Below are 55,380 nucleotides of genomic sequence, written 5' to 3'. Positions count from 1 at the left end.
TGAGCATGTTCTTCACGTACTGCTGCGTCAGCGTCGACGCGCCCTGCGTCGCGTGCCCGGCGAAGTTGTTCGCGAGCGCGCGAGTCATGCCCTGCACGTCGATGCCGCCGTGCTCGTAGAAGCGCTCGTCCTCGATCGAGATGACGGCTTTCTGCATCGGCTCTGCGATCTCGGCCAGCGGCACCACGATGCGGTTCTGCGCGTAGAACGTGGCGAGCAGCTTGCCGTCGGCCGCGTAGATCCGCGACTGCTGCGACATCGGCCGCGGCTCGAGCTCCGCGGGGACCTCGTCGTAGATGGCGATGGTGCTGTCCGCCGCGGCATCGGCCCCGGCGACCACCGGGATGACGAGTCCGGCGGCGAGCACACCGCCTACACCTGCCGCGAGGACGAACGCGAGCAGCAGCGCCACGAGCTGCGTCGCGGGCATCGTGCGGGTGATGCGACGAGGGTCGGATTTGGCCATGCCCACCAGGGTAAGGGTTGGGGCTGTCTCAGCACGGCCGGGCGGCCGCGTCCCGCTGTGCAGGTTCTGTGGACCGGTGGTGGTTACGATCGCCGCATGGCTACCACGTGGGAGTACGCGACCATCCCCCTGCTGATCCACAACACCAAGGCGATCCTGGACCAATGGGGGGCAGACGGCTGGGAGCTCGTCCAGGTCGTCCCCGGCCCCGACAGCACCAACCTGGTCGCCTACCTCAAGCGACCCTCCGGCGAGCAGTGATGAGCACCTCAGGACCCGAGGCCCGCCTCGCCGAGCTCGGCATCTCGCTGCCCGACGTCGCCGCGCCCGTCGCGAGCTACGTCCCGGCCGTCCGGTCCGGGCACTACGTCTACACGGCGGGCCAGCTGCCCTTCGTCGACGGCGCGCTGCCCGTCACCGGCAAGGTCGGCGCCGGCGACGGGCTCGTCTCGCCGGACGTCGCCGCGGACCTGGCACGCACCAGCGCGCTCAACGCCCTGGCCGCGGTGCGGTCGCTGGTGGGCTCGCTGGACGCCGTCGCCCGCGTCGTGAAGGTCGTGGGTTTCGTCGCCTCCGACCCGTCGTTCACCGGCCAGCCGGGCGTCCTCAACGGCGCGTCCACCGTGCTCGGCGAGATCTTCGGCGACGCGGGCGTGCACGCGCGTTCGGCCGTCGGCGTCGCGGTGCTGCCGCTGGATGCTCCTGTCGAGGTGGAGCTGATCGTGGAGCTCGCCTGATTCTCTGGTTGCGGCCGTAACTCTCGGGTTACGGCCGCGGGTGGGGACGAGGTTCTTCGCCCGGTCGCGTTCACGCGCCCCAAAGGGCGCTCCACTTCGGGAGATCTACGACCGGGCGAAGAACCTCGTCCCCACCCGCTCCTACATCATCTTCCGCGCCGCGTCAGGTCCTCTTGTGTCCCCAGGCGTCGCGGAAGATGTCGCGGTAGGCGACTTCCAGGGACGGACGTCGCGGCCGCCGGTCGACCTCTGTCCCTGGGCGTCGCCGATGACGGCGAGGTAGCGGCCGCGGAGGGACGTCAGTCCTGGCGCCTAGCCCGCAGGTCGCGCGGCGGGCCGAAGGCGAGGCGGGCGCCGCGTCGTCGTCGGGCATCGCGACTGCGAGCCGACAGTCCGAGCAGGCGGAAGGGGCGTTCTTCGCCCGGTCGTAGATTTCCCGAAGTGGAGCGCCCCTTGGGGCGCGTGAACGCGACCGGGCGAAGAACGCCCCTTCCGCCTGCGGCCGAAACCGAGGTGACGGACCGGTGGTTTCGACAGGCTCAACCAGCGATTAGTGACAGGCTCAACCAGCGATCAGTGACAGGCTCAACCAGCGCCCGACCAGCGGCTCAGCGAGCCCGACGCTCCAGGCGGTCGATGTCGAGCAGCACGACGGCGCGGCCCTCGCGGCGGACCCAGCCGCGGGTGGCGAAGTCGGCCAGCGCCTTGTTGACGGTCTCGCGGGAGGCGCCGACGAGCTGGGCGAGCTCCTCCTGCGTGAGGTCGTGCGCCACGCGGATGCCGTCGTCGTTCGGCTCGCCGAAGCGGGACGAGAGGTCGAGCAGCGCCTTGGCGACGCGGCCGGGCACGTCGGAGAAGACAAGGTCGGCCAGGGTCTCGTTGGTGCGGCGCAGGCGGCGGGCCAGCGCTCCCAGCAGCGTCGTGGCGACGCTGGGGTGCGCGGCGATCCAGTGCACGAGCGCGTGGTGCCGCAGCTCGTAGACGAGCGCGTCGGACACGGACGACGCCGTCGCCGTGCGGGGGCCCGGGTCGAACAGCGACAGCTCGCCGAACATCTCACCGGGACCGAGGATCGACAGCAGGTTCTCCCGGCCGTCGCTCGACCGGCGGCCGAGCTTGATCTTTCCCTGCGCGATGACGTAGAGCCGGTCGCCGGGCTCGCCCTCGCGGAAGAGAACGTCCCCACGGGTGAGCTCGACCGGGACCATGGACTCGAAGAGCGCCTTCGTCTCCTCGGATTCCATGTCCGCGAAGAGAGGGGCGGAGAGCACGACGGTGTCGTCCACAGGATTCCTCACGTGGTTCAGGGGCGGCCTTTCCCGGGGTGGGGCGGGTCGTCCGGGGGTTGTCAAGAGGTTGTGTTCCGGTTCTCAGTCTGCCTCACCACACCAAATCGCGTCGCCTCGGTGGGGTCCTGACCGCGCGGTCCTGGGCCCGTCGCCGCTCGACCGACGGCCGTCGGACGGGGTGGCTAGGCTCCAAGACGTGCCGACGAAGCCCACGACCACGCCCGCCAGTGACGAGACCCCGACCGGTGAGTCCCGGGTGGCGCTCGTGCGCCGGGCTCGCAGGATCGACCGCGAGCTGGCGGCCACGTATCCGGACGCCCGAGCGGAGCTGGACTTCACCACGCCCCTGGAGCTGCTGGTGGCGACGGTGCTCTCGGCCCAGACCACGGACGTGCGCGTCAACGCGACCACGCCCGCCATCTTCGCCCGGTACCCGGACGCCGCGGCCTACGCGGGCGCCGACCCGGCGGAGATGGAGGAGCTGTTCAAGCCCCTCGGCTTCTTCCGGGCCAAGACGCGGTCGGTCATCGGGCTGGGGCAGGCGCTGGTCGAGAGGTTCGACGGCGAGGTCCCGGCGCGGCTGGACGACCTGGTGACGCTGCCCGGGGTGGGTCGTAAGACGGCGAACGTGGTGCTCGGCAACGCCTTCGGGGTGCCGGGCATCACCGTGGACACGCACTTCGGCCGCCTGGCGCGGCGCTTCGGCTGGACCACGTCAGAGGACCCGGTCAAGGTCGAGCACGAGGTGGGTGCGTTGTTCCCGAAGAAGGACTGGACGATGCTCAGCCACCACCTCGTGTGGCACGGGCGCCGGCGCTGCCACGCGCGCCGGCCGGCGTGCGGGGCGTGCCCGGTGGCTCGGTGGTGCCCGTCGTTCGGCGTGGGCGAGGTGGACCCGGTCGCGGCCGCGAAGCTGGTCAAGCCCGGCCCGCGCGGCTGATCCGCTGCTGGTTGAGCCTGTCGAAACCCGGCGCGGTTTCGACGAGCTCAACCGGCGGTGGGGGAGACGGCGTGCTGCAGCCAGTCGGCCAGCAGCGCGCCGAGCTCGTCGGGGGCCTCCTCGGGCAGGTAGTGCCCGGCGCCTTCCAGCAGCTCGAACCGGAAGTCGCGCGCGAGCGCCGCGCCGTCGACGCCCGCGTGCTGCGGATCGAGGAACCCGTCGAGCCGGCCGTGCACCTGGAGCACCGGGACGTCGACCGGCTGCCGGACGGCGGCCAGGTACCGCCGCCCGTCCGGGCGCGGGGTGGAGCGCACCATCCAGCGCAGCGACTCCATCACGGTGTGCGCGGCGAACGGGATCCGCATCACCGTCCGGTAGAGCTCGAGCGCGTCGGCGCCGAGGGGGCGGGCGGCGCCGTCGCGCAGCACGCGCGCCACCATGTCGCCGTCCGTGAGCCGGCGCTCGGGCAGGGTGGGCAGCTGGTAGAGCGCGAGCTGTCGGCGCGCCACCGGGGTCAGGAGCTGGCGGCCCGACACGTGGAGTCGCCCCGGGTGGGGCGACGACACGGCGGCCACCCCGGCGGTGACGGCCGGCTGCAGCCGCGCCATCGACCAGGCGATCACGCCCCCCGTGCCGTGCCCGATCACGACGGCCCGGGCGTGGCCCAGCGAGCGCACCACGCCCGCGACGTCACTGGTGCTGGTGAGGACGTCGTAGCCCGACGGCGGCTTGTCGGAGGCGCCGACGCCGCGCAGGTCCATCGCCGCGACCCGGAAGCCGGCGGCGGCGAGGCTCTCGACCTGGTGGCGCCACGCCCACCAGAACTGCGGGTAGCCGTGCAGCAGGACGACAAGAGGGCGGCGGTCGCCGTTCGACCGGTCGGGGCCGGCGAGCGCCACGTGGAAGCGCGCCCCGTTGGCGGGCACGAGCTCGTGCCGCCAGGGCCCGTCCACGAGGGCGCTGGAGAAGTCGCTGGAGTCCGACATCGCGGTCACCGGACGAACCTACCCGCTGTGCGGCGCCGGGGCCGGGGAGGGCGCGCGGCGGTCAGCGGGCCGGGGCGCGCCCGGCGGCGCCGTCGCCGGCGTTGTCCGCCGAGGTGCCGACCCCGTCCGGGTTCTCGGCGGGACGAGGCTCCTTGGGCGGGTCGAACCGGTAGCCCACGTTGCGGACGGTGCCGATGAGCTGCTCGTGCTCGGGGCCGAGCTTGGCGCGCAGGCGCCGCACGTGCACGTCCACCGTGCGGGTGCCGCCGTAGTAGTCGTACCCCCAGACCTCCTGCAGCAGCTGGGCGCGGGTGAACACGCGGCCTGGGTGCTGCACGAGGTACTTGATGAGCTCGAACTCCTTGTACGTGAGGTCGATCGGGCGACCGCGCAGCCGCGCGGTGTAACCGCCGGCGTCGATGGCGAGCTCGCCCGCGGCGATCTCCTGCGGGCCGTCGTCCACGGGCCCGTGGGCCGAGCGCTCGATCACGAGCCGCAGCCGCGCCTCGACCTCGGCGGGAGACGCCGTCTCCAGCAGCAGGTCGTCGACACCCCACTCGTGCGTGACGACGGTCAGGCCGCCCTCGGTGAGGACGAGCACGAGGGGCACCGTGAGGCCCGTGGCGTGCAGCAGGCGGCACGTGGTGCGCGCCGCGACGAGGTCGCGCCGCGCGTCGAGCAGGACGATGTCGGAGTCGGGGGCGTCCACCAGCGCGGACGGTTCCATGGGCAGCACACGGACCTTGTGGTTCAGCAGGCCCAGCGCGGGCAGCACCTCGACGGACCCGCCCGCCGCGGGGGTGAGGATCAGCAGCTGGGCCACCGGCACCTCCTCCCGGGTCGTCGGACGGTTCGTTCGACAGCGTCCGACGAGGTGCGTCCGCCAACGTACCGCGGCTGGGGTGTTGGTCACACCACATCCGACCCGGTCGACCGACCAGGTCCCCGAAGTGTGCCTCGAACCATGTTGCGGGCGCGTTAAGGGCCGGCGACCGGACTGTGTCGTGGGAGATCCGGGTCACGGGACGCCCGGTCGTGGAGATCCGGGCACGAGGCGTGCCGCGCGGTCTGGGACACTCGTCGTCGTGACCGTGACCACCCGTGCCGTCTGGACGGCCGTCCTCTCTGCCGTCGTCGCGGCCGCGGCCTCGCTCGGGTCCCTCGGGATCCTGCCCCTGACCGCCGTTGCGGCGGCCCTGGTGCTGCTGCTCGCGATCGGCTGGGCGCCGCTGCTGCGGCTGCCCGCCCCCGGGGGGACGACCGTGGTGGTCGGAGCTGCGGGGCTCGGGGCCGTCGCGGTGGCCTGGGCCACCAGCGGCGAACCGGTGCTGCGCAACGTGCCGATCGTGCTCGCGATGGCCCTCGTGCTGGCGTTCGTCGCGGAGATGCTGCGCCGCGGGGGGCGGCCCCGGCTCGTGGAGTCGGTGAGCGGCACCGTCAGCGGCGCCGTCGTCGCCGTCTGCTCCTGTGGATGGGTGGCCGTGGGCCGCTCGGAGGCGGGCGCCTCGCTCGTCGTGGTCGCCGCCGCGGGCCTGGCGGTCGCGGCAGCCGTGTCCGCGCTGCCGGTGGCGCGCGGGTGGGCGGGGTCGCTCGTGGGCGTGGTGCTCGGCGGCGTGGCCGCCGGGGGAGCGGGCTTCCTCGTCCCGTCCATCGACCCGGTGAGCGGTCTCGTCGCGGGGGTCGTGACCGGGCTCGTGGTCGCGGTGCTGCGCCTGCTGTTCGAGCGTCAGCCCGCGCTGACCAGCCGTCGCGCCGTGCTCGCGGCCGTGACGACCCCCGTCGCCGTCGCCGGCATCCTCGTGTTCGTCGTCGGGCGGCTCGTCGTCGCCTGACCGCTCACCACGAGGGCGGGCCGGCGTCAGGCCTGCGGCTCGGGCGGAGTCTGCCGGACGGCCTCGCCGGCGAGTTCGATCCGCACGGTCTTGGACACGAGGACGCCGCCGGCCTCGAGGGCGACGTTCCAGGTCAGGCCGTACTTCTCGCGCTCGAAGTCGGCGCTCGCGTTGAAGCCGAAGATGTCGTTGCCGAACGGGTCACGACGTGCGCCGCCGAACTCGGCGTCGAGAGCGATGGGGTGCGTGACCCCGCGGATCGTGAGGTTCCCGTGCAGCACGAACTTCGCCGACGTGCGGTCGACCGTGCGGGGGAGGGCGCCGCGACCGGGCGCGCGCCCCTTGAGCCGGGCCCACGAGAACATCGGGTCCTCCTCGGTGCGCCACGCGATCCCGGTGCTGCGGAACTCGATGGTCGGGTAGTTCTCGACGTCGAGGAAGTCGGGGCTGCGCAGGTGCGTGTCCCGGTCCGGGCTGTGCGTGGTGATCGTCGCGGTCTCGAGCGTCGCTGAGACCGACGACTGCAGCGGGTCCTCCGCGACGTGGATCGTGGCGGTGCCGACGGGGAACTCGCCCCGCACAGGGCTGACCATCATGTGCATCGCAAGGAAGCCCAGGCGCTTGTGCGCCTCGTCGAGCAGGTACGTCCCCGCCGCAGGGATGACGAGGTCGTTCCAGGTCCGGGTGGGCGCAGTCATGGGTAGTTCTCCGGAATCGCGACGGCGGTCGGCCCGCGCCCGCGCAGCGGCAGGGGGGCCTCGGGCATGTGCGTCCCTGCGGCTCGTGCGGCAGGGCGTCACGGGATGCTTCAACGTTCAAGCTACGGCACCAGGGGTGCCTGACCGGAGTGTTTCCTGGCGCTGGTGGCGGGGGTCACAAGGGGCAGAGCGGGGCCCGTCGGTGGGCTCAGTAGACGAGGGCCTGTGCGCCGGGGCGCAGCACCTCCTCGGTGAAGACGGCGGCCCCGGCGATGCGCACGCCGGGCAGGACGTCGTCGGCCGTGAGGTCGCGACGCGCGGCGCACTGGGTGCACAGGGTGACGGAACCTGCGGCGAGGACGGCGTCGAGCAGGTCCGCCGCCGGGGCGGCGTGGTCCAGGGCCAGCTCGGCGGCGCGGCCGGGGACGGCGAACCACGCGGCCTCGCCGGTGAGCCACAGGCTCACCTCCGCGCCCGCCGCGGCGGCCGTGGCCGCCACCGTCAGGGCCTGGTTCGCGGCCTCCGGCCGGTCCCGCCCGGACGTGGTCTTGATCACGAGAGAGCGTGTGGACGCGCTCGAGGTGGTGGACGTCATGACCGGCGACCCTACTCACGCCACCTTGGCGGTGGGTGATAAGGGGAGGGGCTGGGTAGGATCGCCGCATGTCGATCCATGCTCTCGAGGCAGTGTTTACCGGTCTGCTGGTCGTCGTGACGATCGCGATCATCTGGTTCTCCGGGTACGTCGTCTACAAGCTGTTCCAGGGCCAGCGCTGATGCCCTTCGCCTTCCCCGAGGGCCTCGCGCCCGAGGTCTATCCGCTCGCGTGGCTCGTGGGCCGGTGGCAGGGCGAGGGCGTCGTCGAGTACCCCGGCATCGACGAGACGCCGTTCGTCCACGAGCTCGTCTTCGACCACGACGGCGGCCCGTACCTGCGCTTCGAGTCCACCCTGCGCGTGCGGTCGGCCGCGGCCGCGGCCGCCGACGGCGAGGGCGAGCCGGGCGACGACGAGCCGGGCGACGACGAGCCCGACACCGTCTGGTCGACGGAGACCGGCTACTGGCGCGTCTCCAGCGAGCGCCCCGAGGGGCTCGAGGACGACCGGCACGCGCTTGAGGTGCTCGTCACCGACGCGTCGGGCCGGCTGTCGCTCTTCCTGGGGGTCGCCGGCAACGGCCGCATCGACCTCGCCACCGACTTCGTCGCCCGCACCTCCACCGCCGCCGAGGTCACCGCTGCCAAGCGGCTCTACGGCCTGGTCGAGGGCCGGCTCATGTGGGTCGAGGAGCTGGCCGCGTTCGGCCACCCCCTCGGCTCGTACGCCTCCGCCCAGCTGGACCGCGTCACCGAGGAGTCCTGATGGACAACAGCCCCCTGCTCAACCGCCACGGCGCGGTGCCCGCGTCCGGCCCCGACGCCGGCGTGGCCTGGCACTACGGCGACCCTGTGGCCGAGCAGCGCGCGCTCGCCCGCGGCGGGGCGGTCGTGGACCAGTCCCACCTCGGCGTCGTGCGGGTGGCCGGGCCCGACCGCCTGTCCTGGCTGCACTCGATCACGTCGCAGGACGTGCAGGCGCTGCCGCCGCGCACCTCCACGGAGCTGCTGGTGCTCTCGCCCCAGGGGCACGTGGAGCACGCCGCGGGCGTCGTCGACGACGGCGAGGCCACCTGGCTGATCACCGAGGGTGACCACGCCGCCCCGCTCGCGGCCTGGCTCGACCGGATGAAGTTCATGATGCGGGTGGAGATCGCCGACGTCTCGGGCGAGTACGCGGCGATCGGCGAGCCCGTCGCCGCCGAGGCGGCCGAGGGCGAGCCCGTGACCTGGTGGGACACCTGGCCGCGCGTCGCCGACGGCGGCACCCGCTACGGCCCGCCCGAGTCGGAGCACCCCGGCGCGGACCGCCCGTGGCGGCTCGTCCTCGTGCCGCGCGCGGAGCTCGAGACCGCCGTCGCCGAGCGTGAGGCTGCGGGTTGGAAGCTCGCCGGCACCTGGGCCACCGAAGCCCTGCGCGTCGAGGCCTGGCGTCCTCGGCTGGCCCACGAGGTCGACCACCGCAGCGTGCCGCACGAGCTCGACTGGCTGCGCACCGCCGTTCACCTGCACAAGGGCTGCTACCGCGGACAGGAGACCATCGCGCGGGTGCACAACCTCGGCCGCCCGCCGCGGCGCCTGGTGCTGCTGCATCTCGACGGCTCCCAGCACGTGGTCCCCGAGGCCGGCGCACAGGTGTTCCTGGACGGCACCGACGGGCGTGCCGTCGGGACCGTGACCACGGTCGCCCGGCACCACGAGCTGGGGCCGGTCGCGCTCGCCGTCGTCAAGCGGTCCGTCCCCGACGACGCCGAGCTGACCGTGGCCGGCGACGTCGGCGGGCAGGAGCTCCGGGTCGCTGCGGCGCAGGAGCTGGTCGTCCCCGGCGACGGGGTCTCGGCCGACCGTCCCGAGGCGCACGGGCCGCTCGCCCGTGGCCTCACCCCACGCGGACCGGACGCGCCGCAGAGCCTGCTATGAGCGGACGCCCGTGAGCGACGAGCCGGCGGCGCGTCCCGCGGGCGAGCTCGCCCGGGCGGCGCTGCGCACCATGCGGCGCCGCATCCGGGTGCGCCAGGGCTGGCGACGTGCCCGGACCTCCTTCTGGCCGATCGTCCAGGCGTCGCTGGCCGCCGGCGTCGCCTACGGGTTCGCGTCCTACGTACTGGGCCATCAGCAGCCGTTCTTCGCTGCCGTCGCCGCGTGGGTCTGCCTCGGGTTCAGTTTCGACCGCGACCTGCGCCGCGTGGCGGAGGTGGCGGTCGGCGTCGCGCTCGGCGTCGGCCTGGGCGACCTGCTGGTGCACCTCATCGGGTCGGGCTGGTGGCAGCTGACGGTGGTCATGGCGATCTCCGCTCTGCTCGCCCGGTTCATCGACCGCGGCGCGCTGCTGGCCACGCAGGCCGGCGTGCAGGCGATCGTCGTCGTCGGGCTCCCGGCCGCGGTCGCCACGGGGGGAGCGATCGGTCGGTGGACCGACGCGCTGGTCGGGGGCGCGATCGCGCTGCTCGTCGCCCTGCTGACCCCGGGCGACCCGCGTCGGCGCCTGCGGGCCCTCGCCGAGGAGGCGACGGACGAGCTCGCCATCGTGCTGGAGGCCGTCGCCCGCGGGCTGCGCGACGCCGACGAGGACGACATCGCCGGCGCGCTCGTGCGCGGTCGGGCGGCCGAGACCGTGCTCGCGGACTGGCGCGAGCTCGCGCGCAAGTCGCGGGAGATTGCGCGCGTGAGCGTCAACCGCGTGCACCGGGGCGAGATCACCCGTCTCGCCTCCCAGGCCGTGCTGATCGACCGGGCGATGCGCAGCGTGCGCGTGCTGGCCCGCCGCGCCCCGGCGGCGCTCCAGTCGACGGGGCCCGCACCGGACGGCGGCACGGACAGGGTCGACCATGGCTCCGACGACGGGGGCGTCGACGCCGGCGCGGAGGTCCGCCATCCGGTCGCGGACCTCGTGGATCGGTACGCGGGCGGGGCGCGGCTGCTCGCGAGCGCGCTGGGGGCCGGCATCGACCCGGCCCGGGCGCGCGAGGCGCTGTCGGCCGTCGCCGCCGACGCGGACCCCCGCGTCCTCGGGGAGGGGTACTGGCAGGTGCAGTCCCTCGCGCTGCTGCTGCGGTCGCCGCTGGTCGACACCCTCGAGGCCGCCGGCATGACGCCCGAGGCCGCCCGCGCCACCCTCCCCGAGCTCTGACGCCGAGGAGTCCAGATCCCCGGCGGGGTAGTGCGGATCTCCGCGAGGTAGTGCGAAACCTCGCGAGGTAGTGCGAAACCTCGCGAGGTAGTGCGGATCTCCGCGAGGTAGTCCGGGATCGCGCGAGGTAGTTCGGGCGCTCAGCGCGTCTCGACGAGGTCCGTCTTGTCGGCCAGGAGCTGGTGGGTGAGCTGCTCCACGAGCTCGTCGACCTCGGGCTCGTCGCCGCCGGGCCATTCGGCCACGTAGCGCTGCAGCCGTCGCCGTTCGGCGTCGCGGATCGCCTCGGCGGCGGCGTCGCCGGCTGGTGTGGCCACGACGGTGTCGCCGTCGATCTCGACGAGCCCGCGTGCCCTGAGCCCTTCAGCGACCTGGCGCACGGTGTCCTCTGAACGCGCGGTGTGTTCCGCCATGAGCTTCACCGAGCGCTTCCGTTTGAGGGAGACGCGCGTGACCATCCAGGCCTCCGCGGGCGTGAGGCCCGAGTCGGAATCGACCAGCTCGTAGACGCGCAGCGGGTCCAGCTTGCCCACGCGACGCCACAGGATCAGTCGCAGCTCGTCGAGGGACGTGCGCCCCGAGCCGAGGGCGAACGACGCGCCCGCGGCCTGCCCGGCGCTCGCGGGGCCGCCGCCGCGGGTGGAGGTGCGCAGCTCGACCTCGGGGAGCAGCCACGTCAGCAGGAAGCCGAGCGCCGCCACCGGCACGGCCCACAGGAACACCACGTGCAGGGCCCCGGCGTAGGCGTCGAGGAACCAGTTCTGTACCTCGGGCGTGCACTGCCTGAGCGTGTCCGTGGACGCGGCGAGCGCGTCCGGGGCGCACGCACCCTGCGCAGACGACGGCACGGACGTGCGGAGCTCGGCCGTCAGGCGGCCCGAGAAGATCGTGCCGAAGACGGCGACCCCCACCGACGAGCCGATGGTGCGGAAGTACGTGGCGCCCGACGTCGCGGTGCCGAGGTCGCGGTAGCTGACGGCATTCTGCACCGCGATGACGAGCACCTGGGTCACCATGCCCAGCCCCGCGCCGAGCACGAACATGCTCAGCCCGGCCTGGAGCGACGTCGTGTCCCGACCCATGAGAGAGAGCAGGTAGAGACCGACCGACGTGGTCGCGGTGCCGAGGATCGGAAAGATCTTGTACCTGCCCGTACGGGAGATGAGCTGACCGGAACCGATGGACGTGATCAGCATGCCGAGCATCATCGGCGTCATCTCGAGGCCGGACTCGGTGGGCGTGGAGCCCTTGACGGTCTGCAGGTACAGCGGCAGGTAGGTGATCGCGCCGAACATCGCGAACCCGACGACGAATCCGACGACGGCCGTGACCGAGAAGACCTTGCTGTGGAACAGGCGCAGTGGCAGCACGGGTTCCGGCGCCCGTCGCTCGACGACGACGAACCCGATGAGCGAGGCCACGGCGAGCGCCACCATGGCGTAGACGGGCGCAGAGCTCCACCCCCAGGTGGTGCCGCCCAGGCTCGTCACCAGCACGATCGACGTCGAGACGGTGCCCAGCAGGATGATGCCGGCGTAGTCGACGCGCGGCTTGCGGCCGGTGTCGATGTGCGGCAGCACCGCTGCGACGACCAGAAGCGCGATCACGCCGATCGGGATGTTGATGTAGAAGACCCAGCGCCAGCTGAGGCTGTCGACGAAGAACCCGCCGAGCAGCGGGCCGGCGACGGACGAGACGCCGAACACCGCGCCGAAGAGCCCCTGGTACCGGCCGCGCTGCCGAGGCGGCACGACGTCGCCGATGATCGCCTGCGAGAGCACCATGAGGCCGCCGCCACCGATGCCCTGCAGTGCGCGCCATGCGATGAGCTGCACCATCGTCTGCGACGTGCCGGCCAGGATCGAGCCGACCAGGAAGATCACGATGCAGGTGATGAACAGCCCCTTGCGCCCGAACAGGTCGCCGAGCTTTCCCCACAGCACCGTGGTGGCGGTGCTCGCGAGCATGTAGGCCGTCACCACCCACGACAGGTGCTCCGCCCCGCCGAGGTCCGAGGTGATCGTCGGGAGTGCCGTCGCGACGATCGTCTGGTCGAGGGCAGCGAGGAGCATCGCGAGCATGAGGCCGCCGAAGATGGCCCAGACCCGGCCCTGCGGCAGCGCCGGGGGATCGGCGGGCGGCGCGCTCTGTGCGGTCATGCTGTGCCCTCCCGGCGTCGGGCGGATCTCACCGCCCCGGTGCTTGAGCCTGCGTCGTCCTGAGCTTGTCGAAGGGTCGAACCACCCCGTCCTGCTTCGCAGGCTCGCACGGACTCCCGACGACGGCACGGTGAAGGCCGAGGTTGTACCCGGACTACCTCGCGCGATCTCGAGCTACCTCGCGGGACTCCGGACTACCTCGCGGGACTCCGGACTACCTCGCGGGATCTCGGACTACCTCGGCGGAGGTGGGGCACGTCCAGCACCTGTTGTCATCGAGTAGTTGACGAGATACAGTACCTGTCGTGATGCAGCGAGATGAGGCTTCGACGGCGGACGACGCGTTCTCCGCCGACCTGCTGCGTGGTCACACCGACACGATCGTGCTCGCGACGCTGCGTCGCGGGGACCGCTACGGATTCGAGATCTACAAGGCGATCCGCCACGCCACGGGCGGGGCGCACGAGATCAAGGAGGCCACGCTCTACGCGACGTACCGCCGTCTGACCAAGGACGGGCTGGTCGAGGCCTACTGGGGCGACGAGTCCCAGGGCGGGCGCCGCAAGTACTACCGGATCACGGACGCCGGCCGCGCCGTCTACCAGCGCAACGTCGCGGCGTGGATCGCCACCCGCGACGTCATCGACGCCCTCCTCAGCACAGACAAGGACACCGACCGATGACCACCGTCCACCGACTCCTCGACGAGGCGTTCGCCGGCATCGAGCCGACCCTTGAGGTCCAGGACCTCAAGGAGGAGATCCGGGCGAACCTCGAGGCCCGGGCCGCCGAGCTGCAGGCCGGCGGCACCCCGCCCGACCCCGCCGCCCGCCGCGCCTTCGACGAGCTGGGCGACGTGCGCGAGCTCGTCGCCGACGCGCAGGCGGACGCCGACGCCCAGACCGGCGGCGTGCCGCGCACCCCCCTGCAGGAGGCGCTTGCGGCCGCCCAGCAGCAGCGCGTGCGCCCCAAGCCGGGCTTCGTCGTCGGCGTCGTGGTCGCGGCGCTGGCGGGAGTCGGCACGCTCGCGGTCGCGGGGGTGTCCGCGGCGGGCGTCTTCACCCTGCCCGCCGTCGCGGTCGCCGCGCTGCTGCTGACGGCGGCCAGCGCGGCCGGGTTCGTCGTCGGGTTCTCCGTCTCGCAGGAGACGACGACGAACCACCCGATGCCGTCCCGCCGCGCCGGGGGCTACTACCTGGCCACCGGCCTCGCGGCCTTCGGGCTGTTCCTGGTCGCGTTCGTGCTCCTCGGGACGTTCGCCCCGTGGGTGTACGTCGTGGCGGGCGCCGTGCTCGTCGTGGGCGTGACCCTGCTCGTCCTGCTCGGCGTCACCCAGACCAACCGGAAGAAGGCCTGGGTGCGGGACGTCGCGCGGGCGCAGGCGACCGACAACCAGTTCGGCCGCTTCGACCAGGACCCGGCCGCCGCCGCGCGGTTCGGCGTCTACACGGCCGTGATCTGGCTGACGGCGTTCGTCGTGTTCGTCGTCCTTGGCCTCACCGTCGGCTGGGCCTGGTCCTGGCTGACCTTCGTCGTCGCCCTCGCGGTGATGATGCTCGTCCTCGCGCGGATGCTCTTCGTCTCGCGGGACGAGCCGCAGGAGAAGCAGCACTGACGCAAGAACGGTCCCGGGCGACTGCCATCACCCGGGACCGGTGGCTCGGGTCCGGTGCACACCGCACCACGAGACGCGCTCCCACCCTAGGGCGTGCGCCGGACCCTCCGACCTCACTGGAGGAAACATGTCCGCACACCCGCAAGCGCCGGCGATCGACGTCGCCGGCCTGACCAAGACCTACCGCCCCGGCCGGGGCGCGCACGACGTGCGCGCGCTCGACGGCCTCGACCTCACCGCCGTGCCCGGCAGCGTGCTGGGCCTGCTCGGCCCCAACGGCGCCGGCAAGTCCACCACCGTGAAGATCCTCGCCACGCTGTCGCGGCCCGACTCGGGTACGGCCCGCGTGGCCGGGCACGACGTCGTCCGGGATCCGTCCGCGGTGCGGCGCGCCATCGGCTACGTGGCGCAGCGCCCCGTGACCGACCCCATGGGCACGGGTCGCGAGAACCTCGTGCTCGCCGGTCGGCTGCAGGGCCTCGGCGCCCGCGACGCCCGGACCCGGGCCGACGAGCTGCTCGAGCGCTTCGGCGTCGCGCACGCCGCCGGCCGGCTCGTGAAGACGTGGTCGGGCGGGATGGCGCGCAAGCTCGACGTCGCCGTCGGCCTCGTGCATCGCCCGCAGGTGCTGTTCCTCGACGAGCCCACCACGGGCCTCGACCCCGAGGCGCGCGCCGCGATGTGGGCCGAGATCGAGCGGATGGCGACGGGTGACGGCATGACGATCCTGCTCACCACGCACTACCTGGACGAGGCCGACCGGCTCGCCGACCAGGTCGTCATCGTGGACGCGGGCCGAGTCGTCACCGCCGGCACCCCCGACGCGCTGAAGGACGAGCTGCGCGGCGACGGGGTCATGGTCGAGCTGGACGACGCCGCCGCGACCGTCGCGGCGGCCCGGGTCGCCGCGGGCGTGCCTGGCGTCGTCGACGTCGCGGCCGACGGACGCGGCCTGCGGGCGCGCGCCGAGGCCGGCGCCACCGCGCTGCCGGCGCTGCTCGCCGCGCTCGACGCCGCGGGCCTGGGCGTGCGGGCGGCCGGGCTGTCCCGGCCCACGCTCGACGACGTCTACCTGGCCCGCACCGGCCGCAGCCTGGAGGAGGCCCACCGGGCCGGCACCGCGGGCGCCCCCGCCGAGGAGGTGGCGGCATGAGCGCCGTGACGCAGGCCGCCCTCCTCACCGGCCGCCAGGCCCGGCAGGGCATGCGCATCCCCGTGTTCATCGTGATGAACCTGCTGCAGCCGATGGTCTGGCTGCTGCTGTTCGGCCAGCTGTTCCGGTCCGTCATCGAGATCCCCGGGTTCGCCGGGGGCGCGGACGTCAGCTACCTCGAGTACCTCACCCCCGGCGTCGTGATGATGACGGCCATGGGCGGCGCGGCGTGGGCCGGCACGACCTTCGTGCAGGACATGGACCGCGGCGTCATGGACCGCTTCCTCGCATCCCCGACCAGCCGGGGCGCGCTGCTCGCGGCGACGATGGCCTGGTACTCGCTGCTCGCGTGCGTGCAGGCGCTGGTGGTCGTGGGCGTCGCGTGGCTCGGCGGGGCGCGGTTCCCCGGCGGCTGGGCCGGCGTGCTGGTGATGCTCGTGGCCGTGGCCCTGCTGAGCTGCCTGTTCGCGGCGCTCTCCGGGGCGGTCGCGCTGCTCACCCGCCAGCAGGAGGCGCTCATCGGCGTCTCGCAGCTGCTCACCATCCCGCTGATGTTCCTGTCGTCCGCGGTGATGGACCCGGCCCTTGCGCCGGGCTGGATCGCCGACGTCGCGCGGTTCAACCCGTTCGACTGGGCGGTCGTCGTGGCCCGCGACGCGCTGCAGGGCTTCGCCGACCCCGGCACCGTGTGGTTGCACCTGGGGCTGCTCGTCGTTGCCGTGGGCGCGATGTGGTGGCTCGCGACGCTGGCCTTCCGCGCCTACCGCCGGGCGATCTGACTCTCACCGTCGGGCCGGGCCGGGCCGGGCTGGGTCGCTGCCGCGCGAGCCGGGGACGTCTGTGTCGCGAGGCGCGCCATCCGCCGCTCGTTCCTCGCGGCTCCCGCCAGGCCCGACCAGCCTCGCGACACAGACGTCCCCGGCCCGCGCTCGTCCCTTCTCGCGGTGTCGTCCAACTTGCTCTGTCCGGTGGGGCGCCGGGACGGTACGGTCGTCGGTCATGGAGGTCTCCGTCAGTGCCCTGCGGGCCGAGCTGAAGTTGTGGATCGAGAGGGCTCGGGAGGGCGAGGAGGTCGTCATCACCGAGCGGGGGGTGCCCGTCGCCCGCCTGTCGGCGGTGCAGACGGCGGATCTCGTCGCCGGCCTGGTGCGCGACGGGTTGCTCACGCCCGCCGAGACCGAGCGTCAGGTGCACGTCGTGCCCGACGACGAGGGGTCGCCCGCCGCTCGTCCCGGCGTCGCCCGCACCCCCGCGAGGTCGCCGTCGCGCATGTCCGACCTGGTGCGCCGCATCCGACGCTGACGCAAGCTCGACCGCCGTGAACGAGAACGGAGCAGCATGGCCCTCGTCTACTTCGACGCGAGCGCGCTGGTGAAGCTGTGCGTCCGCGAGCAGGGCTCCGAGCTGGCGTGCGCCCTGTGGAACCGCGCCGACGTCGTCGTCAGCTCGCGCATCGCCGACGCCGAGGTGCGGGCGGCGCTCGCGGCGGGCGAGCGGGCCGGGCTGCTCGACCCGCTCGCGCGGCGCCGAGGCGCCGCGCTGTGGGACGAGCTGAGCCCCGCGCTGCACACGATCGAGGTGACCCGCGAGGTCTCCGAGCGGGCGGCGGACCTCCTCGCGTCGTGTCCCGTGCCGCTGCGGGGCGCCGACGCCCTGCACGTGGCGAGCGCGCTCGCCGTCGCGCACGAGGACACGGTGGTCGCTGCGTGGGACGAGCACGTGGCCGGGGCCGCGCGCTCCCGCCGGCTCACCGTCCTCCCGTAGGCTCGGGCGAGTGATCTCCGCCGCCATCGGGTCCTTCCAATACTTCATGCTCGTCGTGCTCGCGATCGTGGTGTTCGTCGTGCAGCTCGTCGCGTTCATCGACGCCGCGCGCCGCCCTGCCCGCGCCTACGTGTCCGAGGGGAAGCTGACCAAGAACATCTGGCTGATCATCCTCGGCATCGCCGCGCTGATCGGCCTGTTCGGGCTGCCGCCCATGCTCATGACGGCGGGCTCGTTCTTCAACGTCATCGCCGTGGCGCCCGCGATCATCTACTGGGTGGACGTTCGCCCGAAGATCCAGTCGTACGGCACGGGCGGGGGGCGTCGCCCGCAGGGCCCGACGGGCGGGTGGTGACGGTGACGGCCGACGTCGCGCGGGGCGCCGCGCCCCTGGCGGAGGTGGTGCGCGGCGGCCTCGTGGAGTCGGTGCACCTGGGGCACCTCGTGGTACTCGGCCCGGACGGCGGCGTGCGGCTCGCCGTGGGCGACCCGGCGACGACGATCTGGCCGCGGTCCTCGGTGAAGCCCCTGCAGGCCGTCGCGATGCTGCGCTCCGGCCTCGACCTGCCGGACCGGCTGCTCGCGCTCGCCGCCGCCAGCCACAGCGGCGCGCACGAGCACCTCGCCGGGGTGCGCGAGATCCTCGCGGGTGCCGGGCTCGACGAGTCCGCGCTGCGGAACACCGCCGACCTGCCCTTCGGCCGGGCCGAGGCGCTCGCCTGGCAGCTGGCCGGCCACGGCCCCGAGCGGATCGCGCAGAACTGCTCGGGCAAGCACGCGGGCATGCTCGCCACGTGCGTCGCGGCCGGTTGGGACACCTCGTCGTACCTGGACCCGGCGCATCCGCTGCAGCAGGCCGTGCGCGCCGCGGTCGGCGAGCTGACGGGCGACGAGCCACAGCACCGCACCGTCGACGGCTGCGGCGCGCCCCTGTTCACCACGTCGGTGCTGGGGCTCGCACGGTCGTTCGCGCGGGTCGCGGCGGGCGCTTCCGGCACTCCCGGCTCGGCCGCTGACGACGAGGCGCTGATGCGCACCGCCGCGCGGGTGGGCCGGGCGATGGCCGCGTTCCCCGAGCTGGTGGCGGGCCACGGGCGGGAGGACACCCTCGTCATGGCCGCCGTGCCCGGGGCGATCGCCAAGATCGGGGCCGACGGCGTGTGTGCGGCCGGGCTGCCCGACGGCTCGGCGGTGGCGTTCAAGATCCTGGACGGCGGTGACCGGCCGCGCCCGGCGATCCTCGCGGCGGCCGTCCTCGCGGCGGGTGCCGCCGCCGTGCCGGGCGTCGACGTCGCCGCCCTCGTGGCGGTCGGCGAGACTCCGGTGCTGGGCGGCGGCGTGCCGGTGGGCGCCGTGCGCCCGGCGTTCGCGGCCGCGGTCGGCGCGGTCGGCGCGGGCGGTGCGGGATGAGGGCCGTGCTGCAGCGCGTCACGCGGGCCAGCGTGTCGGTGGACGGCGAGGTGGTGGGGTCGATCGACCGGCCCGGGCTGCTCGCGCTGGTCGGCGTGACCCACGACGACGGCCCCGACGAGGTGGCGACCGTGGCCCGCAAGATCGCCGAGCTGCGCATCCTGCACGACGAGCGTTCGGCGACCGACGCGGGCGCTCCGGTGCTGGTCGTCAGCCAGTTCACGCTCTACGGCGACGCACGCAAGGGGCGCCGTCCCACGTGGCACGCGGCCGCCCCCGGCCCCGTGGCCGAGCCCCTGGTCGACGCGGTGGTGGCGGACCTACGGGCCCGAGGGCTCGAGGTCGCGACGGGGCGGTTCGGCGCCGACATGGCCGTCGAGCTGGTGAACGACGGGCCCGTGACTATATTGGTGGAGACCTGACAAATCTCTGACCTGCGGCTTCGCGGGGGGGATCGGGCGGTGCGGTAGGTCGACGCCGCCGGGCACCGACGCCCGGCACGACACGGGAGGCCGACGATGACCTCGACCCGGGACTCGATCGCGCCCTGGCCGCCGCCGCCCGCCGACCCCGCCCGCCCGGTCGCGCCGCACGTCGTGCGCCGCGTGTCCGGACTCGTGGGCGCCGACCGCGAGGCGCTCGCCCAGACGCTCGGCCTGCTGACGCCCGAGCAGCTCGCGGGCGCCGCGGCGCTGCCTGACCCGCTGCCGGCGACGCCGGCGGTGCGCGCCGCGACCGGCGTCGGCCCGAGGGGCGCGCCCGACGACGGGTTCGACACCGGGTTCGACGACGGGTTCGACGACGGGTCCGACACCGGGCTGCTCGACGGGCACAACGTGCTCGACGGCGTGGACCGGCGCGTCCTCCTGGCCGCCGGCGTGCTGGTGCTGGACCGGGTCGAACTGCTGCTCGGCGCGACGGGCGCCCCCGTCGACCGGCTGCTCGCCCCGCCGCTGTCGGAGCACCTGCGCCTCGCCGACGGCCGGTTCCGGGTGGCCGACCCGCGGGTGCGCGCCATCGTGCACGAGGATGCCGACCTTGCCGAGCGCACGGCCGTGCACGCGGCCCTGGCCGCCGAGCTCGACCGGGCGGGCGAGCCGGAGGCGGCGCGCTGGCACGAGGCGCTCGCGACCCTCGCCGGCGACCCGGCGCTCGCGGAAGGGCTCGTGCACCTGGCGGAGCACCGGCTGGCGCAGGGCTGCGCGGTCGGGGCGCACGCCGTCGCGCGGGAGGCGGCGAGCCACGGGGCCGGCGAGGTACGGGCGCGGGCGTTCCTCGTGGCCGGGCGGGCGGCGCTGCTCGCCGGGCACCTGCACGACGCCGCCGGGTGGCTCGACCGGGTGGCGAGCACCGGCGTCGCCGCGGTGCAGGACGACGCCGAGCAGGCGCGCGAGGCGGTGCACGCCCTGGCCGACCCGTCGACAGGCCCGGGCGGGCCCGACGGGACCGACGAAGACCCGCCCGGCATCCGCCTCGCGCGGCTGATCGTGCCTGTCGCCAGGGCCGTCGTGTCCGGCGCGGACCGGGCGGTGCTCGCCGCCGTCGTCGAGGCGCTCGCCCGGCTCGACCTGCGCCCCCGCGACGCGGACGAGGTGCTCGCTCGCGCACTCGTCACGGCGGTGCCTACGTGCGAGCAGGAGACGTGGGCGACCGGCTCGGACGGGCTGTCCCCGCTCGCGGAGGCGCACCTGCGCGTGGTGCAGGCCCTGGTGCTGTTGCGCGGCGGCGACGCCGCCCAGGCGGCCCGGGTGCTCGACGACGCGGCCGGTCGGCTGCCGGTGGCGCACGTCGCCGGCGGGCTGGCCGCGGTGGTGGCGCGGTGCGCCGCGCGGTCGGACACGCTCACGGCCGGGCTCCGCGCGGTCGGGCCCGCCCCCGCGCCCGCGGCGCTGGCGGTGTGCCGCAACCTCGCCTACGCCCGGCCGGCGGCGAGGCCGTCGCTGGTGGTCAGCGCCGTCCGGACCAGCCGGCGACCGGGCGCGGGAGCGGCCGGACGCGAGGAGGCGGAGGTGTGGGTCCGCTGGGCCGACCTCCTCACCGCGCGGGAGCTCGACGTCGCCCGGCTCGTGGCCGACGGGCTGGCGAACAAGCGGGTGGCCGACCGCCTCTGCGTCTCTGTGCGTACGGTGGAGGTGCACCTGGGGCGCGTCTTTCGCAAGGTGGGCGTGCGCTCGCGCGCCGAGCTGACGGTGGTCGCCCTGCGCCCCGCGTCCTGACCGCTCCCACCCACAACGGGTCAGTGCTCGGTGCGTCGGCGCCGCGCGACAGCGAGGGCGACTCCGCCCGCGGCCAGCAGCCCGGCAGAGCCCGCGACAAGCGCCACCACCCCGGCCCCGGTCTGGGGCAGGAAGCCCGACTCGGGCGAGGAGGCTGCCGGCGGCGCGCCGTCGGCCGGCACGGCGGCGGGAACCGTCGTGCCGGGGTTCGGGGTGGTGCCGGGGGCCAGCAAGGTGCCGGGCGGGTCGGTCGCGCAGCTCGGGGACGAGGGCGGGTAGGCGGCCGTGACCGTGAGCTGGGGGTTGACCTCGAACTTCACGTCCACGGACGGGCGCACCCAGTCGAACTCGTCGCCCTCCACCCAGACGCCGTCCTCCAGGCGCCAGCCCGGCCAGTCGAGCGGGGCGCCCGACGCGTCCGTCACGGCACCCGGCCACAGCACCCGTCCGGACAACGGCAGGCCGGCCTGCACGACGTCGTCGCCGGAGGGGTTGAGCCAGGTGATCGTCACGGTGTCGTTGTCGGTGCCGGTGGCCTTCACCGCGTAGACCAGGTAGGGCACGCCGCCGTCGCACACGGGCTGCAGCGTCTCCGCCGTGAGCGTGGGCTCCTCCGGCGGCGGGTACTCGGAGCCGCTCGGCGTCGGGGTCGGGGCGACGTCCGCCGCGGCGGAGGTGGCCCCGACGAGGCCGGCGCCGGCGCCCAGCAGGAGGCCGAGGATCACGCCCGCCGCAGCGCGGGCGGCACGCCCGCCCGTCGAGCCGGGCGCGACCGGGGTACCGGTGCGGGCGCGTCGTGCATGGGCCATGTCGGCTCCTCGGTCGGGCTGGCGTGGGCTTCCTCGAGCGTTCACGCTAGCCGCGCCGCGGCCCGTCGGACCCCGGCTCACCCGGGTGAAACCGCTGGCCGGAGCCGCATTCACCCGCTCGCTGCTCAGCCGCAGACGGGCACCTCGAGGTCGTGCAGGCCGCCCATGGTCGTGGTCGGGGTGGACCAGACCTCGAGCCGTCCGGCCGGGGTGCCGCCGTCGTCGCCCGACGCGCCCGACGGGACGACGAGGCGCAGCGTGGTGCTCTCGCCCGGCGCGAGCGCCACCGTCGCCGACAGCGTCGGCCGGTCGTGCGTCGTGCGGGACTCGCCGCCGAACGGCTCGCCGTCCCGTTCGAGCCGAGGCTCCTCGCCGCCGCGCGGCCCTGACACGGTCACCCCGAGCCGCAGCGTGCCGGGTGGGCTCGCCCCGCCGGGCAGCCCCGCGACGTACCAGGGCAGCGAGGTGGCCGCGTCCCCGGGCGCCGTCGAGGCGAGGGTCAGCTCGAGGGTGTCCACCCGCCCCGCGTCGGTGCACTCCGAGCCCACGAGGCTCAGCGAGGAGTCCAGGTAGGACGACATCTTCCCTGACACGTGGTCCGTGAGGAACACGCCCACCGCGTCGGCCGCCCGCGGCGCCTGGGCGTACGTGCCGGCGAGGACGGTGCCCGCCAGACGCTCCTGCTCCCGCTCGCTCGCCGACCAGACACGTACCCGGTGCTCGTCGGCGCCGCGCTGCAGGCCGGCGAGCAGGGCGGCGGGCGGGACGTCGTCGGTCGTCACCCGGTCGAGGACGGCGCCTGCGACGTCGGCGAAGAACAGGTCGGCGGTCTCGGGGTCGAGCACGTCGTAGGCACGGCGCAGCAGCACGTCGACCGCGTTCTCGGCGCTCACCTCGACGGTGTCGCGGCCGAGGTCCTCCGCGACCGGCGCGGACACCGGCACCTGCACCGGGCCCGTCTCGGCGAGCAGGTACGACAGGGCGACGGGGTCGGTCGCGAGCACGCCGTCCACCCGCTCGCCCTGGGCGCGGGCCCACATCTCGGCGGCCAGGCGCGCCGTCGTCGGGAAGTCCGGGGTGGCGGTGACGTCCTGGACGAACGTCCCGAGCCGCCCGGTGTATGCGTCGTCGTCGTCGGGCGACAGCGGCAGCACGGGCTCGCGGAACGGGCCGACGGCGGACGCCGGGACCTGGCGCACCACCTCCACGCGGCCCTCGTCGACGCGGAGCAGAAGCAGGGCGCCCGGGATGCCCCCGCCCTGGCGCAGCTCGGCCGTGCTCATGCTCAGCAGCAGGTAGGTGCGCGGGCCGTCGGCGCCGAGCATCGGCGGGCCGAGCGCGGCCGCCCCGTCCGCCGTCGCCACGGTGGCGGCGAGCTCGTCGACCCGGTCGCGCAGCGTCGTCACGGGGGCGGCGAGCTCCGGCAGCAGCGCGTCGGGGTCGACCGCGTCGAGTCGAGCCTGCGCGGCGTCGATCGAACGGTGCGCGACGGCGGCCCCCGGCGCGGCGGCGCGTAACGGCGCCAGGTCGAGGCCGCCGTCCGGCGTGCGCGTGGTGGCCGCGACGGCGTCGGCCAGCTCGGCGAGGGGGGGCAGCACGTCGTCGGTCACGTCGTCGAGGACGACGGCGACGTCGGCCGTCGCGCCCGCGGACGGGCCGACCACGGGCACGCGGGTGGCGAGCCACCACAGCGGGCCGTCGGTCGCCGCGCGCGCCGCGCTGGTCTGGCGGCGCAGCTCGGCGAGGGCGGGCGAGGACGCCAGGGTCGCCGGCTCCCCGTCGTCCGACCCGTCGCGGACGCCGGCGCGCAGCTCCTCCGCGACGGCCGGGACCTGCGCGGCGGCCGCGGTGAGCGCCGTCCGCGCCACGAGTGCGTCCCGCACCAGCAGCAGTGCGCACACGAGCGCGGCGAGCACCGCCAGGCACACGCCCAGCACCACCCACCGCCCCACCCGACCACGACGCCGGCGCGGGGGCGTGGCGGCGTCCGCGCTGGTGGGAGCCGGGTCGGTGTCGACAGTCATGCCCGCACCGTAGGTCCGCCCGGGCCCGGCGGAGGGATGAATCTGCGGGTGATGTCGGTGCGGTACCTGGTGCGCCGACCAGGCCGCCGGGGGCAGCGCGGGATCGCTGCTCGCCGGAGACGCCACGTCGCCGAGCGTCTGGCTGTCGGTCGACGGGAGCGCGTCGTTCGGCTTCAACGACCCGGCCGCCGACCCGTGGCGGCGCGAGGACGTCGCCACCCCCGTCGGCTTTCTCGCCCCCACCACCGACCTCGGGACGTACCCCGTGATCAGCGCGGCCGACGCGGTGGAGCGCCTCGGCGACCCGTGGTTCTCCGGGTCCGCCTGGCCGGTCGTCTACGCCGAGGAGGCCGAGCTCGCGCAGCAGCACCAGGACGCCGGGTCGGTCGTGCTCGTCCCGGCGTACGAGCTGTCCGACGTCGACGGCAACGCCTGGTCGGTGATCGCCGTCGCCGACGACGCCATGGACTTCGCCGCGCCTCGATGAGCGGGTTACGGTCGTCGTGACCTGTCCCGGAGCACGAAGGAGCACCCCATGCCTACTCGTACCGCACGCACCGCCTGGAACGGCGACATCCAGCAGGGTTCAGGCCGGATCGAGCTGGCCAGCTCCGGCGCCGCCGCGTTCGACGTCTCCTTCCCCCGGCGGGCCGCCGACAACGCCGAGGGCGTCACCAGCCCGGAGGAGCTCCTCGCGGCCGCGCACTCGTCGTGCTTCGCGATGGCGTTCTCGCTCGAGGTCGCGAACGCCGGCGGGACGCCCGGCAAGACCGACGTGACCGCCGACGTCACCCTGAGCCCCGCGCACGGTGGCGGCTTCGAGATCTCGCGGATCAAGCTGACCGTGGTCGGCTCGGCCGAGGGCCTCGACGCCGACGGCTTCCGCGCCGCCGCCGAGGCCGCGAAGGCCGGCTGCCCGGTCTCGAAGGCGCTCGCGGGCGTCGGCGAGATCACGCTGGACGTCACGTTCCAGGGCTGAGCTCGGCGAGATAGAGAACCCCCGACCGCGAGATAGAGAACCAGCGGTCGGGGGTTCTCTATCTCGCGGTGAGCGGGGGCGTGTCGGCGCCGGTGCCGGCGAGGACGCCCTCGACGGCCTCGCGCAGCACGTCGCCCTGGTCGAGGGTCGGCCGCCAGTGCAGCAGGTCGCGCGCCCGGGAGGCGTCCATGACGACGTCGGCGCGCGCCATGTCGAACCAGCCCACGTCGATCGGCACGAGCCGCGCCGCGGAGGCGACCGACAGGCCGGTGCGCACCAGGTCGGGCGACACGCTGACCGTGCGGCCGCCGCTGAGCAGGCGGGCGATCGCCTCGCCGTCGAGCCAGCCCGTCGGGGCGAGGTTGAACGCCCCTGGGTGCCGCCCCACGACCACGGCCCGGTACGCGTCGGCCGCGTCGTCGGCGTGCAGCACCTGCAGCCGCAGGCCCGCCGGGAACGGGACCACCGGCAGAAGCGCGCCCTCCGGCGCCCGTCGCGCGGCCGTGCGCAGGGCGAAGGTGCCCAGCCGGCCGAGGAAGTACCGGGAGAGCTCGGCGCCGGCCTCGCGCTGGAACATCAGGGCGGGCCGCATCCGCGTCACGACCAGCCGGGGTCGCGCCGCGGAGACGTCGTCGAGCATCCGCTCGACCGCCACCTTCTGCACCGAGTAGTTCGAGGTCGGCACGCCGCGCGCCGGCCACGACTCGTCCACGGCCGAGCCGTCGGCGGGTCCGGGGGAGTAGACGCCGGACGTCGAGCCGATCACCAGGTGCGGCACGTGCTGGCGCAGGACGGCGTCGATCACGGTGCGCGTGCCCCGGAGGTTCAGGCGGCGCTGCGCCTCGAGGCTGCGGGTGGCCGGCGATGCCCACGCGAGGTGCACGACGGCGTCGGCACCGAGGAACGCCTCGTCGAGACCGCGGACGACGGCGTCGACGGTGTCGGTGAGGTCGACGCGGACCCATTCGGCGGCGTCGTGCGGGTAGGCCACGGTGCTGCTGCCGTCGGCGCGCGGCACCCGTCGGGCGACGCCGACGACCGAGGTCACGGCGGGTTCCTGGACGAGCGCACGCAGCACGGCCGTTCCGACGTTCCCGCTGGCACCTACGACGACGACGCGCACGCTCCGACCGTAGCCGGGAGCGTCGCGGGGCGCGCGTGCAGGAGTGCGCGTGTATCGAACACACGAAGTCTATGGTCAACACCGCGTGTATGACGTACGCTCGTGTACGCCATACACACACGGCCCACTCGGGCGACGACCAACCACGAGGGGAACGGCCATGAACGACCCGATGATCGCGGTGCGGGGGCTGCGCAAGTCCTACGGGCGCACCGCCGTGCTGCGCGGCGTGGACCTCACCGTGCGGCGCGGCGAGATCTACGCGCTGCTAGGCCCGAACGGCGCCGGCAAGACGACCGCCGTCAACATCCTCACCACGCTCGTGCACCCGGACGGCGGCACGGCGACGATCGCCGGGGCGGACGTGGTGCGTGAGGCGGCGCGGGTGCGCCGCAGCATTGCCCTGACCGGCCAGTACGCGTCGGTGGACGAGTTCCAGACGGGGGAGGAGAACCTCGTCATGATGGCGGACCTCGCCCACCTGCCGCGGGCCGCCGTGCGGCGGCGGGCGCAGGAGCTGCTGGAGCGTTTCGACCTGACGGCCGCCGCCCGCCGGCGCGTGGGCATCTACTCGGGCGGTATGCGACGTCGCCTCGACCTGGCCATCAGCCTCGTCGCCGACCCGGACGTGCTGGTGCTGGACGAGCCCACCACGGGCCTCGACCCGGCGTCCCGCTCCCAGCTCTGGGAGGTGGTGCGGGGCCTCGCCGCCGACGGCACTACGATCCTGCTCACCACTCAGTACCTCGAGGAGGCGGACCGCCTCGCCGACACGATCGCCGTCCTGTCCGAGGGGCGCATCGCCGCGCGCGGCACGGCGGCCGAGCTGAAGTCGCTCGTCTCCGGCGACCACGTGCGCGTCTCCTTCGACGACGCGGCGAGCCTGACGGCCGCGCGCGGCATGGGGGTAGCCGGCCTCGACGCCGCGGAGACGGACGAGAAGAGCCTCGCCCTCACGTTCCCCAGCGCCGAGCCCGTTCGAGCGATCCGGCAGGTGCTCGAGCAGGCGGAGGCCCACGGCCTCGCCGTCGCGGGCGTGAGCGTGGTCAAGCCGACGCTCGACGACGTCTTCCTCGCACTCACCACCACCGGCGGCGCCACCGCCCGCCCGGCCGCCGTCACCCCGTCCCCCGAGGAGGCCCTGCGATGACCACCACCCTGCCGGCGCCCGCCGGCACCGCGCCAGCCCGCCCGCAGCCCACGCGTGGTGCGCCGCTGCGCGACGTCGCCACCATGGCCCGCCGCGAGGCCCGCCGCTCCCTGCGCTCCGTCGACGGGATCATCACCGCGTTCGCCCTGCCCGTGATGATCATGCTCGTGTTCGTCGTCATCTTCGGTGGCGCGATCGACACCAGCGGCGACTACATCAACTACGTCGTGCCCGGGGTGCTCATCATGTGCCTGGGCTTCGGCTCCGCGACGGCCGCCGTCGCCGTGGCGCAGGACATGACCTCGGGCACCATCGACCGGTTCAAGACGTTGCCGATCTTCGCGCCGTCCGTCCTGTGGGGGCACGTCATCGCGAGCGTCGTGCGCAACCTCGCGTCCGCCGCCGTCGTCGTCCTGGTGGCGGTGGCGCTCGGCTTCCGGCCCGACGCCGGGCTGGGCGACTGGCTCGGGTTCGTCGGCTTCGCGGTGCTCGCCGTGCTGACCTTCACCTGGCTCAGCACAGCCCTCGGCCTGGTGCTGAGCGTGGAGGCGTCGCAATCCGTGAACTTCCTCTTCCTCTTCGTGCCGTACCTCAGCTCGGGGTTCGTCCCGGTGGAGACCATGCCGGACTGGCTGCACGGGTTTGCCGAGCACCAGCCGTTCACCCCGATCATCGAGTCCGTGCGCGGCCTGCTGATGGGGGCGCCGGACGGCGGCACGATCGTCACGGCGGTCGTGTGGCTCGTCGGCTTCCTCGCGGCGAGCGTCGTCGTCGGGGGCGTCCTGTACCGCCGTCGGACCGCGCGCTGAGAGAGCTGGTCGTCGGTCGATCCTGTCGAGACCCCGCCGAGGTCTCGACAGGCTCGACCGACCGATGCATTGTTGCGACAAGCTCGAGCGCCGGGGATGTTCGGGGATGATGAGGGCATGACGGACACGCCGGAGACCGACCAGCCGGAGACCGACCTGCCCGAGCAGGAGCTGCCCGAGCTGCCGCCGCGCCTCGCGCTCGCGTGGGGCGTGGCCGAGCGGCCGGAGCGCGTGCCACGCCGGGAGCTCAGCATCGAGCGCATCGTCGAGGCGGCCGTCGAGATCGCGGACGCCGAAGGGCTGGCCGGCCTCTCGATGGCCCGGGTGGCCAAGAGCCTCGGCTTCACCACGATGTCCCTGTACCGGTACGTCACCAGCAAGGACGACCTGCTGCTGCTGATGCAGGAGTTCGCCATCGACGTCGAGTACCCGCCCGCGCACGAGCCGGCCGACTGGCGGGCCGAGCTGCGCGAGTGGGCGCTGTTCACCCTCGCGGTCTACCGCGGGCACTCCTGGGTGCTCGACATCCCCGTGACCGGCGCCCCGATGACGCCCGCCAACCTGCGCGTCGTCGACGCCGGGCTGCGCGCCCTGCGCTCCACCGGGCTGACGGACGACGAGAAGATCGCGACCATCCTCCTCACCAGCGGGTACGCCCGGAACGCGGCGCTCATCGGCCGCGACCTGGACCGGGCCGTCGCCGACGCCGGGGGCGACGACGACATGCTGGGTTCCGCGTACCGCGACGCCCTGCGCCTCCTGGTCGACGAGATCCGGTTCCCGTACCTGCGGCCGCTGGTGGAGCGCGGCACGTACGTGCCCGCGAGCGGCGGGCTCGACGAGCTCGACGACGTCGCGTGGGGCCTGGAGCGCGTGCTCGACGGCCTCGAGGCGTACGTCGGCGGGCGCGCGTCGGCGCCCGCCGCACCCACGAGGGACGACCCGGACGTCGCGGCCGCCGTCGTCCTCGTGGGCACCTATGCCTCCGACGCGAAGGTCAAGAAGGCCGCGGCCAGGCGCAAGGAGGCGGACAAGCGCGTCCGCGAGGCGCAGAAGCGGGTCCGCGAGCTGGAGAAGGCGGCCCGGGACGCCCACAAGGCCGAGGCGGAGGCGGCGCGCGTCGCGGCGGAGCGGGCCGCGAACCGACACGCTGGTTGAGCCTGTCGACAGGATCGCTGGTTGAGCCTGTCGAAACCCGGTTCGTGGTCTCGACAGGCTCGACCGACGAGATCGCTGGTTGAGCCTGTCGTCGAGATCGCTGGTTGAGCCTGTCGAAACCCGGTTCGTGGTCTCGACACGCTCGACCGACGAGGCGGTACGGCGTGGACGCGTCGGCGGTTCGAGTGCACCGATGGCAGAATCGGTGGGTGCCAGCCCAGACCCGGAACTCCCCGACACCGGACCGGGGCGCCGACACCGCGCCCACCCGAGACGAGGCGGAGCAGGCGGCGCAACGGGCGGCCGACGAGGCCCGCGGCGCCGTCGCGTCCGCGCTGCGGACGGTGGTCGCCGGCGAGGTCGACACGTCGTCGCGGCGCCGGGCGGAGTACTCGACGGACGCCTCGAACTACCGCGTGGTGCCCGATGTCGTCGCGTTCCCGCGCAGCACGCGCGACGTCGTGCGCGGCCTGGAGGTGCTCCGCGAGCTCTCGATCCCGGTGACGGCCCGCGGCGCGGGCACGTCGGTGGCGGGCAACGCCGTGGGCACCGGGGTGGTGCTCGACTTCTCCCGGCACCTGGACCAGGTCGTCTCGGTCGACCCGCAGGCGCGCACGGCCGTCGTCGAGCCCGGCACGGTGGTGTCGTCGCTGCAGCGTGCGGGCGCCGCGCACGGCCTGCGGTTCGGCCCCGACCCGTCCACGCAGAACCGCGCGACCCTCGGCGGGATGATCGGCAACAACGCGTGCGGCCCGCACGCCGTGGCCTATGGCCGCACGGCCGACAACGTGGTGGAGCTGGACGTCGTCGACGGGCGCGGCCGGCGCTTCACCGCCGGTCGGGGCGACCCGACGTTCGCCGCCGTCCCCGGGCTGGCGGAGCTGGTGCGCGAGAACCTCGCGCTCATCCGCACGCAGTTCGGCCGGTTCGGGCGGCAGGTGTCGGGCTACTCCCTGGAGCACCTGCTGCCGGAGCACGACTCCGACCTGGCCAAGGCGCTGGTGGGCACCGAGGGCACGGTGGTCACCGTGCTCGGCGCGACGCTGCGCATGGTGCCGGTGCCGACGGCGCCCACGCTGGTGGTGCTCGGGTACCCGGACATGCCGTCCGCGGCCGACGACGTGCCGCGCCTGCTGGGGCACCACCCGCTGGCGGTCGAGGGGCTCGACGCCCGCCTCGTGGACGTGGTGCGGCGGGCCAAGGGCGACGCCGCGGTGCCGGCGCTCCCTGACGGCGCGGGCTGGCTGATGATCGAGGTGGGCGGCGCGAGCCAGGACGAAGCGGCCGCGCGCGCCGCGGCGGTCGTCACGTCCTCGTCGGCGCTGTCGTCGCTGGTGCTCCCCGCCGGCCCGGACGCCACCAAGATGTGGCAGATCCGCGCCGACGGCGCGGGGCTCGCCGGGCGCACGCCCGCGGGCGAGCAGGCCTGGCCGGGCTGGGAGGACTCCGCCGTCCCGCCCGAGCGGCTCGGCGCGTACCTGCGCGATCTCGAGGACCTCATGAAGCGCTACGGCGTGGACGGCCTGCCGTACGGCCACTTCGGGGACGGTTGCGTGCACCTGCGCATCGACATCCCGCTGGAGACCTCCGGCTCCGTGCTGCGCACCTTCATGACCGACGCGGCCCGACTCGTGGCCTCCCACGGGGGGTCGTTGTCCGGCGAGCACGGCGACGGCCGGGCGCGCTCGGAGCTGCTGCCCCTGATGTACTCGCCGGAGGCGATCCGGCTCCTGGAGCAGTTCAAGGCGCTCTTCGACCCGGACGACCTGCTGAACCCGGGCGTCGTGGTGCGGCCCGTCGCGATCGACGCCGACCTCCGCCGCCCGGCGGCGCGGGCCGTCCCGACGAGCACCGCGCCGGGGGAGCGCGGGTTCGCGGGCCTGGGTCCCCTGCGCGGGATCTCGAAGAAGACCGGGCACACCGGGTTCTCCTTCTCCCACGACCACCACGACCTCACCACCGCCGTGCACCGCTGCGTCGGGGTGGGCAAGTGCCGCGCGGACGACCACGCCTCGGGCGGGTTCATGTGCCCCAGCTACCAGGCGACCAAGGACGAGAAGGACGTGACGCGCGGGCGCGCCCGCGTGCTGCAGGAGGCCGTGAACGGCACCCTCGTGGGCGGCCTCACGGCGCCCGAGGTGCACGAGTCGCTGGACCTGTGCCTGAGCTGCAAGGCCTGCTCGTCGGACTGCCCGGCCGGCGTAGACATGGCCCAGTACAAGTCCGAGGTGCTGCACCGTACATACAAGGGCCGGCTCCGGCCGGTGGACCACTACGCCCTGGGCTGGCTGCCCCGTTGGGCCCGGCTCGCCGGCGGGATGCCGCGGTTCGTCAACAGCGTGCTGGGCGTGCCGTGGATCGCCAAGGCCGTGCTGTGGGCGGGCGGCATGGACACGCGGCGGCAGGTGCCACAGTTCGCGGAGATCCCATTCCGCACCTGGTGGAAGCGGGGCTGGGCGTCGCACGGCGTGCCCGGCCTGCGCGCGGGGGAGCGGCCCGGGTACCCGGTCGCGGACCGGCGGCCCAAGGTCGTGCTCTGGGCCGACTCCTTCAACGACGCCCTCTCGCCCTCCGTGCCGCAGGCGGCCGTCACGGTCCTCACCGACGCGGGCTACGACGTCGTCGTTCCGGAGCAGCAGGCGTGCTGCGGCCTGACGTGGATCTCGACGGGCCAGCTCGACGGCGCCCGGCGCCGCCTGTCGCAGCTGCTGTCCGTGCTCGGCCCGTACGCGGTGAACGGCATCCCGATCCTCGGGCTCGAACCGTCGTGCACCGCGGTGCTGCGTTCCGACCTGCTGGACCTGTTCCCCGACGACCCCCGCGCCCAGGCCGTCGCCGACGCGACCCGCACACTGGCGGAGCTGCTCACCTCGCCGGACACCGCCCCGGGCGCGCGCTGGCAGGTGCCCGACCTCTCGGACGTGACCGCCGTCGTGCAGCCGCACTGCCACCAGCACTCCGTGATGGGCTTCTCGGCGGACGAGGCCCTGCTGCGCGCCGCCGGCGCCGAGATCAAGGTGCTGGCTGGCTGCTGCGGCCTGGCCGGCAACTTCGGCATGCAGAAGGGGCACTACGACGTGTCCGTGGCGGTGGCGGAGAACGCGCTGCTGCCCGCGCTGCGCGAGCGCGCCGAGGGCACGGAGTACATCGCCGACGGCTTCTCGTGCCGCACGCAGGCCCTGCAGCTCGAGGGCGTCGAGGGCAAGGCGCTCGTGGAGGTCATCGCCGCGCGTCTCTGACCGCCCCCGCCCCGTTCGGTCGGTGAGGGCGAGGACGCCGGACCGGCGGGCTACCCATCCCCGCGCGAGCAGCTGCAGCGGGCCGCTGGGCGTGAAGCCGATGACGCCGGCGGTCGTCGTCATGCGTGCGACGAGGGCCGAACGCACTCGGTCCAACGCGTCCTCCGTGACGTCGTCGCTGGCGAGCGGGCCGCGCCAGATGTCCTCCCAGACTCGCCGGTGCGTCGTGACGGAGCCGACGAAAGTCCCACGGCGTGCGCGGGGCGGTCGGCGAGGGGACGATCGTCGGGTGCCAGCAAGGTTTCTTCCAGCTCGGCGACCGCCTGCAGCGCGACCTCCCGCCGCAGCTGAACGGTCGAGCCGAAGTAGTGGAAGACCAGCGCCTTCGAGGCGCCGGCACGGGGCACCCACACTCAATACCAGTCGTCGAGTTGTTGATCGCACGTCGACAGGCGCCGCGTGCGGCGGGGACGGGGAGCAGCAGTGCAGATCACGCTCAGCGGGGTACGGGTCGACGGGCGTCGGGAACCGATGCTGGAGGCCACCGACCTCGCCTGGTCGTCGGGGGAGTGCCTGCTGGTGGCCGGCGAGCCGGGCCACGGGCACACGGCGCTCGCCCTCGTCGCGACCGGGCGCTTCGTCCCCTCCGCGGGTACGGTCCGCCTCGACGGCGCGGAGGTCGCACCCGGGGTGCTGCGCGCCTGCACCGCCGTCGTGGACGTGTCGGGCATCAATGAGCCGGACGACGCGCTGACGCTGTCCGACGTCGTCGCCGAGGGCCTCGCGCTCGCGGGGCGCGGCTCGCTCCCGGGCGACGTCACGCGCTGGCTCGACGAGCACAACCTCACGGGCGACCGCGGGCTGCGGGTGGACCAGCTGCCCGGCGTCGTGCGTACCGCCGTGCTGGCGGCGCTCGCCACGGAGAACCCCGACGTGCGGTTCGTCGTGCTCACGCTGCCGGACCGGCACGGCGGCGAGCCGTCGGGCTGGTGGGCGACGGCGCGCACGCTGGCGGCGGCGGGGCTCGGCGTGCTGGTGCAGTGCACGCGGTCGTCGGCGCGCGAGCTCGGCGCCCACCTGCCGCCCGCCCGCGGGCAGAGCATTCACGAGCCCCCGCAGGTGGTGCTGCGCGTCGCGCCGCCCGTCGCTGAGCCCCCCGTCGCTGAGCCCCCCGTCGCCGAGCCCCCCGTCGCTGAGCACCCCGTCGCCGAGCCGCCGCAGGACGGCGCGCCGGACGACACACAGCCGCTCCCATCCGTCGTCGAACCCGAGCCCACGATCGGGCACCACCACACCGCCGCGGACGGCACGACCGACGAGACGTCGCTCGAGACGACCAAGGAGGAGGACAGGTGACCGCCATCCGGCTCGCCCTCTCGGAGCTCAAGCGACTCGCCGCGGGGCGCTTGCCCCGGCTCGCCATCCTCGCGATGGCACTGATCCCCACGCTGTATTCGGGGCTGTACCTGTTCGCCAACCACAATCCGTACGGGGCGCTCGAGAACGTGCCGGCAGCGGTCGTCGTGCAGGACGAGGGCACCACGGTCACCGACGCCGAGACGGGGAAGAAGACGGAGCGGGACTTCGGCCGCGACGTCGCCGACCAGCTCCTGAAGGACGGCGGCTTCGGCTGGGTGGAGACGTCGCAGGCGGATGCCGAGGCCGGGGTGCGGTCCGGCCGCTACGACGCCGCCCTCGTCATCGGGCCCCAATTCTCGGCCGACCTCGCCTCCTCGGGCGAGTTCAAACCGAAGAAGGCGAGCCTCACGCTCATCACCAACGCCGCGAACAACTACCTGGCGGGCACCATCGCCGACCAGATCGTCGGGAGGGTGCGCGACGCGATCGCGTCCGAGGTCGGAACCACGGCAGCCGACACGTTCCTGCGCGGCTTCGCGTCCATCCACACCAACCTTTCCGACGCGGTGGACGGCGCGAGGCGCCTCCTGGGCGGCGCCACTGAGCTCGACTCGGGCCTCGCGGAGGGGGAGAAGGGCGCGCACACCCTCGCCGACGGCGCCGCGGAGGTCGCCGACGGCACCACGACGCTCAACGACAAGGTCGGCACGCTCACCAGCGCCGTGGGGCAGCTCGACGACGGCGCGAAGGAGCTCGCGTCCGGGCTGGGGGAGCTGCGCTCGAAGACCGCGGACCTGCCCGCGCAGACGGAGAAGCTCGCCGACGGCGCCGATCAGGTGGCGGACGGCAACGCGGAGGTGGCGCAGTACGGCCAGGACGCAGCCGACGCCGCCCAGCAGGTGCTGCCCACCCTCGACGGGGCGCGGTCCGATGCGGCCGAGGCCTTCGACCAGGGGCGGGCGGACCTCGGCCAGCAGCTCGCCGACCTCTGCGCGCAGGCCGAGGGCACGGATCTCGAGGCGCAGTGCGGACAGCTACGAGCCGACGTCCTCGACCGGCTGGACACCGTGCGTGACGACGTCGCCACGGCGCTCGACGCCCAGCGCACGGACGTGCAGGGCGCCGTGAAGACCGTGGAGGGCGCGTCGGAGAAGCTGGACGAGCTCGCCGACGGGTCCCGGCAGGTGGCGACCGGCGCGTCCACGCTCGCCGATGCGACTCCGGAGCTGACGTCGGGCATCGCGTCGGCCGCGTCCGGCGCGGACCGGCTGGCGGGCGGCACGGGGGAGCTCGAGAACGCGACCCCCACCCTCGTCGACGGGGTGCACCGCCTGGCCGACGGCGCCGAGGAGGTCTCTGGCGGTGCCGCCAAGCTCGCGACCGGCACGACCAAGCTCGCGGACGGCGCCGGGGAGCTCAAGAGCGGCACCAAGGAGCTGTACGACGGGCTGGCCGAGGGGCTCGGCAAGATCCCCGACGTCGACGCCAAGACGCGCGAGGACACGGCGGACACCATCGGCAACCCGGTCGAGGTGCGCAACGAGGCCCTGTCCCAGGCCAGCACCTACGGGGCCGGCCTGGCCCCGTTCTTCCTGTCCCTGGCCACGTGGATCGGGGCGTACGTGCTGTTCCTGCTGGTGCGGCCGCTGTCCACGCGGGCGCTCGCCGCGGGCCGGTCGGCGCTCGCCACCGCGCTGGGCGGCTGGGCGACCCCGGCGGCCATCGGCGTCGTGCAGGTGGCCGCGATGTTCGCGGTGACCAAGTTCGCGCTCGACATCCAGCCGGTGTACGGGCTGTCGACGGTCCTGTTCATGGTGCTCGTCTCGGCCACGTTCATCGCGATCATGCAGGCGCTGAACGTCTGGCTCGGCGCGGCGGGGCAGTTCCTGGGGCTGGTGCTCATGCTGGTGCAGCTGGTCACCGCCGGCGGCACGTTCCCGTGGCAGACCATCCCGCAGCCGCTCAAGGCGATGCACCAGTTCCTGCCCATGACGTACGCCGTCGAGGGGCTGCGCCAGCTGCTGTACGGCGGCGACCTCACCACCGTCGTGCGGGACATCAGCGTGCTGGTCGGCGTGTTCGTCGTCGCGCTGGCGCTCACGACGCTCGCCGCCCGCCGCCAACGGGTCTGGACGATCACCAAGCTGCAGCCCGAGCTCGTCCTCTGACCGGAACGACGGCTGAGCTTGTCGAAACCACCTCGCTGGTCTCGACGGGCTCGACCGGCGGTAGAGGATGGGGGGCGTGGACTTCCAGGACGTGGTGCGACGCCGGCGGATGGTGCGGCGGTTCACGGACGAGCCGGTGGCGCCCGCCGCGGTGGACCGGCTGGTGCGCAACGCCGTGCGTGCGCCCAGCGCGGGGTTCTCGCAGGGCTGGTCGTTCCTCGTGCTGACGGAGCCGGCGGACCGGGAGCGCTTCTGGACGGCGGCCACCCCCGCAGCGTCCGAGCGCGACATGTCCGCGTGGCTCACGGGTATGCGCACCGCGCCGGTGCTCGTCGTCGCGCTGTGCTCGAAGGCCGCCTACCTCGGCCGGTACGCCGAGGCCGACAAGGGCTGGACGGACCGCGACGAGGCGCGCTGGCCCGTGCCGTACTGGCACGTCGACGCCGGGATGGCGTCGCTGATCATGCTGCAGACGGCCGTCGACGAGGGTCTCGGCGCGTGCTTCTTCGGCATCGGCGCGGATGAGGTGCCGGCGTTCCGCGAGGCGTTCGGCATCCCGGACGAGTGGGTCCAGACCGGCGTCGTCGCGGTGGGTCACCCGGCGGACGGCGGTGCGAAGGGATCGCCGACGCGACGCCGCCGCAAGCCGCTGGACGAGGTCGTGCACCGCGGGCGTTGGTGAGGCGTCTGCCCGAGCGGGACGACGCGCTGAGCGGGCCGGGTGTCCTCAGGCGCTGCCGAGGTGGCCGAGTGCAATCACAGTGACACCGTCGGGGCGCGAATAGCTGGTGGTCCCGGCCGTCAGGACGTTGAGCGACGTGAGCTGTCCGGCCCGCTTCTCGGAGACCTTGGTAGCAAGGGCGGACAAATGAGCCGCTGCGCTGTCGATGTTTGCCGTGCCCCCGAGCTCGACTTCGTCGCGGTAGTGGTAGACCGTTCCCCCGAGCTTCTGTGCATGGATGCGAAGGTCGCGGACACACAGCGATTCGAACAGCAGGCCGAGCGTCTTGAGGTCATCGAGGAGCGTGCGCGCATTTGCTCCGAGTGTCGCGGCCAGGGTCGGTCGCGGCTCAGCTCGCGGCAGCGCGGACGGCCGCGGCGAGCTGGGCGACAGCCGAACCGACCCTCGCGTCGGCGAGGTTGCCGTACCCGACGACGAGCGCCTCGGTCGGCAGGGCGGGGCCCGGCGCCGCGCTGATGCGGTACCTGCGCAGGTCGGCCACCGTGACGCCGCGGTCGGCGGCGGCCCGCACCACCGCGGCGGCGGGGACGCCGTCGGGCAGGCCGAGGACCACCTGCAGCCCGGCGGCGAGCCCGGTCACCGGCAGCCCGGGCAGGGCGGCGCCGAGCGCTTCGAGCAGCGCCGCCCGCCGCGCCCGGAAGCGTCCGCGCGCCGCGCGCAGATGGCGTTCGTAGGCGCCGTCGGTGAGGAAGCGGCCGAGCGCGAGCTGGTCGATGGTCGACGGGCCGTGCCCGCCCGCGTGCGCGCCGAGCCGGTCGCGCCACCGCGGCGGCAGCAGCAGCCAGCCGAGGCCGAACGCCGGCGAGACCGTCTTGCTGAGCGACCCGAGCAGGGCGACGCGACCCGGGTCGTGACCCTGGAGCGCGGCGACCGGCCGCCGGTCGTAGCGGAACTCGGCGTCGTAGTCGTCCTCGATCACCAGGCCGTCGGCCTCCCGCGCCCACGACACGAGCGCGTCGCGCCGCTCGGGGGCCAGCGCCGCGCCGCTCGGGAACTGGTGGGCCGGCGTGACGAGGGCTGCGCGGGCGCCGGTGCGCCCGGCCGCCGCGACGAGGGCGTCGACGACGACCCCGCGCTCGTCGACGGGAACGGGCACGGGGACCAGGCCGCCGTCGCGGGCCACGTCGCGCAGCCGCCCCCAGCTCGGGTCCTCGACCAGCAGGGTGCGGTGCCCGGCGGACCGCAGCGCGCGGGCGAGGCGGGTCATGCCGTCGGCGGCGCCGTGCGTCACCACGACGTCGTCGCTGCTCGCGCAGGTGGAGCGGGCCCGCGCCAGGTAGTCGACGACGGCGGCGCGGGCCGCCGGGTGGCCGGCGGGGTCGGGGGCGCCGAGGTCGGCGTCGGGGGCGTCGGCGAGCGCGTCGCGCAGCGCCCGCAGCCAGGCGGCGCGGGGCACGTGCCGTAGGTCGGGTACGCCGGGGGCGAGGTCGAGGTGCGCGCGCCCGGGCGGGTCCGCCGCCCCCGGCGCCGGCGACACGGGGCGCTTCGGGACGGCGTGCGCCGCGGCTCCGGCGGCAATCCGGGTGCCGGAGCCCACGCGCGCCTCACAGAATCCCTCGGCGACGAGCTGCCCGTAGACCTCGGTCACCACCCACCGCGACACGCCCAGCGACTCCGCGAGGGCGCGGCTCGGCGGCAGCGCGGCGCCGCCGGGGACGCGGCCGCCGCGCACGGCGCCGCGCACGGCCCGCTCGAGGCGCGCCACCAACGGGGCGTCGTCGTCCCCGAGGTCGAGCACGGTGTCCCACGCCAGGCGCGGATTGGTCTGGGCCGATGCCATGGGATTGGACGGTACACCCGGACCGATCGGCTCGTAGCGTCGTGGATGTCAGCCGGCGGGACCTCCGCCGGCACCTACGGACAGGAGCACCCATGCGTGACCGCACCATCGGCGACGGAACCACCTCCTTCGAGGTCAGCACCCTGTGCCTCGGCACCATGTGGTTCGGCACCCGGACCGACGAGACGACGTCCCGCGCGATTCTCGACCGGTTCGTCGAGGCCGGCGGCACGTTCCTCGACACGGCCAACAACTACAGCTCGTGGATCGGGGGCACCGGCCGGGACAGCGAGGACGTCCTCGGCCGCTGGCTCGCGGACCGGGGGAACCGCGACGAGCTGCGCATCGCCACCAAGGTGGGCGCGGCCAAGAAGGACCCGAACCAGCCGTTGTCGAACACCCCGCCCGCGAACTACCAGGGGCTCGCGGCCGAGACCATCGCCTGGGAGGCGCGCGAGAGCATGCGCCACCTGGGCGTCGACCACCTCGACGCCTACTACGGCCACGTGGACGACTACGACACCCCGCTGGACGAGACCGTCGGGGCGTTCGGCAAGCTGCAGGCCGAGGGGCTGGTCGGCATCGCCGGCATCTCCAACGTCGCGCTGCACCGCGTGGTCGAGGCCCGCGAGGAGGCCCGCCGCCAGGGCGTCGCGCCGTACGGCCTGGTGCAGCAGCAGCTCACCTACCCGTACCCGCGGCCCGACGTCGGCCGGCACAACTGGGCGTCCTACGAGCTGCTCGACTACGCCCGCGCGTCGTCCGACGCGGGCAGCCCGCTCGCCGTCGTCGCCTACTCGCCGCTCATGCAGGGCGCGCTGGTGCGCGACGACAAGCCCCTGTGGGACGGCTTCGACCACCCGACCACGCACGAGCGGCTGCGCGTGCTGCGCGAGGTCGCCGCGGAGATCGGCGCCACCCCGAACCAGGTGGTGCTCGCCTGGCTCCTGGGCGGCGACGTGCCCGTGGTGCCGATCGTCGGCGCGAGCACCGTCGCGCAGCTCGACGAGCTGCTCGGCGCGGCCGAGCTCGACCTCGACGACGAGCTGCGCGTGCGCCTCGACGCGGTGTGACGGGCTGCTCCGGCCACTATTCCGGCTGCTACTCCAACCACTCCGTCGAGAAGCGGTCGCTGGCGTGGACGTGCACGGCCTCATAGACCTCCGGCCCGATGACGGTGAACTTGTGCGGGGTCTGGGGTGGCGCCACGAGGATCTGGCCACCGACGGCGACCACCTCGTCGTCGCCTACCCGGAACAGGGCACGCCCGGAGCGGATCACGAACGTCTCCGTGTACGGGTGCAGGTGCAGACGGGGGCCGGCGCCGTCGCGGTCGGTGCGCGAGAAGATCACCGACACGGCCGAGCCGTGCAGGTAGCCCTCGAAGTTCCTGCTCGGCAGGCCCGATTGCTCGATCAGCTCGATGCTCGGCTCTGTGCTCATGCGCTGTGGACCGGGCCTCGGTGCGGAACTGAGCGGCCCGCGGAGCTCAGGGCAGGGGGTGCTCGACGTCGACGCGAAGGCGGTCACGGACGGCGTCGGGCAGCTCGCCCCAGTCGTCCAGGGTGTCGAGGTCGACGGCGGTACCCGGGCGCCGCGCGACGACGGGGCGCAGGCCGACGCGCTCGGCCTCGGCGACGTGCGCCGTCCGCGACCCCTCGCCGAAGCGGAACCGGAAGGCGGCGTCCCCGGGCAGGCGAGCGGGCAGCGCGAGCAGGTTCGTGCCCGCGAGGTGCCGGTCGGTGGCCACGACGACCGCGGCGTCGTCGGCGAGCAGCGCCGCGACGTCGTCGGTCGTGAGCAGCGGCAGGTCGGCGTGGGCCACGAGCAGCCGCACCGCCCCGAGCGCGAGGGCCCGCTCGCGCCCGACGTCCAGCGCCGCGTTGAGCCCCGGCCGCTCGGGCGGCTGGGCGACCACCTCGAGCCGCGCGCCGGACGATGCGGCAGTTGGGGGACGGTGCGGCAGTTCGAACTGCCGCACCGTCCCCCAACTGCCGCGCCGTGCCACGGGCGCGAGCGTCTCGGTCGTGAACGGCAGGTCGCCGGTGACGACGAGCACGTGGTCGACGCCGTCCGAAGCCAGCAGGACGCCGACCACGTGCCGGGCGAGGGCCGCGACCAGCCGGCGCCGGGCCGCCGGGTCCAGGGCGGTCGCCAGCCGCGACTTCCCCGAGAAACCGTCCCGCAGCGGGACGACGGCGACGACCGTCACGCGGCCGGTCCGACGGCGGACAGCAGCTCGCGCGCGAGCCGCTCGCGCCCCGCCGGGCCGCCCATGACGGTGTCGGTGACGAGCACCTCGAACCCGAGCTTGGCGATCGGCGCGGCCAGGGCGGCGTCGGCGTCGTCCACGACCATCACGTCCACGAGGCCCGTGTACAGGCGGGCGACGCCGAGCGCGGAGACCTCGTGCCCGAGCGTCTCCAGGATCTGCGCGGCCGGACCCTTGATCGCCTGTCCGCCGACGATGGGGCTCACGGCCACGCGCCGCGCCGTCGACGCACGCACGGCGTCGCGCACCCCGGGCACGGCCAGCACGGGCTCGACGGACAGGAACGGGTTGGACGGCGCGACGACGAGCATCCCGGCGCCGGCGATCGCGTCGAGCACCCCCGGTGCGGGGCGGGAGGCGGCGGCACCGTCGAAGGCGAGCCCGAGCACGGCGTCCGCGTGCCGGCGGCGGACGAAGTACTCCTGGAACGCGACCCGGCCCTTCGGGGTGTCGACGAGGGTGCGCAGCCGGTCGTCGGTGACGGGCAGCACCCGGGCGGACACGCCCAGGGCCGCGGTCAGCCGCGCGGTCACCGCGCTGAGCGGCTCGCCGTCCCGCAGTGCCGCCGTGCGCACGACGTGCGTGGCCAGGTCCTTGTCGCCCAGCGCGAACCACGTGTCCTCGCCGAGGCGCGCGAGCTGCTCGAGCGTCGCGTACGACTCGCCCTGCAGCCCCCAGCCGCGCTCCTCGTCGTTCAGGCCCGCGAGGGTGTACATGACGGTGTCGAGGTCGGGGGAGACCTGCAGCCCGTGGCGTTCGGTGTCGTCGCCGACGTTCACCACGACGGACAGCCCGCCGTCGGGCAACCCGCCGTCGGGCAGGGCGAGGGCGAAGCCGTGGGCGAGGCGGGCGCCGCCGACCCCGCCGGCGAGAAGAGTGACGCGTGTGCTCACCCGACGAGCCTAAGGTCCCGCGGCGCCTCTTCCGCAGGTTGAGCCTGTCGAAACCTGGTCTTTCGCTGGTTGAGCCTGTCGAAACCCGGTCTTCCGCTGGTTGAGCCTGTCGAAACCTGGTCCTCGACAGGCTCAACCGACGACATGGGATGTGTGCAGGATGGGGCCATGGCTGTCTTTGCTTTCTCCGTCGCCCCGCTCGGCGCGGGCGAGTCCGTGGCGGACTCCGTCGCCGCCGCCGTCCGCATCGCCCGCGAGTCGGGGCTCCCGACGCGCACCACCGCGATGTTCACCGAGATCGAGGGGGACTGGGACGAGGTGATGCCGGTGATCCAGCGCGCCACGGAGGCCGTGGGCGCGGGCGGGCACCGCGTCTCGCTCGTGCTCAAGGCCGACATCCGCCCCGGCTACACCGGGCAGCTGGACGCCAAGATCGCGCGGGTGGAGGAGCGGCTCGCGGACGGCGGCGGCGCGGGCCACGCGTAGCCCCGGAACATCTCGCCGGTGCGGCGGCGCACCGCGACGAGGCCGGGAGCCGCCTGTGTTGCAGGCCACGTCGGGAGGGGCCTTAGGCTGGGCCCGGGATCCGGCCACCCGGGCCGCGATCCGAGCCAGGAGTGGTGTGCATGCCCCTGTTCGAGGTCGACGCGCAGCGGCCCCTCCTCGTCCAGCCCGGCCAGTCGCCGGCGGCACCTCAACCGGGCGTCGGTACCACCGCCCACCGGGTGGTGGACAGCCACATCGACGGCCTGCTCGGCGAGCAGATCTTCCCCGTCGCCCCGGGCGCCGGCCCCGACGAGCCGCACCTCCTGGCCCTCGACGCCACCGGCTCGCCCGTGGTCGTGGAGCTCGTGGCCGACCTCGACCGGGCCGCGCTCACCCGCGCCCTGGACCACGCCGGCGCGGCCGGGCGCCTGACGCGCGGCGCGCTCTCCGAGCGATACCACGGCGGCCCGTCGGCGTTCCACCGCGACGTCGCGGCGTTCTACGACAGCGTGCCCATCACCCGCTCCCAGCCCGGGCGCAGCAGCGCGCGGCTCATCATCATCTGCCAGGAGGCGAGCGAGGAGATCCTCAACGCCGTGGACTTCCTGCGCCAGCCCACCATGCCCGTCGAGGTGCTGAAGATGGGCGTGGTGCACAGCGCCGACGGGCGCCGGTTCGTGGACGTCTCGCCCCTCGTGATCCACCCGGCGTCGGCGCCCACGGCCCCGCGGCTGTCCGCGCCCGAGGGCGGCCAGGCGCCCGCCGTCGCGGGGGCGACGACGGACGCGGCCGCGCGGCGCGCGGCGGAGCAGGCGGCCGGCCTCGAGCCGGAGATCTTCGCGGAGGGTGTCGCCGTCGGGCTGGCGCTCACGGGCAAGATGCCGGCCGGGACGCAGACCCGGTCGCGACGCCGTGCGGCCCGCCCGCGGTCGCCGGAGTCCGCGCCGTCCGCCGACGCGGGCCTCGCGACGGGAGGCTTTCCCGAGCCGGTCCGCGGTGTGGGCCCCGTCCCCCCGCCGCCCATGCCGGCCCCCGAGCCCCCCGTGCCTCCTGCGCCCCCCGCGGCGCCCAGCCGGTACTCCGGCCTCGACCCCGACCTCGAGGACACACGGGAGACCAGGCCGCGCCCGCTGTCGGAGCATCGGCCCGGTGCGGCGGCGCCCACGGTGCGGCGGCGCTCGCGGGCCGACCGGTTCGCCGGGCAGTCGTTCGAGGACGCCGAGTCGTACGCCCCTGCGGGCCACCGGCCGGGCCTGGGCGAGGCGTTCGGCGAGGCCGCGACCCCGGCCTTCGACCTGCCGGTCCCCGAGCCCCGGTGGTCGGGCGTCGAGGACGACCTGCCGCGCCTGCAGGTGCCGCCGCTCGAGCCGCCCCGGCTGAGCACGCCGCCGCCCGTCCCGCTGGACGACGGCCGATGGTCGAGCGTCCCGCCGCCGCCAAACCTGCAGGGCGGCTACGACCCGCTGACGTCGCCCGTGCCGCCGGAGCCCTGGGCGCCGACGGTCACCGTGGACTACGAGGTGGACCCCGACCTGGTCGCGCTCGCGAGCACCCTCGGCCACCCGACGGTGATCGTGTGGTCCCGGCCGCGCCGCCGCCAGCACTTCGAGGCGGTGCTGCACCCGGACGGCACCATCGAGCTGACCGACGGCGGGCGGTACCGGCACCCGGACCACGCGGCGTCGGCGGCCTCCGGGTCGCCCACGGCCGACGGCTGGAGCGTGTGGCGCCTCGGTCACGACGGCCCGACGCTCATGGACGCCTTCCGGCACCGCTTCGCCTGACCGGCCTCGGCGCGGGCGATCAGCCGCCGGAGCGGTCCATCGCCCGCACTCCGACCGCCAGCCCGGCCGCGGCGGTGAGCGCCGCGGCGAGCCAGCCCCACGCGACGGACGACGACGCGAGGTCGCCCGCGAAGAGGTCGCGCGCGGAGTCGACGACGTACCGCAGCGGGTCCGCGTACGAGACCGTCCGCATCCATGCCGGTCCGCCGTCCAGCGGCAGCAGCATCCCCGACAGCAGCATGAGCGGGAAGATCACCGTCTGCTGCACGATCCAGAACATCCACTCCTGCTTCCGCACGGCCAGGGCGAGCGCGTAGGAGAACCCGCCGATCCCGACGCCGAGCACGGCGAGCTGCCCGAGGGTGAGCACCACGCCCAGCGGGTCGGGGCGCAGCCCGAAGGGCAGCATCACGACGACTACCAGCAGCGCCTGCACGACGACCGGTACGACCTCCTTGAGCGCACGACCCACGAGCATCGCGGGGCGCGACATGGGCGTCACCAGCAGCCGCTCGTGCGAGCCCGACGCGAGCTCCATCTGCAGGTTGGAGCCGGTCACGGTGCACCCGAACAGGGTGGTCATCACGAGGATGGACGGGACGAACCACAGCCAGACGTCGCCGCCCAGCGCCTCCGTGCCGCCGAGCGAGCCCACCAGCAGCGGCCCGAACAGCGCGAGGAAGAACAGCGGCTGGACCAGCCCGAAGATCATCGAGAACGGGTCACGCACGAGCGGGCGCAGCTCGCGCGTGAGCACCAGGCCGGTGTCGCGCCAGAACCGGCCGGCGGGGGACGGCGTCGTGGCGGACGTCGTCGCGGGCGGGGCGGTCAGGGTGGTCGCGTGGCTCATCAGGCCACCTCCTTGCGGTCGTCGGTGGTGCGGTCGTCGGTGGCGCGGTCGTCGGTGGTGCGGTCGTCGGTCGGGAGGGCGTCGGTGGTGACGTCGTCCGTACCGGGGGCGAACGCGGTCTCGCGCAGGCTGCGGCCGGTGAGGGCGAGGAAGACGTCGTCGAGGGTCGGGCGGGTCACGTGGACGCCGAGGACCTCGGCGCCGGCGGCGTCGGCGGCCCGCAGCAGCCCCGGCACGGCGCGGGTGCCGTCGGCGGAGCGCACGGACACCGTGCCCACCGCGGCGCCGTCCTGCGTCACGGCGACCGCGCGCGTCGCCGGGTCGTGCTCCGCGATCCGCGCGAGGGCGGGCAGGTGCTCGGTCGCGGCCTGCAGCATCACGTGGTCGCCGGCGAGATCGGCCTTGAGCGCGTCGGCCGTGTCGTCGGCGATGACCTGACCGTGGTCGACCACGACGACGCGCTCGGCCATGGTGTCGGCCTCGTCGAGGTAGTGGGTCGTGAGCACGATCGTCATCGGCGGGCCGGAGCCCTCCGCGGCGCGGGCGCGCATCCGCAGCACGTGCTCCCACAGGTTGGCCCGGTTGTGCGGGTCCAGGCCGGTGGACGGCTCGTCGAGGAACAGCAGCGGCGGGGCCTGCACCAGCCCGAGCCCGACGTCGAGCCGGCGGCGCTGGCCGCCGGACAGGCTGTCCACCTTGCGCCGCGCGAGCGGGGCGAGGTCGAGTGCCTCGAGCAGCTCGTCGGCACGGCGTCCGGCGGCACGCCGGTCCATCCCGTGCACGCGGCCCTGCACGACGAGCTCGTCGCGCGCCTGCTGCACGGACGCGGCGCCGTTGCCCTGGCCGACGTAGCCGATCGAGGCCCGCACGCGGTGCGGCTCGGTCGCGACGTCGTGACCGGCCACCTGGGCCGTGCCGGACGTCGGGGTGAGCAGCGTCGTGAGCATGCGCATCGTCGTGGTCTTGCCGGCGCCGTTGGGGCCGAGCACGGCGACGAGCTCGCCGGGCTCGACGTCGAGGTCGATGCCGCGCACGGCGTGCACGGTCTCGTGACGGCTCACGGGGAAGTCCTTCGTGAGCCCGCGGGTGCGGATCATGGATCTACCTCCTGGAAGTTCGAGGGGCTGGTCGGTTTGGAGAACGGTTCGAGGACCACGATGCCGAGGGTTGCGGTCAGCTTCTGTCCTCTACCCGTGCCAGCCTGGGGACATGATCGAGACCTCGGGGCGGCTGCTCTCCCTGCTTTCGCTGCTGCAGGCGCGTCGGGACTGGCCGGGGCACCTGCTCGCCGACCGGCTCAAGGTCAGCCCGCGGACGGTGCGCCGCGACGTCGACCGGCTGCGCGAGCTCGGGTATCCCGTGCGGGCCACGCGTGGCCCGGACGGCGGCTACCGGCTCGTCGCGGGCGCGGAGCTGCCGCCGCTGCTGCTCGACGACGAGCAGGCGGTAGCCGTCGCCGTCGCGCTGCAGACGTCCACGACGGCCGGGACGCAGGACGCCGCGCTGCGGGCGCTGGCCACCGTGCGGCAGGTGATGCCCGCGCGCCTGCGCGCGCGCATCGACGCCCTGGAGATCACGGCCGCGCGCGACCCGGAGGCGCCGTCGCGGCCCGAGGTCGACCACGACACCCTGCTCGCGCTCGGCACCGCGATCCGCGCCCGCGAGGTCGTCCGGTTCGACTATGAGCGGGGCTCCTCGCCGGTGATCGGCACCGGGCCGGATGCGTTCCGGCCGCCGCGCCGCGTGGAGCCGCACCATCTCGTCACGGTGGAGGGCCGTTGGTACCTGGTGGCATTCGACCTCGACCGCGACGACTGGCGCCGGTTCCGCATCGACCGCCTCACCCTGCGCACCGGCAGCGGCCCGCGCTTCGTCGCGCGCAGGGTGCCCGGCGGCGATGTCGCACGCTACGTGCTGGACGGCTTCGGCGCGGGCGGGGCGGCCGCGGCGCGCGGTGAGGCGGTGCTGCACACGCCGGCGGAGCGGGTCGCGCCGTGGGTCGGGCGGTGGGGCGTCGTCGAGGCGCTCGAGGATGCCGGCGGCGAGCCTCGGTGCCGCGTGGTCCTCGCGTCGTGGTCGTGGGTCGGGATCGCCGCGCACCTGGCGATGTTCGACGTGCCCTTCGACGTCGTCGGGCCGCCCGAGCTGCGCGCCGCGATGGTCACCCTCGCGTCCCGCTTCGCCGGTTGAGCCTGACGGCCCCGCTGGTTAAGCCTGACGGCCCGCTGGTTGAGCTTGTCGAAACCAAGGCGTCGGGGGTTTCGACAGGCTCAACCGGCGAGGTTCGTCGGGGGTTTCGACAGGCTCAACCGGCGAGGTTCGTCGGGGGTTTCGACAGGCTCAACCGGCGAGGTTCGTCGGGCTCAGGGCAGGACGACGATCTTGCCGGTCTGCTCGCCGGCGTCCAGCCGCGCCAGGCCCGTCGCGACGTCGGCGAGGCGCACCTCGGAGTCGATGACGGGCCGCACGCCGGTGCGGGCGCAGAACCGCACCAGGGCAACCAGGTCGTCGCGCGACCCCATCGTCACGCCCTGCACCCGGATCTCGTTGAAGAAGACGCGCGTCAGCTCCGCGGGCGGCGCGTCCCCGGACGTCGCCCCGCACACGACGATCGTGCCGCCGGGCCGCACCGAGCGCACCGAGTGCGCCCAAGTGGCCTGGCCCACCGACTCGATCACCGCATCCACGCGGCCGGGCACGCGGGCGCCCGTCTCGACCGCGTGCGCCGCACCCAGGGCCACGGCGTGCTCCCGGCGCTCGGCCGAGCGCGAGGTCACCGTGACCTCCAGGCCGGCGGCCGCGCCCAGCAGGATGGCGGCGGTGGCGACGCCGCCGCCCGCGCCCTGCACGAGCACCCGGTCGCCCGGGGCGAGCCCGCCGGCGCCGAACAGCATCCGGTAGGCGGTGAGCCAGGCCGTGGGCAGGCAGGCGGCCTCCTCGAACGACAGGTCGTCGGGGAGCGGCACCAGGTTGTGGGTGGGCACGGCGACGCGCTCCGCGAGCGTGCCCGGGTACTTCTCCGACAGCAGCGTGCGGCGCTCGTTCGGCCCGACGCCGTGCCCGTCGGCGCCGATCACCCCGTGCAGGAGCACCGGCGTGCCGTCGGCGGCGGTCCCCGCGGCGTCCGTGCCGAGGATCATCGGCAGCTGCTCGGCCCGCAGGCCGACGCCACGCAACGACCACAGGTCGTGGTGGTTGAGGGAGGCGGCGCGCACCTCGACGGTGGTCCAGTGCTCCCGCGCCTCCGGTTCCGGCCGGTCGCCCACCTCCAGCCCGTCGAGCGGGGAGTCGGGCGAGAACCGGGCGACAGTGGCGGTGAGCATGCGGACCAACCTAACGCGCGATGACCGCGGCGCCTTCGACCCTGGGATCCGTACCGTCAGGTTGATGGCGGTACGAATCCCGTGGTCGAAACGGGACTGTCAGGGAGCGCCGACGTCGAACATCCAGGTGACGCCGTAGCGGTCGGTGACCTGGCCGTAGAAGTCGCCCCAGGGCGCCTTGTCGAACGGCATCGCGTCGGAGCCGCCCTCGGCGAGCTTCGCGTACGCGCCCGCCACGTAGTCGTAGTCCTCGGGCCCGCCGGTGAGCGCCACGGTGACGCCGCTGGTGGGCGCGACGTACGGCATCATCGAGCCGGTGTCGGCCGCCATCAGGGTGAGGCCCGACGGTGCGTCGAGCTGGCCGTGCATGACCAGGTCCTTGTCGGCATCGTCGATGGGCATTCCGGAGTCTGCCGGCATGGACCCGAACGTGCTGACGTCGAGCTCGCCGCCGAGCACCGAGCGGTAGAACTCGAGGGCCTCGCCGGCCTGGTTCTTGAAGCTGAGATAAGGGTTGAGCCGGACCATCGGGGTCGCCTCCAGCAACGCTGCGGAGTGGGCGGCCGCGCGGGTCGGCGGCCGCTCCCACCGTAGGCAGACCCGTCGACGCTCGCCCCCTCGCTGGACGAGCCTGTCGAGGCCAAGGCCCTCGGGTTCGACAGGCTCGACCAGCAAGAGGGTTTCGACAGGCTCGACCAGCAAGAGGGTTTCGACAGGCTCAACCGGCGGGAACGCTCAGTCGTCGACGCTCGCCCCCGCGAGGAAGTCGGCGACGATGGGACCGAGCTGGTCAAACTCGATGAGGAAGCCGTCGTGCCCGAAGTCGGAGGTGACGATGCGCAGCGGCTCCGCTCCGGGTACCCAGGCGGCGATACGGCCGGCCTGCTCCGGCGGGAAGAGCCGGTCCGAGTCCACCGCCACCACCAGCGCCCTGGCCGTGATCTGCGACAGCGCCGACTCCACGCCGCCGCGGTCGCGGCCCAGGTCGTGGCTCAGCATCGACTCGGTGAGCACCAGGTAGGAGTTGGCGTCGAACCGGCGGGCGAGCTTGTCGCCGTGGTGGTCGAGGTAGGACTGCACGGCGTACCGGCCGTCGGCCAGCGGGTCCTCGCCGCCCTGCGGCAGGCGCCCGAACCGCACGTCGAGCTCGGCCGACGTGCGGTACGTGGTGTGCGCGATCTGCCGGGCGATCGCGAGCCCGGCGTCCGGCCCGTCGCCCGCTGCGGCGTCGTAGTAGTCGCCGCCGCGCCAGCGCGGGTCGGCGCGGATCGCCCCGAGCTGCGGGTGCGCCCAGGCGATCTGGTCGCCCGAGGTCTGCGCCGTCGTGGCGATGGCGGCGATCCCGTCCACCCCGATCCCCGCGTCGGGCCCGAGCAGCGCCCACTCCAGCACGCGCAGGCCGCCCATGGACGCGCCGACCACCAGCGACCAGCGCTCGACGCCGAGCTGGTGGGCGAGCTCGATCTCCGCGGCGACCTGGTCGCGCGTCGTGATGTGGGGGAAGCGGCCGCCCCACGGCCGGCCGTCGGGGGCGTCGGACGCCGGGCCGGTGGTGCCCTGACAGCCCCCCAGCACGTTGGGGGCCACGACGAAGTACCGGTCGGTGTCGACGGGCGCGCCCGGGCCGATCATGTCCGACCACCACCCGGCCGTCGGCTGGCCGGGGCCGTCGGGCCCGGCCACGTGCGCGTCACCGGTCAGCGCGTGCAGCACGAGGACGGCGTTGGAGCCGTCGGGGGCGAGCTCGCCCCACGTCTCGTAGGCGACGCGCACGTCCGGCAGCACGCCGCCCGCCTCGAGCTCGACCGCGCCGACGTCGGCGAACCGGCGGGCCGCCTCGGGGTCGCCCGCGCGCCAGGCGCCGGAGGCGGGCACGGGCGCCTCTGCCCGCGCCCGCGTGACCGGCGTCGGGCGCACCGTCGGGGCGGTGCCCGCGCGTCGTCCGCCCACGGACCGCACGGTGGGGGCGACGTGCACGCCGGCGCGCCGCACGGGCTGGGGCTGGCGCCCGGACGTCGTCACGCGGCCGCCTCGTCGTTGCCCGTCGTCGCGGGGGACAGCGCGTCGGCCGCCGCGGCGAACCCGAGCTCGAGGTCGGCGAGGATGTCGTCCACCCCCTCCAACCCGACGGAGAGCCGCACCAGCGCGGGCGTCACGCCCGACAGCGCCTGCTCGGCGGGGGTGAGCTGGGAGTGGGTGGTCGAGGCGGGGTGGATGACCAGCGACCGCACGTCGCCGATGTTCGCGACGTGCGAGTGCAGCTGTAGTGCAGAGACGAAGGCGCGTCCGGCGGCGGCGGCCTGCACCGGGTCGGCCAGGTCGAGCTCGAAGGCGACGACGCCGCCCGCGCCCTTCGGCGCGTACTTCCGCGCGTTCTCGTACCACGGGGACGACGGGAGGCCCGCGTAGTGCACCAGGCGCACGTCGTCGCGCTCCTCCAGCCACGCCGCGACGCGCTGGGCGTTGGCCACGTGCCGCTCCACGCGCAGCGACAGGGTCTCGAGGCCCTGCGCGAGCAGGAAGGCGTTGAACGGCGCGATGGCGGGGCCGAGGTCGCGTAGCAGCTGCACCCGCGCCTTGAGCACGAACGCGAGGTTGGCGCCGAGCGCGGAGCCGACGCCGAGGTCGCGGGCGTAGACGAGGCCGTGGTAGCTGGCGTCGGGCTCGTTGAAACCGGGGAAGCGCTCGGGCTGCGCGGCATAGTCGAATGTGCCGCCGTCGACGATGACGCCGCCGATCGCGGCGCCGTGCCCGCCCAGGTACTTGGTGGCGGAGTGCACCACGACGTCGGCGCCGTGCTCGATGGGCCGCACCAGGTACGGCGTCGCGACGGTGTTGTCGACGATCAGGGGGACGCCGACCTCGTGCGCGACGGACGCGACGCCCGCGATGTCCAGCACGTCGGCGCGCGGGTTGGGGATGGTCTCGCCGAAGAACGCCTTGGTGTTCGGCCGCGCGGCGGCGCGCCAGGCGTCGAGGTCGTGCGGGTCGTCGACGAAGGTGGTCTCGATCCCGAGCCGCGGCAGCGTGTGGTGCAGCAGGTTGTACGTGCCGCCGTACAGGCTCGGGCTGGCCACGAGGTGGTCGCCGGCCTGCGCGACGTTGAGGATCGCCAGGGTCTCGGCGGCCTGGCCGGAGGCGACGAGCAGCGCGCCGACGCCACCCTCGAGGTCCGCGATACGGGCCTCGACGGCCTCCTGCGTCGGGTTGCCGATGCGCGTGTAGATCGGGCCGAGGTCGGCCAGCGCGAACCGGTCGGCGGCGACGTCGGCGCTGGGGAACTCGAAGGACGTGGTCTGGTAGATCGGCAGGGCCCGGGCGCCGGTGGTGGCGTCGGGGGACTGGCCGGCGTGGATCTGGCGGGTCTCGAAGGTCCAGCTCGACGTGGTCATGACGTGCTCCCGGGGCTCGATGTCGGCTCGTTTGTCGGCTCGTTCGGCGGTGATCGGGCCGCGGTGCTCCCAGGGGCCTGCGCGTCTGGGGCGGGCCGCGGCGGTCGGCTGCGCACGCGGAGCGGATGGCTGGGTCGACGAGCGGCCGCAGGCAGGCGAACGTGCGCGGAGGTCAGCGGCACATTCGGCAGGTCATGCCCACGACGGTAGCCCGGGGGCCGGCAGGGCGATACCCGCGTCTTGCCATGTGGGACCAGGATGTGGACGGCGTGTCGGCTTGCCGGAGGGTCGTGGGCCGTGCTTTCGGGTGGCGCTGCCGGTCGGCGTGGGTGAGCCTGGGCGAGGTTGCCCGCAGCACGCCTGCCCAGGGGAGGAGCAGAGCATGGCTCGCACCGCACGCTCCCGCCGCACCGGAACGGTGACGGCGCTGGTCGCCGTCGTGCTGCTCGGGGGGTCGCCCGCCGGTGGCGCCGCGTGGGCCGACCCGCCGTCCGATGACGACATGGCCTCGGCGCACGCTGCCGAGGACGCCGCCCGCCTGGACGTGGCCGGGGCCGAGTCCCGGCTCGACGCGATCCGGGGCGAGCTCTCGCGGGCGGAGGCGACGGTCCAGACGGCCGCCGAGGACTACTCCGAGGCGCGCGAGCTGCTCGCGACGGCGAAGCAGGCCACCGAGGACGCGCGCGAGCGCGCCGACCAGGCCCAGGCTGCCGAGACGCGGGCCCGGACCTCCCTGGCCGAGGCGTACCGCACGACCGCCCGGGCGAGCGAGTCCGCGCTGGGGCCGCTCGACGTGGTCGCCGGGGCGCGCGACGTCGGGGACGTCGTGTCCACCGAGTCGGCGCAGCGCGCCGTCGACCGGAAGGTCTCCGGCGCCCTGGCCACCCAGGCGGACCTCCGCGCCACGGCGCGCAACGCCGACGCGCGCTGGGCGGCCGCCCGCGCCGAGCAGCAGGAGGCCAGCGAGGCCGCCGAGGCCGCGTTCGCCACCGCGCAGCGCACCGCCGACGACCTGGCCGCCCGGACGGCGGCGGCCGAGCAGGAGCGCGACCGGCTGTTCACGCGCCTCGCCGACCTGCGCAGCACGACCGTCGAGCTCGAGCGGCAACGCGAGGAGGAACGGCAGGCGCGCGCCGCGGCCGCGCGGGAGGCGGCGGCCCGTCAGGCGGCGCAGGACGCGGCGACGTCGACCCCCGCCGACGAGCCCGCGCCGCAGGACGACGCGCCGTCATCGCCCGCCGACGAGTCCGCGGACGAGCCCGCCGCCCAGCCGGAGCGGGACGCCGGCGGGTCGGACGAGGGGTCGTCGTCCGGGGGCGGCGGGCAGGGTGACGGCGACCGGGCCGACGAGACCCCGGAACCGGAGCCGACCCGGACCCGCGAGCCGGAGCCCGAGACCGAGACGCCGCCGGTCAGCGGCGTCGGGCAGGGCAGCGCGGCGCAGGGGCGCGAGGCGCTGTCGTGGGCGCGCTCGAAGATCGGCACCGCGTACCAGTGGGGCGGCGACGGCAACCCGGGTTACGACTGTTCGGGCCTGACCTCGGGGGCGTGGAACGCGGCCGGCGTGTGGATCACGCGCACCTCGCGGTCCCAGTACCTCACCGTCGGCAAGGTCTCGTACGACACCATGCGGCCGGGCGACCTCATCTTCTACGCCAACGACACGTCCGACCCGTCGACCATCCGGCACGTCGCGGTCTACGCGGGCGGCGGCAAGATGGTCGAGGCCCCGCGCCCCGGCCTCACCGTCCGGGAGACGCCGATCCGCTGGGCCGAGGTCATGCCGTACGCCGGCCGCCCCTGAGCCGTTGTGGGTGCGATCGTGGGCCGGCCAGACCATCGTCAACTGGTGCACGCGCCCGCCGTCGGTCATGAGCCGGCGATGTCGATCATCGGGTGCGTTACGGCCGGAGCAGCACCTTGGTGGCGCGGCGCTCGTCCATCGCGGCGTACGCCTCGGCGACGTCGGCGAGCGGCAGCTCGAGGTCGAAGACCTTCCCGGGCCGGATCGCGCCGGACATGACCTCGGGCAGCAGCGTCTCCATGTAGCGGCGCGCGGACGCCATGCCGCCGCCGATGGTGAGGTTGCGGTCGAAGAGCCGCCGCACGCTCAGCTCCGGCCCGCCGTTCGGCACTCCGACGAAGCCGATGCGACCACCGCCGCGCACGACGTCGAGCGCGGTGTCCATCGACTGCTTGGTACCCACGCACTCCAGGGCCGCGTCGGCGAGGTTCCCGCCCAGCAGGTCGCGCACGGCGGCGAGCCCCTCCTCGCCACGCTCGGCGACCACGTCCGTCGCGCCGAACTCCCGGGCGAGCGCGGCGCGGTCGTCGTGCCGGCTCATCGCGACCACGCGCTCCGCGCCGAGCAGCCGGGCCGCGATCACGCCCGACAGCCCGACCGCGCCGTCGCCCACCACGACGACGGTGTCGCCGTCGGAGACGTGGGCGGAGAACGCCGCGTGGTAGCCGGTGGACATCACGTCGGCGAGGGACAGCAGGTGCGGGACGAGGCCCGCGGCCTCGAGCTCGGCCTCGGTGCGGCCCACGGGGAACAGCGAGTGCTGCGCGAGGGGGATCCGCACGCGCTCGCCCTGCGCGCCGTCGACCGGGTGACCCTCGCGGTCCGTCGAGCCGAAGCCGGTCACCAGGTCGCAGGCGGCGGGGTAGCCGGCGCGGCATGCCTGGCAGACGCCACAGCTCATCGTGAACGGCAGGATCACGAAGTCACCCACCTCCGCGGAGGTCACCTCCGCGCCCAGCTCCTCGACGACGCCCACCAGCTCGTGCCCGATGGGGCGGGGCTTCCGGACAGGGGTGACGCCGCGGTACGGCCAGAGGTCGGAGCCGCACACGCAGGCGGCGACGACGCGGACCACGGCGTCGTGAGGGGTGAGGATCCGGGGGTCCGGGCGCTCCTCGACGCGGACGTCGCGGGCGTCGTGGATCACGGCAGCAAGCATGGGCTCACCGTAGACGTCCGCGGGAGCGATCGGCCCCGCCGGCCTCCGGGTCGGCGAGGGCACGCACCACGGCGGCGGAGCGCGGGGCGAGCGCGTCCTGCTCGACGCGGCCGAGCAGCGTGCCCGGCACGATGCCACGCATGACCGCGACGCCCAGCACCCAGGCGACGAGGAGCTCGGCGCGCAGCTCTGCGTCCTCGCCGTCGAGCTCCCCGGCGAGCTCGTCGAGGTAGGGCCCGCAGACCGCGGCCTGCAGGCGGGCCTCGCCGGCGGCGCGGCCGCCCGAGCGCAGCAGCGCCGCCAGGGGTCGGGCGCCGTCGGGCGGGAAGGCGACGAGGGACAAGAGCCGGTCCACGAACTCCTGCGGGGGGAGGCCGAGCGCGCTCTGGGGGTCCTCGTCCGCGGTGGCGGCCACGAAGAGCCCGTCCTTCGAGCCGAAGTACCGGAAGACGAGCGCGGCGTCGACGCCGGCGTCGGCCGCGACGGCCCGCACGCTGGTGCCCGCGTACCCGTGCTCGGCGAACCGCCGGCTTGCGGCCAGCAGCAGCCGGGCCCGCGTGGCTTCCTTGTCCCGTCGTACGACCATGCCCACGACGCTAAGTCATCACTCGTTGACTTGTCGAGGGCGCGCTCCCTAGCGTCGACGGCACTGCCGGGGCCGCCGCGGTCCGGGCCACGACGAGGGAGCGCACATGGGCACGACGAAGGGCGGCGGGGACACGACCGGCACGACCGGCACGACCGGCACGAACGGCGCGACCGGCGCGACCCGCGCGAACGCCGCTGGGGACACGCAGGACGACGGTCGTCGCGGGCGGCACGGCCGGGCTCGGGCTCGGCATCGCGCTCGCCCGGCTGGACGCCGGGGACGCGGTGACCGTCGTCGGTCGTGACCCGCGGCGCGGGGCGGCGTTCCTCGCGCGGGCCAGAGCCGCGGGCGCCGACGACCGGGCAGGCTTCGTGGCGGGAGACCTCACGACCGCCGCGGGGACCTGGGACGTCGTGGAGCGCGTGCAGGAGCGGCATGACGCCGTCGACGCGCTGGTCGTCACCGCATACGCGCCGCAGCTGCGTCGGCGCGCCACCC

Annotated in this window: 54 protein-coding genes (2 of these 54 cut by a window edge); 32 read left to right on the top strand and 22 right to left on the bottom strand. The window is 74.6% G+C overall.

Translation table 11 applies throughout. The features are described 5' to 3' along the window. Window positions 1-466 carry the start of a transglycosylase domain-containing protein gene (locus AC1C2V_RS04370; RefSeq protein ID WP_495388330.1) on the bottom strand. Its footprint begins 1,925 nt before the window's first position, so 466 of the gene's 2,391 nt are visible here — the first part of the coding sequence; the start codon lies at window positions 464-466; its stop codon lies off the left edge, out of view. Between the two features lie 96 nt (window positions 467-562). Here AC1C2V_RS04370 and sp36 point away from each other — a divergent pair, with 96 nt between their 5' ends. Both sp36 and AC1C2V_RS04360 read left to right on the top strand, forming a co-directional pair. Then, window positions 563-727: a Sp36 family protein gene (gene sp36 / locus AC1C2V_RS04365; protein ID WP_495388329.1), complete on the top strand. Its 165-nt coding sequence runs from the start codon at window positions 563-565 to the stop codon at window positions 725-727. After that, on the top strand, window positions 727-1,203 hold the full coding sequence (locus AC1C2V_RS04360; protein WP_495388328.1) for a RidA family protein: 477 nt from the start codon (window positions 727-729) through the stop codon (window positions 1,201-1,203). The genes sp36 and AC1C2V_RS04360 overlap by 1 nt, the downstream gene beginning before the upstream one ends. A 608-nt stretch (window positions 1,204-1,811) precedes the next feature. On the opposite strand, the gene AC1C2V_RS04355 is transcribed toward AC1C2V_RS04360, so the two are convergent. Continuing rightward, window positions 1,812-2,489 carry a Crp/Fnr family transcriptional regulator gene (locus AC1C2V_RS04355; RefSeq protein ID WP_495388327.1) on the bottom strand — a complete coding sequence of 226 codons (678 nt, stop codon included), beginning with the start codon at window positions 2,487-2,489 and terminating at the stop codon, window positions 1,812-1,814. A gap of 199 nt (window positions 2,490-2,688) precedes the next feature. Between AC1C2V_RS04355 and nth the strand changes: the two genes are divergently transcribed. Next, window positions 2,689-3,432 carry an endonuclease III gene (gene nth, locus AC1C2V_RS04350; protein ID WP_495388326.1) on the top strand — a complete coding sequence of 248 codons (744 nt, stop codon included), beginning with the start codon at window positions 2,689-2,691 and terminating at the stop codon, window positions 3,430-3,432. A 47-nt stretch (window positions 3,433-3,479) separates the two neighbouring features. On the opposite strand, the gene AC1C2V_RS04345 is transcribed toward nth, so the two are convergent. Both AC1C2V_RS04345 and AC1C2V_RS04340 read right to left on the bottom strand, forming a co-directional pair. Then, window positions 3,480-4,418 carry an alpha/beta fold hydrolase gene (locus AC1C2V_RS04345; RefSeq protein WP_495388452.1) on the bottom strand — a complete coding sequence of 313 codons (939 nt, stop codon included), beginning with the start codon at window positions 4,416-4,418 and terminating at the stop codon, window positions 3,480-3,482. Between the two features lie 61 nt (window positions 4,419-4,479). Then, entirely contained in the window at window positions 4,480-5,241 is a 762-nt protein-coding gene (locus AC1C2V_RS04340; protein ID WP_495388325.1) for a winged helix-turn-helix transcriptional regulator, read from the bottom strand. Window positions 5,242-5,503: 262 nt separating this feature from the next. Between AC1C2V_RS04340 and AC1C2V_RS04335 the strand changes: the two genes are divergently transcribed. Next, complete coding sequence (locus AC1C2V_RS04335; protein WP_495388324.1) at window positions 5,504-6,250, top strand: hypothetical protein; 747 nt, start codon at window positions 5,504-5,506, stop codon at window positions 6,248-6,250. A gap of 26 nt (window positions 6,251-6,276) precedes the next feature. On the opposite strand, the gene AC1C2V_RS04330 is transcribed toward AC1C2V_RS04335, so the two are convergent. Further along, a complete protein-coding gene (locus AC1C2V_RS04330; RefSeq protein WP_495388323.1) occupies window positions 6,277-6,948 on the bottom strand; it encodes a YceI family protein in 672 nt (223 codons plus the stop codon). A gap of 208 nt (window positions 6,949-7,156) precedes the next feature. Beyond that, the gene (locus AC1C2V_RS04325; RefSeq protein WP_495388322.1) at window positions 7,157-7,543 is read right to left on the bottom strand and encodes a DsrE family protein; all 387 of its coding nucleotides are present in this window, start codon (window positions 7,541-7,543) and stop codon (window positions 7,157-7,159) included. 181 nt (window positions 7,544-7,724) lie between these two features. On the opposite strand from AC1C2V_RS04325, the gene AC1C2V_RS04320 reads away from it, so the two are divergent. Genes AC1C2V_RS04320 through AC1C2V_RS04310 form a run of 3 tightly spaced genes read left to right on the top strand, consistent with a single transcriptional unit; the run spans window position 7,725 to window position 10,673 of the window. Then, on the top strand, window positions 7,725-8,309 hold the full coding sequence (locus AC1C2V_RS04320; protein WP_495388321.1) for a heme-binding beta-barrel domain-containing protein: 585 nt from the start codon (window positions 7,725-7,727) through the stop codon (window positions 8,307-8,309). Then, a complete protein-coding gene (gene ygfZ / locus AC1C2V_RS04315) occupies window positions 8,309-9,463 on the top strand; it encodes a CAF17-like 4Fe-4S cluster assembly/insertion protein YgfZ (protein ID WP_495388320.1) in 1,155 nt (384 codons plus the stop codon). The genes AC1C2V_RS04320 and ygfZ overlap by 1 nt, the downstream gene beginning before the upstream one ends. Before the next feature lie 10 nt (window positions 9,464-9,473). After that, window positions 9,474-10,673: an FUSC family protein gene (locus AC1C2V_RS04310; protein WP_495388319.1), complete on the top strand. Its 1,200-nt coding sequence runs from the start codon at window positions 9,474-9,476 to the stop codon at window positions 10,671-10,673. 140 nt (window positions 10,674-10,813) lie between these two features. Here the strand turns inward: AC1C2V_RS04310 and AC1C2V_RS04305 are convergent, their stop codons facing one another. After that, complete coding sequence (locus tag AC1C2V_RS04305) at window positions 10,814-12,832, bottom strand: MDR family MFS transporter (protein WP_495388318.1); 2,019 nt, start codon at window positions 12,830-12,832, stop codon at window positions 10,814-10,816. A 308-nt stretch (window positions 12,833-13,140) separates the two neighbouring features. On the opposite strand from AC1C2V_RS04305, the gene AC1C2V_RS04300 reads away from it, so the two are divergent. The 10 genes from AC1C2V_RS04300 (at window position 13,141) to AC1C2V_RS04255 (ending at window position 20,990) form a co-directional block, all read left to right on the top strand. Further along, on the top strand, window positions 13,141-13,515 hold the full coding sequence (locus AC1C2V_RS04300) for a PadR family transcriptional regulator (RefSeq protein WP_495388451.1): 375 nt from the start codon (window positions 13,141-13,143) through the stop codon (window positions 13,513-13,515). Next, window positions 13,512-14,447, top strand: a complete 936-nt coding sequence (locus AC1C2V_RS04295) for a permease prefix domain 1-containing protein (RefSeq protein WP_495388317.1) — start codon at window positions 13,512-13,514, stop codon at window positions 14,445-14,447. Before AC1C2V_RS04300 ends, AC1C2V_RS04295 begins: the two co-directional genes overlap by 4 nt. A gap of 127 nt (window positions 14,448-14,574) precedes the next feature. After that, the gene (locus tag AC1C2V_RS04290; RefSeq protein ID WP_495388316.1) at window positions 14,575-15,600 is read left to right on the top strand and encodes an ABC transporter ATP-binding protein; all 1,026 of its coding nucleotides are present in this window, start codon (window positions 14,575-14,577) and stop codon (window positions 15,598-15,600) included. After that, window positions 15,597-16,379, top strand: coding sequence for an ABC transporter permease (locus AC1C2V_RS04285; RefSeq protein ID WP_495388315.1), 783 nt, complete (start codon window positions 15,597-15,599; stop codon window positions 16,377-16,379). Before AC1C2V_RS04290 ends, AC1C2V_RS04285 begins: the two co-directional genes overlap by 4 nt. A gap of 220 nt (window positions 16,380-16,599) precedes the next feature. Continuing rightward, entirely contained in the window at window positions 16,600-16,902 is a 303-nt protein-coding gene (locus AC1C2V_RS04280; protein ID WP_495388314.1) for a type II toxin-antitoxin system Phd/YefM family antitoxin, read from the top strand. A gap of 36 nt (window positions 16,903-16,938) precedes the next feature. Further along, complete coding sequence (locus AC1C2V_RS04275; protein WP_495388313.1) at window positions 16,939-17,364, top strand: type II toxin-antitoxin system VapC family toxin; 426 nt, start codon at window positions 16,939-16,941, stop codon at window positions 17,362-17,364. 10 nt (window positions 17,365-17,374) lie between these two features. Then, on the top strand, window positions 17,375-17,719 hold the full coding sequence (locus AC1C2V_RS04270; RefSeq protein ID WP_495388312.1) for a DUF2516 family protein: 345 nt from the start codon (window positions 17,375-17,377) through the stop codon (window positions 17,717-17,719). Continuing rightward, entirely contained in the window at window positions 17,716-18,774 is a 1,059-nt protein-coding gene (locus AC1C2V_RS04265) for an asparaginase (RefSeq protein ID WP_495388311.1), read from the top strand. The genes AC1C2V_RS04270 and AC1C2V_RS04265 overlap by 4 nt, the downstream gene beginning before the upstream one ends. Then, the gene (dtd, locus tag AC1C2V_RS04260) at window positions 18,771-19,196 is read left to right on the top strand and encodes a D-aminoacyl-tRNA deacylase (protein WP_495388310.1); all 426 of its coding nucleotides are present in this window, start codon (window positions 18,771-18,773) and stop codon (window positions 19,194-19,196) included. The genes AC1C2V_RS04265 and dtd overlap by 4 nt, the downstream gene beginning before the upstream one ends. A 96-nt stretch (window positions 19,197-19,292) precedes the next feature. After that, entirely contained in the window at window positions 19,293-20,990 is a 1,698-nt protein-coding gene (locus AC1C2V_RS04255) for a LuxR C-terminal-related transcriptional regulator (RefSeq protein WP_495388309.1), read from the top strand. A gap of 20 nt (window positions 20,991-21,010) precedes the next feature. Here AC1C2V_RS04255 and AC1C2V_RS04250 read toward each other — a convergent pair whose 3' ends face one another. After that, complete coding sequence (locus tag AC1C2V_RS04250) at window positions 21,011-21,799, bottom strand: LPXTG cell wall anchor domain-containing protein (protein WP_495388308.1); 789 nt, start codon at window positions 21,797-21,799, stop codon at window positions 21,011-21,013. Window positions 21,800-21,924: 125 nt separating this feature from the next. Beyond that, the gene (locus AC1C2V_RS04245) at window positions 21,925-23,823 is read right to left on the bottom strand and encodes a DUF4012 domain-containing protein (protein ID WP_495388307.1); all 1,899 of its coding nucleotides are present in this window, start codon (window positions 23,821-23,823) and stop codon (window positions 21,925-21,927) included. Window positions 23,824-24,088: 265 nt separating this feature from the next. Here AC1C2V_RS04245 and AC1C2V_RS04240 point away from each other — a divergent pair, with 265 nt between their 5' ends. Then, window positions 24,089-24,310, top strand: coding sequence for a hypothetical protein (locus tag AC1C2V_RS04240; protein ID WP_495388306.1), 222 nt, complete (start codon window positions 24,089-24,091; stop codon window positions 24,308-24,310). A gap of 48 nt (window positions 24,311-24,358) precedes the next feature. Further along, entirely contained in the window at window positions 24,359-24,802 is a 444-nt protein-coding gene (locus tag AC1C2V_RS04235) for an OsmC family peroxiredoxin (RefSeq protein WP_495388305.1), read from the top strand. A gap of 58 nt (window positions 24,803-24,860) precedes the next feature. On the opposite strand, the gene AC1C2V_RS04230 is transcribed toward AC1C2V_RS04235, so the two are convergent. Further along, a complete protein-coding gene (locus tag AC1C2V_RS04230) occupies window positions 24,861-25,925 on the bottom strand; it encodes an NAD-dependent epimerase/dehydratase family protein (protein WP_495388304.1) in 1,065 nt (354 codons plus the stop codon). Window positions 25,926-26,085: 160 nt separating this feature from the next. On the opposite strand from AC1C2V_RS04230, the gene AC1C2V_RS04225 reads away from it, so the two are divergent. The 7 genes from AC1C2V_RS04225 (at window position 26,086) to AC1C2V_RS04195 (ending at window position 36,490) form a co-directional block, all read left to right on the top strand. Then, entirely contained in the window at window positions 26,086-27,075 is a 990-nt protein-coding gene (locus tag AC1C2V_RS04225) for an ATP-binding cassette domain-containing protein (protein WP_495388303.1), read from the top strand. Continuing rightward, a complete protein-coding gene (locus AC1C2V_RS04220) occupies window positions 27,072-27,884 on the top strand; it encodes an ABC transporter permease (RefSeq protein WP_495388302.1) in 813 nt (270 codons plus the stop codon). The genes AC1C2V_RS04225 and AC1C2V_RS04220 overlap by 4 nt, the downstream gene beginning before the upstream one ends. A gap of 117 nt (window positions 27,885-28,001) precedes the next feature. Then, the gene (locus tag AC1C2V_RS04215; RefSeq protein ID WP_495388301.1) at window positions 28,002-29,042 is read left to right on the top strand and encodes a TetR/AcrR family transcriptional regulator; all 1,041 of its coding nucleotides are present in this window, start codon (window positions 28,002-28,004) and stop codon (window positions 29,040-29,042) included. Window positions 29,043-29,251: 209 nt separating this feature from the next. Next, window positions 29,252-32,281, top strand: coding sequence for an FAD-binding and (Fe-S)-binding domain-containing protein (locus AC1C2V_RS04210; protein WP_495388300.1), 3,030 nt, complete (start codon window positions 29,252-29,254; stop codon window positions 32,279-32,281). A gap of 483 nt (window positions 32,282-32,764) precedes the next feature. Then, window positions 32,765-33,637: a P-loop NTPase family protein gene (locus AC1C2V_RS04205; protein ID WP_495388299.1), complete on the top strand. Its 873-nt coding sequence runs from the start codon at window positions 32,765-32,767 to the stop codon at window positions 33,635-33,637. Beyond that, window positions 33,634-35,808 (top strand): YhgE/Pip family protein, encoded by a 2,175-nt coding sequence (locus AC1C2V_RS04200; protein ID WP_495388298.1) that lies wholly within the window; start codon window positions 33,634-33,636, stop codon window positions 35,806-35,808. Before AC1C2V_RS04205 ends, AC1C2V_RS04200 begins: the two co-directional genes overlap by 4 nt. 76 nt (window positions 35,809-35,884) lie before the next feature. Then, the gene (locus AC1C2V_RS04195; protein ID WP_495388297.1) at window positions 35,885-36,490 is read left to right on the top strand and encodes a nitroreductase family protein; all 606 of its coding nucleotides are present in this window, start codon (window positions 35,885-35,887) and stop codon (window positions 36,488-36,490) included. Window positions 36,491-36,878: 388 nt separating this feature from the next. On the opposite strand, the gene pdxR is transcribed toward AC1C2V_RS04195, so the two are convergent. Further along, on the bottom strand, window positions 36,879-38,330 hold the full coding sequence (gene pdxR / locus AC1C2V_RS04190) for a MocR-like pyridoxine biosynthesis transcription factor PdxR (protein WP_495388296.1): 1,452 nt from the start codon (window positions 38,328-38,330) through the stop codon (window positions 36,879-36,881). A 92-nt stretch (window positions 38,331-38,422) separates the two neighbouring features. Between pdxR and AC1C2V_RS04185 the strand changes: the two genes are divergently transcribed. After that, complete coding sequence (locus AC1C2V_RS04185) at window positions 38,423-39,403, top strand: aldo/keto reductase (RefSeq protein ID WP_495388295.1); 981 nt, start codon at window positions 38,423-38,425, stop codon at window positions 39,401-39,403. Window positions 39,404-39,431: 28 nt separating this feature from the next. On the opposite strand, the gene AC1C2V_RS04180 is transcribed toward AC1C2V_RS04185, so the two are convergent. From AC1C2V_RS04180 to cofD, 3 genes are read right to left on the bottom strand one after another with little or no spacing between them, the layout of a single operon-like run. Further along, entirely contained in the window at window positions 39,432-39,773 is a 342-nt protein-coding gene (locus tag AC1C2V_RS04180) for a cupin domain-containing protein (RefSeq protein WP_495388294.1), read from the bottom strand. A gap of 46 nt (window positions 39,774-39,819) precedes the next feature. After that, window positions 39,820-40,542: a 2-phospho-L-lactate guanylyltransferase gene (gene cofC / locus AC1C2V_RS04175; RefSeq protein WP_495388293.1), complete on the bottom strand. Its 723-nt coding sequence runs from the start codon at window positions 40,540-40,542 to the stop codon at window positions 39,820-39,822. Continuing rightward, on the bottom strand, window positions 40,539-41,495 hold the full coding sequence (gene cofD, locus AC1C2V_RS04170; protein WP_495388292.1) for a 2-phospho-L-lactate transferase: 957 nt from the start codon (window positions 41,493-41,495) through the stop codon (window positions 40,539-40,541). The genes cofC and cofD overlap by 4 nt, the downstream gene beginning before the upstream one ends. A 168-nt stretch (window positions 41,496-41,663) precedes the next feature. On the opposite strand from cofD, the gene AC1C2V_RS04165 reads away from it, so the two are divergent. Both AC1C2V_RS04165 and AC1C2V_RS04160 read left to right on the top strand, forming a co-directional pair. After that, on the top strand, window positions 41,664-41,981 hold the full coding sequence (locus tag AC1C2V_RS04165) for an MTH1187 family thiamine-binding protein (RefSeq protein WP_495388291.1): 318 nt from the start codon (window positions 41,664-41,666) through the stop codon (window positions 41,979-41,981). 140 nt (window positions 41,982-42,121) lie between these two features. After that, window positions 42,122-43,765 (top strand): restriction system modified-DNA reader domain-containing protein, encoded by a 1,644-nt coding sequence (locus AC1C2V_RS04160; RefSeq protein ID WP_495388290.1) that lies wholly within the window; start codon window positions 42,122-42,124, stop codon window positions 43,763-43,765. A gap of 19 nt (window positions 43,766-43,784) precedes the next feature. On the opposite strand, the gene AC1C2V_RS04155 is transcribed toward AC1C2V_RS04160, so the two are convergent. Beyond that, window positions 43,785-44,615, bottom strand: a complete 831-nt coding sequence (locus tag AC1C2V_RS04155; protein WP_495388289.1) for an ABC transporter permease — start codon at window positions 44,613-44,615, stop codon at window positions 43,785-43,787. Continuing rightward, window positions 44,615-45,712, bottom strand: a complete 1,098-nt coding sequence (locus tag AC1C2V_RS04150) for an ATP-binding cassette domain-containing protein (protein WP_495388288.1) — start codon at window positions 45,710-45,712, stop codon at window positions 44,615-44,617. The genes AC1C2V_RS04155 and AC1C2V_RS04150 overlap by 1 nt, the downstream gene beginning before the upstream one ends. A gap of 112 nt (window positions 45,713-45,824) precedes the next feature. Here AC1C2V_RS04150 and AC1C2V_RS04145 point away from each other — a divergent pair, with 112 nt between their 5' ends. Further along, window positions 45,825-46,805, top strand: a complete 981-nt coding sequence (locus AC1C2V_RS04145; RefSeq protein WP_495388287.1) for a helix-turn-helix transcriptional regulator — start codon at window positions 45,825-45,827, stop codon at window positions 46,803-46,805. Window positions 46,806-46,978: 173 nt separating this feature from the next. Here AC1C2V_RS04145 and AC1C2V_RS04140 read toward each other — a convergent pair whose 3' ends face one another. The 4 genes from AC1C2V_RS04140 to AC1C2V_RS04125 all read right to left on the bottom strand — a co-directional run bounded on the left by AC1C2V_RS04140 (window position 46,979) and on the right by AC1C2V_RS04125 (window position 51,330). Continuing rightward, window positions 46,979-47,938: a zinc-binding dehydrogenase gene (locus tag AC1C2V_RS04140; protein ID WP_495388286.1), complete on the bottom strand. Its 960-nt coding sequence runs from the start codon at window positions 47,936-47,938 to the stop codon at window positions 46,979-46,981. Between the two features lie 99 nt (window positions 47,939-48,037). Beyond that, window positions 48,038-48,466 carry a VOC family protein gene (locus tag AC1C2V_RS04135; RefSeq protein ID WP_495388285.1) on the bottom strand — a complete coding sequence of 143 codons (429 nt, stop codon included), beginning with the start codon at window positions 48,464-48,466 and terminating at the stop codon, window positions 48,038-48,040. A gap of 207 nt (window positions 48,467-48,673) precedes the next feature. Beyond that, window positions 48,674-49,855, bottom strand: a complete 1,182-nt coding sequence (gene metX, locus AC1C2V_RS04130; protein WP_495388450.1) for a homoserine O-acetyltransferase MetX — start codon at window positions 49,853-49,855, stop codon at window positions 48,674-48,676. Window positions 49,856-49,956: 101 nt separating this feature from the next. Continuing rightward, window positions 49,957-51,330 (bottom strand): bifunctional o-acetylhomoserine/o-acetylserine sulfhydrylase, encoded by a 1,374-nt coding sequence (locus tag AC1C2V_RS04125; protein WP_495388284.1) that lies wholly within the window; start codon window positions 51,328-51,330, stop codon window positions 49,957-49,959. A gap of 382 nt (window positions 51,331-51,712) precedes the next feature. Between AC1C2V_RS04125 and AC1C2V_RS04120 the strand changes: the two genes are divergently transcribed. After that, entirely contained in the window at window positions 51,713-53,134 is a 1,422-nt protein-coding gene (locus AC1C2V_RS04120; RefSeq protein ID WP_495388283.1) for a C40 family peptidase, read from the top strand. Between the two features lie 97 nt (window positions 53,135-53,231). On the opposite strand, the gene AC1C2V_RS04115 is transcribed toward AC1C2V_RS04120, so the two are convergent. After that, entirely contained in the window at window positions 53,232-54,293 is a 1,062-nt protein-coding gene (locus tag AC1C2V_RS04115) for a zinc-binding dehydrogenase (protein WP_495388282.1), read from the bottom strand. Window positions 54,294-54,297: 4 nt separating this feature from the next. Next, window positions 54,298-54,879: a TetR/AcrR family transcriptional regulator gene (locus tag AC1C2V_RS04110; protein WP_495388281.1), complete on the bottom strand. Its 582-nt coding sequence runs from the start codon at window positions 54,877-54,879 to the stop codon at window positions 54,298-54,300. Between the two features lie 197 nt (window positions 54,880-55,076). Here AC1C2V_RS04110 and AC1C2V_RS04105 point away from each other — a divergent pair, with 197 nt between their 5' ends. Beyond that, window positions 55,077-55,380: the 5' portion of an SDR family NAD(P)-dependent oxidoreductase gene (locus AC1C2V_RS04105; protein ID WP_495388449.1), read on the top strand. It continues 524 nt past the right edge of the window; only the first 304 of its 828 coding nucleotides appear in the window; its start codon is at window positions 55,077-55,079; its stop codon lies off the right edge, out of view.

This window comes from Isoptericola sp. Y541 (assembly GCF_059445465.1).
The sequence above is the reverse complement of the archived record's forward strand: the minus strand, read 5'-3'. Positions and strand labels throughout refer to the sequence as shown.

Bases quoted from the DNA above. Each gene is read 5' to 3' on its own strand.
- sp36 (WP_495388329.1), top strand. From the start codon at position 563: ATGGCTACCACGTGGGAGTACGCGACCATCCCCCTGCTGATCCACAAC.
- AC1C2V_RS04360 (WP_495388328.1), top strand. From the start codon at position 727: ATGAGCACCTCAGGACCCGAGGCCCGCCTCGCCGAGCTCGGCATCTCG.
- AC1C2V_RS04345 (WP_495388452.1), bottom strand. From the start codon at position 4,418: ATGTCGGACTCCAGCGACTTCTCCAGCGCCCTCGTGGACGGGCCCTGG.
- AC1C2V_RS04330 (WP_495388323.1), bottom strand. From the start codon at position 6,948: ATGACTGCGCCCACCCGGACCTGGAACGACCTCGTCATCCCTGCGGCG.
- AC1C2V_RS04325 (WP_495388322.1), bottom strand. From the start codon at position 7,543: ATGACGTCCACCACCTCGAGCGCGTCCACACGCTCTCTCGTGATCAAG.
- AC1C2V_RS04320 (WP_495388321.1), top strand. From the start codon at position 7,725: ATGCCCTTCGCCTTCCCCGAGGGCCTCGCGCCCGAGGTCTATCCGCTC.
- ygfZ (WP_495388320.1), top strand. From the start codon at position 8,309: ATGGACAACAGCCCCCTGCTCAACCGCCACGGCGCGGTGCCCGCGTCC.
- AC1C2V_RS04305 (WP_495388318.1), bottom strand. From the start codon at position 12,832: ATGACCGCACAGAGCGCGCCGCCCGCCGATCCCCCGGCGCTGCCGCAG.
- AC1C2V_RS04300 (WP_495388451.1), top strand. From the start codon at position 13,141: ATGCAGCGAGATGAGGCTTCGACGGCGGACGACGCGTTCTCCGCCGAC.
- AC1C2V_RS04295 (WP_495388317.1), top strand. From the start codon at position 13,512: ATGACCACCGTCCACCGACTCCTCGACGAGGCGTTCGCCGGCATCGAG.
- AC1C2V_RS04290 (WP_495388316.1), top strand. From the start codon at position 14,575: ATGTCCGCACACCCGCAAGCGCCGGCGATCGACGTCGCCGGCCTGACC.
- AC1C2V_RS04285 (WP_495388315.1), top strand. From the start codon at position 15,597: ATGAGCGCCGTGACGCAGGCCGCCCTCCTCACCGGCCGCCAGGCCCGG.
- AC1C2V_RS04280 (WP_495388314.1), top strand. From the start codon at position 16,600: ATGGAGGTCTCCGTCAGTGCCCTGCGGGCCGAGCTGAAGTTGTGGATC.
- AC1C2V_RS04275 (WP_495388313.1), top strand. From the start codon at position 16,939: ATGGCCCTCGTCTACTTCGACGCGAGCGCGCTGGTGAAGCTGTGCGTC.
- dtd (WP_495388310.1), top strand. From the start codon at position 18,771: ATGAGGGCCGTGCTGCAGCGCGTCACGCGGGCCAGCGTGTCGGTGGAC.
- AC1C2V_RS04255 (WP_495388309.1), top strand. From the start codon at position 19,293: ATGACCTCGACCCGGGACTCGATCGCGCCCTGGCCGCCGCCGCCCGCC.
- AC1C2V_RS04250 (WP_495388308.1), bottom strand. From the start codon at position 21,799: ATGGCCCATGCACGACGCGCCCGCACCGGTACCCCGGTCGCGCCCGGC.
- AC1C2V_RS04245 (WP_495388307.1), bottom strand. From the start codon at position 23,823: ATGACTGTCGACACCGACCCGGCTCCCACCAGCGCGGACGCCGCCACG.
- AC1C2V_RS04235 (WP_495388305.1), top strand. From the start codon at position 24,359: ATGCCTACTCGTACCGCACGCACCGCCTGGAACGGCGACATCCAGCAG.
- AC1C2V_RS04225 (WP_495388303.1), top strand. From the start codon at position 26,086: ATGAACGACCCGATGATCGCGGTGCGGGGGCTGCGCAAGTCCTACGGG.
- AC1C2V_RS04220 (WP_495388302.1), top strand. From the start codon at position 27,072: ATGACCACCACCCTGCCGGCGCCCGCCGGCACCGCGCCAGCCCGCCCG.
- AC1C2V_RS04215 (WP_495388301.1), top strand. From the start codon at position 28,002: ATGACGGACACGCCGGAGACCGACCAGCCGGAGACCGACCTGCCCGAG.
- pdxR (WP_495388296.1), bottom strand. From the start codon at position 38,330: ATGGCATCGGCCCAGACCAATCCGCGCCTGGCGTGGGACACCGTGCTC.
- AC1C2V_RS04185 (WP_495388295.1), top strand. From the start codon at position 38,423: ATGCGTGACCGCACCATCGGCGACGGAACCACCTCCTTCGAGGTCAGC.
- AC1C2V_RS04180 (WP_495388294.1), bottom strand. From the start codon at position 39,773: ATGAGCACAGAGCCGAGCATCGAGCTGATCGAGCAATCGGGCCTGCCG.
- AC1C2V_RS04165 (WP_495388291.1), top strand. From the start codon at position 41,664: ATGGCTGTCTTTGCTTTCTCCGTCGCCCCGCTCGGCGCGGGCGAGTCC.
- AC1C2V_RS04160 (WP_495388290.1), top strand. From the start codon at position 42,122: ATGCCCCTGTTCGAGGTCGACGCGCAGCGGCCCCTCCTCGTCCAGCCC.
- AC1C2V_RS04155 (WP_495388289.1), bottom strand. From the start codon at position 44,615: ATGAGCCACGCGACCACCCTGACCGCCCCGCCCGCGACGACGTCCGCC.
- AC1C2V_RS04150 (WP_495388288.1), bottom strand. From the start codon at position 45,712: ATGATCCGCACCCGCGGGCTCACGAAGGACTTCCCCGTGAGCCGTCAC.
- AC1C2V_RS04145 (WP_495388287.1), top strand. From the start codon at position 45,825: ATGATCGAGACCTCGGGGCGGCTGCTCTCCCTGCTTTCGCTGCTGCAG.
- AC1C2V_RS04140 (WP_495388286.1), bottom strand. From the start codon at position 47,938: ATGCTCACCGCCACTGTCGCCCGGTTCTCGCCCGACTCCCCGCTCGAC.
- AC1C2V_RS04135 (WP_495388285.1), bottom strand. From the start codon at position 48,466: ATGGTCCGGCTCAACCCTTATCTCAGCTTCAAGAACCAGGCCGGCGAG.
- AC1C2V_RS04125 (WP_495388284.1), bottom strand. From the start codon at position 51,330: ATGACCACGTCGAGCTGGACCTTCGAGACCCGCCAGATCCACGCCGGC.
- AC1C2V_RS04120 (WP_495388283.1), top strand. From the start codon at position 51,713: ATGGCTCGCACCGCACGCTCCCGCCGCACCGGAACGGTGACGGCGCTG.
- AC1C2V_RS04115 (WP_495388282.1), bottom strand. From the start codon at position 54,293: ATGCTTGCTGCCGTGATCCACGACGCCCGCGACGTCCGCGTCGAGGAG.
- AC1C2V_RS04110 (WP_495388281.1), bottom strand. From the start codon at position 54,879: ATGGTCGTACGACGGGACAAGGAAGCCACGCGGGCCCGGCTGCTGCTG.